Source organism: Salinisphaera sp. SWV1 (assembly GCF_052044155.1).
Lineage (GTDB): Bacteria > Pseudomonadota > Gammaproteobacteria > Nevskiales > Salinisphaeraceae > Salinisphaera.
The window spans coordinates 1-57,671 of sequence record NZ_JBQDYE010000004.1; the positions used below are offsets into that span (position 1 = coordinate 1).

Annotated in this window: 48 protein-coding genes, 1 tRNA gene and 1 CRISPR repeat array (1 of these 50 running past the window's edge); of the genes, 42 read left to right on the forward strand and 7 right to left on the reverse strand. The window is 64.8% G+C overall.

Features of this window, described 5'->3' with window-relative positions; all coding sequences use genetic code 11:
• Both ACS8YF_RS02790 and cysS read left to right on the forward strand, forming a co-directional pair.
• Positions 1 to 442: thiamine-phosphate kinase (locus ACS8YF_RS02790; protein WP_440848696.1), on the forward strand; the 442-nt coding region annotated here is incomplete at its 5' end.
• 190 nt (positions 443 to 632) lie between these two features.
• Positions 633 to 2,027, forward strand: a complete 1,395-nt coding sequence (cysS, locus tag ACS8YF_RS02795) for a cysteine--tRNA ligase (protein ID WP_440848697.1) — start codon at positions 633 to 635, stop codon at positions 2,025 to 2,027.
• A gap of 25 nt (positions 2,028 to 2,052) precedes the next feature.
• Here the strand turns inward: cysS and folD are convergent, their stop codons facing one another.
• Positions 2,053 to 2,925 carry a bifunctional methylenetetrahydrofolate dehydrogenase/methenyltetrahydrofolate cyclohydrolase FolD gene (folD, locus tag ACS8YF_RS02800; RefSeq protein ID WP_440848698.1) on the reverse strand — a complete coding sequence of 291 codons (873 nt, stop codon included), beginning with the start codon at positions 2,923 to 2,925 and terminating at the stop codon, positions 2,053 to 2,055.
• 324 nt (positions 2,926 to 3,249) lie between these two features.
• On the opposite strand from folD, the gene ACS8YF_RS02805 reads away from it, so the two are divergent.
• The 4 genes from ACS8YF_RS02805 (at position 3,250) to ACS8YF_RS02820 (ending at position 5,692) form a co-directional block, all read left to right on the forward strand.
• A tRNA-Pro gene (locus ACS8YF_RS02805) sits at positions 3,250 to 3,326 on the forward strand.
• Between the two features lie 351 nt (positions 3,327 to 3,677).
• Positions 3,678 to 4,469 (forward strand): energy transducer TonB, encoded by a 792-nt coding sequence (locus ACS8YF_RS02810; RefSeq protein ID WP_440848699.1) that lies wholly within the window; start codon positions 3,678 to 3,680, stop codon positions 4,467 to 4,469.
• Between the two features lie 38 nt (positions 4,470 to 4,507).
• Positions 4,508 to 5,242, forward strand: a complete 735-nt coding sequence (locus ACS8YF_RS02815) for a MotA/TolQ/ExbB proton channel family protein (RefSeq protein ID WP_440848700.1) — start codon at positions 4,508 to 4,510, stop codon at positions 5,240 to 5,242.
• Between the two features lie 51 nt (positions 5,243 to 5,293).
• Positions 5,294 to 5,692, forward strand: coding sequence for an ExbD/TolR family protein (locus ACS8YF_RS02820; protein ID WP_440848823.1), 399 nt, complete (start codon positions 5,294 to 5,296; stop codon positions 5,690 to 5,692).
• A 44-nt stretch (positions 5,693 to 5,736) separates the two neighbouring features.
• Here ACS8YF_RS02820 and ACS8YF_RS02825 read toward each other — a convergent pair whose 3' ends face one another.
• Positions 5,737 to 6,558, reverse strand: coding sequence for a PHP domain-containing protein (locus ACS8YF_RS02825; RefSeq protein WP_440848701.1), 822 nt, complete (start codon positions 6,556 to 6,558; stop codon positions 5,737 to 5,739).
• A gap of 75 nt (positions 6,559 to 6,633) precedes the next feature.
• Between ACS8YF_RS02825 and cls the strand changes: the two genes are divergently transcribed.
• Positions 6,634 to 8,070 (forward strand): cardiolipin synthase, encoded by a 1,437-nt coding sequence (gene cls, locus ACS8YF_RS02830; RefSeq protein ID WP_440848702.1) that lies wholly within the window; start codon positions 6,634 to 6,636, stop codon positions 8,068 to 8,070.
• 82 nt (positions 8,071 to 8,152) lie between these two features.
• Here the strand turns inward: cls and ACS8YF_RS02835 are convergent, their stop codons facing one another.
• Complete coding sequence (locus tag ACS8YF_RS02835) at positions 8,153 to 9,208, reverse strand: aldo/keto reductase (protein WP_440848703.1); 1,056 nt, start codon at positions 9,206 to 9,208, stop codon at positions 8,153 to 8,155.
• 199 nt (positions 9,209 to 9,407) lie between these two features.
• On the opposite strand from ACS8YF_RS02835, the gene ACS8YF_RS02840 reads away from it, so the two are divergent.
• The 8 genes from ACS8YF_RS02840 to ACS8YF_RS02875 all read left to right on the forward strand — a co-directional run bounded on the left by ACS8YF_RS02840 (position 9,408) and on the right by ACS8YF_RS02875 (position 21,875).
• Positions 9,408 to 10,406: an alpha/beta fold hydrolase gene (locus tag ACS8YF_RS02840; RefSeq protein ID WP_440848704.1), complete on the forward strand. Its 999-nt coding sequence runs from the start codon at positions 9,408 to 9,410 to the stop codon at positions 10,404 to 10,406.
• Between the two features lie 88 nt (positions 10,407 to 10,494).
• Complete coding sequence (locus tag ACS8YF_RS02845) at positions 10,495 to 12,156, forward strand: FAD-binding dehydrogenase (RefSeq protein ID WP_440848705.1); 1,662 nt, start codon at positions 10,495 to 10,497, stop codon at positions 12,154 to 12,156.
• Positions 12,157 to 12,331: 175 nt separating this feature from the next.
• Positions 12,332 to 13,027: an HAD hydrolase-like protein gene (locus ACS8YF_RS02850; protein WP_440848706.1), complete on the forward strand. Its 696-nt coding sequence runs from the start codon at positions 12,332 to 12,334 to the stop codon at positions 13,025 to 13,027.
• Between the two features lie 30 nt (positions 13,028 to 13,057).
• The gene (locus tag ACS8YF_RS02855; RefSeq protein ID WP_440848707.1) at positions 13,058 to 13,876 is read left to right on the forward strand and encodes a thioesterase family protein; all 819 of its coding nucleotides are present in this window, start codon (positions 13,058 to 13,060) and stop codon (positions 13,874 to 13,876) included.
• A gap of 225 nt (positions 13,877 to 14,101) precedes the next feature.
• The gene (locus tag ACS8YF_RS02860) at positions 14,102 to 16,378 is read left to right on the forward strand and encodes a TonB-dependent siderophore receptor (RefSeq protein WP_440848708.1); all 2,277 of its coding nucleotides are present in this window, start codon (positions 14,102 to 14,104) and stop codon (positions 16,376 to 16,378) included.
• Between the two features lie 106 nt (positions 16,379 to 16,484).
• Positions 16,485 to 18,077 carry a pyridoxal phosphate-dependent decarboxylase family protein gene (locus ACS8YF_RS02865; RefSeq protein WP_440848709.1) on the forward strand — a complete coding sequence of 531 codons (1,593 nt, stop codon included), beginning with the start codon at positions 16,485 to 16,487 and terminating at the stop codon, positions 18,075 to 18,077.
• Positions 18,070 to 19,428 (forward strand): lysine N(6)-hydroxylase/L-ornithine N(5)-oxygenase family protein, encoded by a 1,359-nt coding sequence (locus tag ACS8YF_RS02870; RefSeq protein WP_440848710.1) that lies wholly within the window; start codon positions 18,070 to 18,072, stop codon positions 19,426 to 19,428. The genes ACS8YF_RS02865 and ACS8YF_RS02870 overlap by 8 nt, the downstream gene beginning before the upstream one ends.
• Positions 19,428 to 21,875: a GNAT family N-acetyltransferase gene (locus ACS8YF_RS02875; RefSeq protein WP_440848711.1), complete on the forward strand. Its 2,448-nt coding sequence runs from the start codon at positions 19,428 to 19,430 to the stop codon at positions 21,873 to 21,875. Before ACS8YF_RS02870 ends, ACS8YF_RS02875 begins: the two co-directional genes overlap by 1 nt.
• Positions 21,876 to 22,169: 294 nt before the next feature.
• Here the strand turns inward: ACS8YF_RS02875 and ACS8YF_RS02880 are convergent, their stop codons facing one another.
• Positions 22,170 to 22,535: an STAS/SEC14 domain-containing protein gene (locus ACS8YF_RS02880; RefSeq protein ID WP_440848712.1), complete on the reverse strand. Its 366-nt coding sequence runs from the start codon at positions 22,533 to 22,535 to the stop codon at positions 22,170 to 22,172.
• Positions 22,536 to 22,665: 130 nt separating this feature from the next.
• Here ACS8YF_RS02880 and ACS8YF_RS02885 point away from each other — a divergent pair, with 130 nt between their 5' ends.
• Positions 22,666 to 23,124 (forward strand): GNAT family N-acetyltransferase, encoded by a 459-nt coding sequence (locus ACS8YF_RS02885; protein WP_440848713.1) that lies wholly within the window; start codon positions 22,666 to 22,668, stop codon positions 23,122 to 23,124.
• A gap of 27 nt (positions 23,125 to 23,151) precedes the next feature.
• Here the strand turns inward: ACS8YF_RS02885 and ACS8YF_RS02890 are convergent, their stop codons facing one another.
• Positions 23,152 to 23,934: a hypothetical protein gene (locus tag ACS8YF_RS02890; protein ID WP_440848714.1), complete on the reverse strand. Its 783-nt coding sequence runs from the start codon at positions 23,932 to 23,934 to the stop codon at positions 23,152 to 23,154.
• 115 nt (positions 23,935 to 24,049) lie between these two features.
• Between ACS8YF_RS02890 and ACS8YF_RS02895 the strand changes: the two genes are divergently transcribed.
• The 4 genes from ACS8YF_RS02895 (at position 24,050) to ACS8YF_RS02910 (ending at position 27,005) form a co-directional block, all read left to right on the forward strand.
• Positions 24,050 to 24,979 carry an ABC transporter ATP-binding protein gene (locus ACS8YF_RS02895; protein WP_440848715.1) on the forward strand — a complete coding sequence of 310 codons (930 nt, stop codon included), beginning with the start codon at positions 24,050 to 24,052 and terminating at the stop codon, positions 24,977 to 24,979.
• Positions 24,976 to 25,737 carry an ABC transporter permease gene (locus ACS8YF_RS02900; RefSeq protein WP_440848716.1) on the forward strand — a complete coding sequence of 254 codons (762 nt, stop codon included), beginning with the start codon at positions 24,976 to 24,978 and terminating at the stop codon, positions 25,735 to 25,737. The genes ACS8YF_RS02895 and ACS8YF_RS02900 overlap by 4 nt, the downstream gene beginning before the upstream one ends.
• A 246-nt stretch (positions 25,738 to 25,983) precedes the next feature.
• Entirely contained in the window at positions 25,984 to 26,775 is a 792-nt protein-coding gene (gene iolB, locus ACS8YF_RS02905; RefSeq protein WP_440848717.1) for a 5-deoxy-glucuronate isomerase, read from the forward strand.
• 44 nt (positions 26,776 to 26,819) lie between these two features.
• Positions 26,820 to 27,005 (forward strand): hypothetical protein, encoded by a 186-nt coding sequence (locus ACS8YF_RS02910; protein WP_440848718.1) that lies wholly within the window; start codon positions 26,820 to 26,822, stop codon positions 27,003 to 27,005.
• Positions 27,006 to 27,579: 574 nt separating this feature from the next.
• On the opposite strand, the gene ACS8YF_RS02915 is transcribed toward ACS8YF_RS02910, so the two are convergent.
• Positions 27,580 to 28,545, reverse strand: coding sequence for a sugar phosphate isomerase/epimerase family protein (locus ACS8YF_RS02915; protein WP_440848719.1), 966 nt, complete (start codon positions 28,543 to 28,545; stop codon positions 27,580 to 27,582).
• A 380-nt stretch (positions 28,546 to 28,925) separates the two neighbouring features.
• On the opposite strand from ACS8YF_RS02915, the gene ACS8YF_RS02920 reads away from it, so the two are divergent.
• From ACS8YF_RS02920 to ACS8YF_RS02970, 11 genes are all read left to right on the forward strand, one after another.
• Positions 28,926 to 29,930 carry a Gfo/Idh/MocA family protein gene (locus tag ACS8YF_RS02920; protein WP_440848720.1) on the forward strand — a complete coding sequence of 335 codons (1,005 nt, stop codon included), beginning with the start codon at positions 28,926 to 28,928 and terminating at the stop codon, positions 29,928 to 29,930.
• Positions 29,930 to 30,940, forward strand: a complete 1,011-nt coding sequence (iolG, locus tag ACS8YF_RS02925) for an inositol 2-dehydrogenase (RefSeq protein ID WP_440848721.1) — start codon at positions 29,930 to 29,932, stop codon at positions 30,938 to 30,940. Before ACS8YF_RS02920 ends, iolG begins: the two co-directional genes overlap by 1 nt.
• Before the next feature lie 30 nt (positions 30,941 to 30,970).
• On the forward strand, positions 30,971 to 31,990 hold the full coding sequence (locus ACS8YF_RS02930; protein WP_440848722.1) for a Gfo/Idh/MocA family oxidoreductase: 1,020 nt from the start codon (positions 30,971 to 30,973) through the stop codon (positions 31,988 to 31,990).
• A gap of 310 nt (positions 31,991 to 32,300) precedes the next feature.
• Entirely contained in the window at positions 32,301 to 34,247 is a 1,947-nt protein-coding gene (locus ACS8YF_RS02935; protein ID WP_440848723.1) for a bifunctional 5-dehydro-2-deoxygluconokinase/5-dehydro-2-deoxyphosphogluconate aldolase, read from the forward strand.
• Positions 34,244 to 36,100 (forward strand): 3D-(3,5/4)-trihydroxycyclohexane-1,2-dione acylhydrolase (decyclizing), encoded by a 1,857-nt coding sequence (iolD, locus tag ACS8YF_RS02940; RefSeq protein WP_440848724.1) that lies wholly within the window; start codon positions 34,244 to 34,246, stop codon positions 36,098 to 36,100. The genes ACS8YF_RS02935 and iolD overlap by 4 nt, the downstream gene beginning before the upstream one ends.
• Positions 36,101 to 36,125: 25 nt before the next feature.
• Entirely contained in the window at positions 36,126 to 37,031 is a 906-nt protein-coding gene (gene iolE / locus ACS8YF_RS02945; RefSeq protein ID WP_440848725.1) for a myo-inosose-2 dehydratase, read from the forward strand.
• Between the two features lie 38 nt (positions 37,032 to 37,069).
• On the forward strand, positions 37,070 to 38,569 hold the full coding sequence (locus ACS8YF_RS02950; protein WP_440848726.1) for a CoA-acylating methylmalonate-semialdehyde dehydrogenase: 1,500 nt from the start codon (positions 37,070 to 37,072) through the stop codon (positions 38,567 to 38,569).
• A 129-nt stretch (positions 38,570 to 38,698) separates the two neighbouring features.
• Complete coding sequence (iolE, locus tag ACS8YF_RS02955) at positions 38,699 to 39,592, forward strand: myo-inosose-2 dehydratase (RefSeq protein WP_440848824.1); 894 nt, start codon at positions 38,699 to 38,701, stop codon at positions 39,590 to 39,592.
• A 180-nt stretch (positions 39,593 to 39,772) separates the two neighbouring features.
• Complete coding sequence (locus ACS8YF_RS02960) at positions 39,773 to 40,936, forward strand: Gfo/Idh/MocA family protein (RefSeq protein ID WP_440848727.1); 1,164 nt, start codon at positions 39,773 to 39,775, stop codon at positions 40,934 to 40,936.
• A gap of 178 nt (positions 40,937 to 41,114) precedes the next feature.
• Positions 41,115 to 42,287 carry a Gfo/Idh/MocA family protein gene (locus ACS8YF_RS02965; RefSeq protein WP_440848728.1) on the forward strand — a complete coding sequence of 391 codons (1,173 nt, stop codon included), beginning with the start codon at positions 41,115 to 41,117 and terminating at the stop codon, positions 42,285 to 42,287.
• A gap of 31 nt (positions 42,288 to 42,318) precedes the next feature.
• Complete coding sequence (locus tag ACS8YF_RS02970; protein WP_440848729.1) at positions 42,319 to 43,446, forward strand: Gfo/Idh/MocA family protein; 1,128 nt, start codon at positions 42,319 to 42,321, stop codon at positions 43,444 to 43,446.
• 269 nt (positions 43,447 to 43,715) lie between these two features.
• On the opposite strand, the gene ACS8YF_RS02975 is transcribed toward ACS8YF_RS02970, so the two are convergent.
• Positions 43,716 to 43,955 carry a hypothetical protein gene (locus ACS8YF_RS02975; protein WP_440848730.1) on the reverse strand — a complete coding sequence of 80 codons (240 nt, stop codon included), beginning with the start codon at positions 43,953 to 43,955 and terminating at the stop codon, positions 43,716 to 43,718.
• 131 nt (positions 43,956 to 44,086) lie between these two features.
• Between ACS8YF_RS02975 and ACS8YF_RS02980 the strand changes: the two genes are divergently transcribed.
• The 11 genes from ACS8YF_RS02980 to ACS8YF_RS03030 all read left to right on the forward strand — a co-directional run.
• Positions 44,087 to 45,502: a sugar porter family MFS transporter gene (locus tag ACS8YF_RS02980; RefSeq protein WP_440848731.1), complete on the forward strand. Its 1,416-nt coding sequence runs from the start codon at positions 44,087 to 44,089 to the stop codon at positions 45,500 to 45,502.
• An 830-nt stretch (positions 45,503 to 46,332) separates the two neighbouring features.
• Complete coding sequence (locus ACS8YF_RS02985; protein ID WP_440848732.1) at positions 46,333 to 47,307, forward strand: sugar ABC transporter substrate-binding protein; 975 nt, start codon at positions 46,333 to 46,335, stop codon at positions 47,305 to 47,307.
• A 68-nt stretch (positions 47,308 to 47,375) separates the two neighbouring features.
• Entirely contained in the window at positions 47,376 to 48,470 is a 1,095-nt protein-coding gene (locus ACS8YF_RS02990; RefSeq protein WP_440848733.1) for an ABC transporter permease, read from the forward strand.
• 4 nt (positions 48,471 to 48,474) lie between these two features.
• Entirely contained in the window at positions 48,475 to 49,257 is a 783-nt protein-coding gene (locus ACS8YF_RS02995) for an ATP-binding cassette domain-containing protein (RefSeq protein WP_440848734.1), read from the forward strand.
• Between the two features lie 166 nt (positions 49,258 to 49,423).
• Complete coding sequence (locus ACS8YF_RS03000; protein ID WP_440848735.1) at positions 49,424 to 50,611, forward strand: phytanoyl-CoA dioxygenase family protein; 1,188 nt, start codon at positions 49,424 to 49,426, stop codon at positions 50,609 to 50,611.
• A gap of 21 nt (positions 50,612 to 50,632) precedes the next feature.
• Positions 50,633 to 51,643 carry a LacI family DNA-binding transcriptional regulator gene (locus tag ACS8YF_RS03005; protein WP_440848736.1) on the forward strand — a complete coding sequence of 337 codons (1,011 nt, stop codon included), beginning with the start codon at positions 50,633 to 50,635 and terminating at the stop codon, positions 51,641 to 51,643.
• Positions 51,644 to 51,891: 248 nt separating this feature from the next.
• A complete protein-coding gene (locus tag ACS8YF_RS03010) occupies positions 51,892 to 52,746 on the forward strand; it encodes a MurR/RpiR family transcriptional regulator (protein ID WP_440848737.1) in 855 nt (284 codons plus the stop codon).
• Between the two features lie 713 nt (positions 52,747 to 53,459).
• A complete protein-coding gene (locus tag ACS8YF_RS03015; RefSeq protein ID WP_440848738.1) occupies positions 53,460 to 53,849 on the forward strand; it encodes a helix-turn-helix domain-containing protein in 390 nt (129 codons plus the stop codon).
• A gap of 1,246 nt (positions 53,850 to 55,095) precedes the next feature.
• Positions 55,096 to 55,932, forward strand: a complete 837-nt coding sequence (locus ACS8YF_RS03020) for an EamA family transporter (protein ID WP_440848739.1) — start codon at positions 55,096 to 55,098, stop codon at positions 55,930 to 55,932.
• A gap of 182 nt (positions 55,933 to 56,114) precedes the next feature.
• A CRISPR array of direct repeats spans positions 56,115 to 57,180; the repeat unit is 29 nt; unit sequence GCGTTCCCCGCAGGCGCGGGGATGAACCG.
• Between the two features lie 224 nt (positions 57,181 to 57,404).
• On the forward strand, positions 57,405 to 57,638 hold the full coding sequence (gene relB / locus ACS8YF_RS03025; protein ID WP_440848740.1) for a type II toxin-antitoxin system RelB family antitoxin: 234 nt from the start codon (positions 57,405 to 57,407) through the stop codon (positions 57,636 to 57,638).
• Positions 57,622 to 57,671 carry the 5' end (the start) of a type II toxin-antitoxin system RelE family toxin gene (locus ACS8YF_RS03030; protein WP_440848741.1) on the forward strand. 223 nt of this gene lie beyond the right edge of the window, so only the first 50 of its 273 coding nucleotides appear in the window; it begins with the start codon at positions 57,622 to 57,624; the stop codon falls past the right edge of the window. The genes relB and ACS8YF_RS03030 overlap by 17 nt, the downstream gene beginning before the upstream one ends.

Below are 57,671 nucleotides of genomic sequence, written 5' to 3' on the forward strand. Positions count from 1 at the left end.
GGCCGGCGCCGGCGCGCGGGCGCTGATCGCGCGCCTGACCCGGCCGACCCCGCGCGAGGGGATGCGCCTGCGTGGCCTGGCGCATGCCGCGATCGATGTCTCCGATGGCCTGGTGGCGGATCTCGGCCATATCCTGGCCGCGAGCGATGTCGGCGCGCGCGTCGACGTCGACGCGCTGCCCGCGTCGCCGGCGCTTATCCGCCATATCGTGGATAGCCGCCAGCGTCGACAACTGCAGGCTACCGGGGGCGACGATTACGAACTCTGCCTGACACTCGACCCGGCCGACCTCGAGCGGGCGCGGGCCGCGTTGAATGGTCCGCTGACTGTCATCGGGCGCATCGAGCGCGCCACCGGCCTGCGGCTGACCGACGCGACGGGCCGCGTCCTGGATACCCAAGCGCTGTCGCGCGCCGGCTGGGACCACTTCGACGGGCGTTGAGCGTCGGCGGTCTGCCCCGTTGGCGGGCAAAAGCCGGGCCATGTCGTTCTTGCCAGGCCCGCGCGCCGTCGCATCCGGCACGGCCGTGAGCGCGCAAGGCAGGCCGGCGCTCCCTTTCCGCCGGGGTGCGATTACGCCGCGGCGACGACGCGGTAGACTGTGCGCCGACCGCATTCCAACCGCACGACCCATGCTGCAACTGTTCAACAGCCTGACGCGTCAGCGCGAGCCGCTGAAGACCCTCGAGCCCGGAAAAGTCCGGCTCTATGTCTGCGGTATCACGGTCTACGATTATTGCCATCTCGGCCATGCCCGTTTTCTGGTCGTGTTCGACATGTTCGTGCGCTATCTGCGGGCCCGGGGCTGGCAGGTGCGCTACGTGCGCAACATCACCGACATCGACGACAAGATCATCCGGCGCGCGACCGAGAGCGGCACCACGCCCGAAGCGGTGGCCGAACGGTTCGCGACCGCGCTGGCCGAGGACGAGGCCGCGCTCGGCCTGATCGCGCCCGACGTCGAACCGCGGGCGACCGACCATATCGGGCCGATCACCGACATGATCGAGCGACTGATCGAGCGCGGCGCGGCCTACCTCGGCGACAACGGCGAGGTGTACTACGATGTCTCCACGTTCGAGCGTTATGGCGCGTTATCCGGCCGGCGGCTGGACGAGCTGCGTTCGGGCGCCCGCATCGCCGTGAACGAGGCCAAGGACGACCCGCTCGATTTCGTGCTCTGGAAGCCCGCCAAGCCGGGCGAGCCGTCCTGGGATTCGCCGTGGGGCGCCGGCCGCCCGGGCTGGCATATCGAATGCTCGGCCATGTCCACCCACTGCCTGGGCGACTCGTTCGATATCCACGGCGGCGGCCTGGACCTGCAGTTTCCGCATCACGAGAACGAAATCGCCCAGAGCGAGGCGGCGACGGGACAGCGCTATGTCGGCTTGTGGATGCACAACGGTTTCGTGACCGTCGACGACGAAAAGATGTCGAAGTCGCTGGGCAATTTCCTGACCCTGCGCGATGTGCTCGAGCAATACGACGCCGAGTCGGTCCGTTATTTCGTGCTGGCCACGCATTATCGCAGCCCGCTGGCCTACAACGCCGAGGCCATGGACAGCGCCGCGGCCGCGCTGGCCCGGCTGTATACGACGCTACGCGATGCGCCGGCTGACGGTGACGCGACCGCCGAAATCAACGCCGATTACCGGGCCCGCTTCCTGCAGGCGATGGATGATGACCTGAATACGCCGGCCGCTATCGCCGTGCTGTTCGACATGGCGCGCGAGGCCAACCGGGCAGGCGAACACGACAGCGACCGGCGGGCCGCGCTGGCGGCCGGGCTGCGCGAGTTCGGTGCCATGATCGGCCTGCTGCAACAGGACGCCGATGCCTATCTGCAGGCGGGCGGGGCCGGCGCGAGCAATCTGACCGCCGAGACCGTTGAATCGATGCTCGCGCAGCGGCGCGACGCGCGAGCGGCCCGGGATTTCGCCACCGCCGACCGCATTCGCGACGAGCTGACAGCGGCCGGTATCGTGCTCGAGGATTCTGTCGAGGGCACCAAATGGCGGCGCGGTTGAGGCCTCGCTGCCGGAGACGGCCCGATCAGCCCGGATCGGCCTCGGCGGCTGCGCGCATTTCGGCTGCGCGCAGGGTGTTGCTGATCAGCATGGCCACGGTCATGGGGCCGACGCCGCCGGGTACCGGCGTGATCCAGGCCGCGCGTTCGGCGGCGGTGTCGAACGCCACGTCGCCCACCAGCTTGCCGGAATCCAGCCGGTTCATGCCGACATCGATCACGGTCGCCCCTTCGCGTATCCATTCGCCCTGGACCAATCCGGGCTTGCCCACACCCACGACCAGGATCTCCGCCTGACCGACCTCGCGGGCGAGGTCGCGGGTGAAGCGATGACAGACCGTTGTCGTGGCCCCCTTGAGCAGAAACTCAAGCGCCATCGGGCGGCCGACGATGTTGGAGGCGCCGACCACGACCGCCTGGCGGCCGCGGAAGGGTTCGTCGATGGATTCCAGCAAACGAATGATGCCCAGCGGCGTGCAGGCCCTGAGAAGCGGCACACGCTGGGCCAGCCGGCCCACGTTGTACGGATGGAAACCGTCGACGTCCTTGTCGGGGCGGATACGTTCGATCACGGCGCTGGCGCTGATATGCGCGGGTAGCGGCAACTGCACCAGGATGCCGTCGATAGTGTCGTCGCTGTTGAAGTCGTCGATCAGGCCGAGCAGTTCGGCCTCGCTGATGTCGGCACTCGGGTACACCGCGCGCGAGACCAGGCCTGCCTTTTCGCAAGCCTTGACCTTCTTGCCGACATAAACCCGGGACGCCGCGTCGTCGCCGACGAGAATCACCGCCAGACCGGGGGCGCGTTGCCCGGCGGCCCGACGTGTCTCGACGGCCTTGCGGACATCGGCGCGGTACGCCGAAGCGAGTTTTTTGCCATCGATCAATCGAGCCGACATGAACGCGCGCTGCTGCAGGGAGCAAATGATGCGCGGATTTTCGCACGGCCGGCACCCCCCGACAATTCGCCGTGGATGCAGGGCCGCGCCGCCCGGATGAGGCGGCGGGGATGGACACAGGGCGCAAGTATCTGCAAGATGCGAATGGGACGCAGCCGCGAGTCGATGCAATGAAGGATTGGGCTATACGGATTGTCGTTCGTCTGGGCGGCGCTCGACCGGCGGCTGGCATGGCGCGCTCCCGGGAGCGCGCGACAACGACGGCTCGCGCATCGCAAATTATGGTGTCGGATGCTGCAACGGGTTAAACTCGGTGACTTGGATCGGGGCATAGCGCAGCCTGGTAGCGCGTCTGCTTTGGGAGCAGAAGGTCGCAGGTTCGAATCCTGCTGTCCCGACCATCCCCTCACCTTCTGCCGGAACGGCCCGCCTTGCTCACGCCAGGCCCGTGCCGCCGTGCCTCCTGCGTGCGCACCCGCTGTCGTCCTCGCCTGTCGACCGAGGCCGGGCGATGGTTTATACGCGGGTCCGTAAAGATATTGTATTGAACGCCCGCCAAGCTGAGCAGATCGTTAGCGTGCGTTTGTGCATTGCACCGCCCGGCCAGGGCGGCGTGCCAGCAGGTTCAGGCGTCTGCTGGCACCGCGTGGCGCAATGTCTGGCACGCATGTTGCTAACCGGCGTACAGAATATTCGTGCATCGTCCAGCGGTTCGATGCCGGTGTCATTGATCAAGAGACGACGACCACGTGATGACGGATGGTTCCGACAAGCACGGCAACAAGCCGATCAAACCCCGACGGGGGCGCCTGACTACTTTCGAAATCGCCGGCATCGTCGTGCTTTCGGCGCTGGTGCATTTCGGTCTGTGGCGGCTTTATCAGCACTCGCCGATCCAGCAGCCCAAACCGATGAAGATGCAGCAGACCCCGCCGCCGATTGAGGTGACGCTGGCGAAACCGCAGCCGGTAAAGAAGGTGCCGGTGATCGATACGCACGCGGTGATGCCGCCCAAGAAGAAGCCCAAACCAAAGCCCAAACCAAAGCCGAAGCCAAAGCCGAAGCCAAAGCCGAAGCCAAAGCCGAAGCCCAAACCAAAACCAAAACCAAAGCCAAAACCAAAGCCGAAACCAAAACCCAAGCCGAAGCCGAAACCGAAACCCAAGCCGAAGCCCGCGCCCAAGCCCGCGCCCAAGCCGCAACCCGCGCCCAAGCCGGCGCCGAAGCCGAGCCCGCAAGCGAGTTCGAACGCGAACAAGGTCACGCCGGCCGTTTCCGGGCTGCAAAGCCTCGGCAATCCGCCGCCGCACTACCCGGCGCGGGCGCTGCGGCGCCACGAGGAGGGTGACGTGAAGCTCAAGATCCTGGTCGAGCCGAATGGCCGGGCCGGCAAGGTCACGGTGATCAAGTCGAGCGGCTACAGCGATCTCGACCAGGCCGCGGTGGAGACGGTCAAGAAGTGGCGCTTCAAACCCGCCAAACGGGGCGATACGCCCATTCCCGGCTACGCGCTGCAGACCATATCGTTCAATCTCCCGGACTGACCGGGCGATCGCATAATTTTCAAGGAGAGAGACCTACTATGCTGAGCAGCAACCTCACGCCATTCGTGGTGCCGGCCGTTCTGTGGTGCCTGATCGTCCTGTCGGTCATTACCTGGGCGCTGCTGGTGATCAAACTCGTTCAGTTCGGCCGCGCCGGGGCGCTGAACAAGCGCTTCCAGAAGAATTTCTGGTCCGCCGACAGCATCGAACAGGGGGAGTCGGTCGTGGATAATTCGATCGGCCCGATGGCCGATATCGCCAGGGCCGGTTTCGCCGTGATCACCGGGCGCGACATCGCCCCCGGCAACCGGGACCTGGCGCATCAGATCGACCGCGGCGAGCGCCTCGAACGCGCGTTGCGGCAGCAGATCGAACGCGAGCGGCGTTCGCTCGAAGGCGGGCTCGCCGTACTGGCCAGCTTTGGCAGTACCGCCCCGTTCATCGGCCTGTTCGGTACGGTCTGGGGCATCATGGGCGCGTTGGTGAGTATCGGCGAAACCGGCTCCACTGGTCTGCAGGCCGTGGCCGGTCCGGTTGGTCATGCGTTGATCGCCACCGGCATGGGTATTGCCGTGGCGGTGCCGGCGGTGTTGATCTACAACTTGCTGGTGCGCCGACTGAAAGCCGGTGTGCATTCCATGAACGACTTCGCGCACGATTTCTATGCGCTGTGCCAGCAGAGCGGGTTTCAGTCCGGCGGCGCGCAGATAACCCGTCAGAGCGATCTCAAGGACGCCGCGACGGTCGGCCAGAAAACGCATGCTACCGCTTGATGCGTTGGCCCCGTTCATCCTGTTCAAGATTACGGAGTAGCAATCATGGCCATGTCAGGTGGTGGAGACGACGACGAAGTTCTCAGCGAAATGAATGTCACGCCGTTGGTCGACGTGATGCTCGTGCTGCTGGTGATGTTCATCGTCACGGCATCGGCGGTGACTACCGCGGTACATGTCAACCTGCCGAAGACGGACAGCGTGGCGCCACCGGATGCCAAGCAGCCGATCGTGTTGAGCGTGGATAGCGACGGCCATTATTTCATCGACAAGGAGGAGCTCTCGCTGAACGAGCTCAAGCAGCGCCTGGCGCAGATTCATCAGAAGACGCCCCACCGCGCAGCCCAGCTGCAGGCAGACAAGGACGTGGCCTATGGCAAGGTCGGCAAGGTGATGGCGGCACTGCAGGCGTCCGGCATCCAGAAAATCGCGGTCCTGTCGAAGCCATAGCCCGTGATGCGATGAACACGCGGCTGGCTGGCATCGGCCGCCCCTCATGCCGGATGTGGCGCCAGCGTCACATGGGGCGGCAAGGGGCGGACCCGGCCCACATCCAGCCAGAACTGCTCGGGTGAATGAAAATCCGAGCCGATCGAGCCGGCGAGGGCATGTCGGCGTGCATCCCGGGCCGATTGGCTTTCCTGTTCGACCGTACTGACGCCGGTACAGATCTCGATCGCGTCGCCGCCGGCGCCCGCGAAGGCCGCTACCATGCGCCGCCGCCAGGCGCCGGAAAACCCGTAGCCGAACGGGTGGGCGAGCACCGCTGTGCCGCCGGCGGCGTGAATCCAGCCGATGACGTCGGCGAGCCCGGCCCACACCGTGCGCCGGTAGCCCGGCCGGCCGGGGCGCAGGTAGCGTTTGAACGCATCCTGGCGATTGCGCACGAGTCCGTCGGCGACCAGCAGATCGGCGAAATGCGAGCGCGTGATCTGGCCGCCGTCGGCGGCTGAGCGGGCGCGGGCGCCGCCGTCTTCCAGGCCAATGCGTGCCAGCCGCTCGCCGATGCATGCAGCGCGTGTGTCGCGTTCGGCTTGCTGGCGGCTCAGTCCGGCGACCAGCGTCGGCTGCGCGATATCCAGCCCCAGGCCGACGATGTGCAGCGTGCGCTGCTCCCAGCTCGCCGATATTTCCGCGCCGGCGACCAGTTGCATGCCGTGACCGGCCGCCGCCCGCTGTGCTTCGTCGATGCCGGCGGTCGTGTCGTGGTCGGTCAACGCCAGGCGTTGCACGCCGCGGGCTGCGGCCCGCGCCACCAGCGCGCTCGGGTCGAGCTGGCCGTCCGAGGCCGTGGAATGGGTGTGCAGGTCGATCATGGGTCACGCCGGAAGTCGTTGCGCGCTATCGTGGAGCGCCGTTGCACCAGCATAGAGGCCGAGGGAGCAGGCTGCATGACCGATCTCGGGATTCTGCCCTTGTGGGCATTGATCATTCACCTGGCGATCGAGCTCGCCCTGATCGCGCGCGTGCTGCTCAAGCCCTATCGCGATCCGGCGGCGCGTGTGGCCTGGCTGGTGGTGCTGATCGCATTGCCGGTGGTCGGCATCATCGTCTATCTGCTGTTCGGTGAAACCAGCATCGGCCGGCGCTATACGCAACGAATGCACGCGGTGCTGGCACAGCTGCCGCCGCCAGCATCGGTCACGCCGCCGGCCGCCGTCGACGCGCGCGCCACGCCGCTATTCGCCATGGCGTCGTCGATCAACGGCTTCGGGCCATGCGGCGGAAACCGGTTCGATTTCCCCGACGGGGCGGATGCCACCATCGACGCGCTGGTCGCGGATATCGACGCCGCCGAGCACCATGTCCATCTGTTGTTCTATATCTGGCTGACCGATCGCAACGGCCTGCGGGTGGTGTCCGCCATCGAACGCGCGGCCGCTCGCGGTATTACCTGCCGGGTTATGGTCGATGCGGTGGGCTCGCGCGGATTGATCAAGTCCCGGTACTGGGCGGCGATGCGCGCGGCCGGCGCGCATACCGCGGTGGCACTGCCGGTCGGCAACCCGGCGCTGCATGTGTTCGTCGGCCGCGTGGATCTTCGCAATCACCGCAAGATCGTGGTGATCGACAACGTGATCACCTACGCCGGGAGCCAGAACTGTGCCGATGCCGCGTTCGCGATCAAGGCGAAGTATGCGCCATGGGTCGATGCGGTGATCCGGCTGGCCGGGCCGATTGCACGTCAGAACCAGTATCTGTTCGTGGCCGACTGGATGACCTATGCCGGCGAGGATTGCCGGGACTGCCTGCACGAGCCGGTGCCGGCGGGCCAGGGCGACATCGTCGCGCAGGCGATCGGCACCGGGCCGACCGGGCGTTATTCCGCGGCGCCGGAATTGATCTGTGCCTTGCTGTACGCCGCGCGCCGTCAACTCACTATTACGACCCCGTATTTCGTGCCGGACGACGCACTGCGGCTGGCGCTTTGCTCGGCGGCCTACCGGGGTGTCGATGTGCGCATGGTATTCCCGGCGCGCAACGATTCGCGCATCGTCGCCGCAGCCAGCCGCAGCTACTATCAGGAATTGCTGGTCGCGGGCGTACGGATCTTTGAATACGAGCCGGGTTTGTTGCACGCCAAGACGCTCACCGTCGACGACGATCTGACGTTGATCGGTTCGACCAATCTCGATCGGCGCAGTTTCGATCTCAATTACGAAAACAACGTGCTGCTGCAGTCGCGCGACGTCACCGCCGCGATCCGTGCGCGCCAGGCGCGTTTCATCGCGGCCGCGCACGCCATCACGCGAACTGAACTGAACAACATCTCGGCGCCGCGGCGCGCGTGGCGCAACGCGCTGGCGATGCTCGGCCCGGTGCTGTGATCGTCTGCCCCGGATCGACGCCCGGCGAAAAAAAGCCGTCGCGGGGAGCGACGGCTTGTTCGTCGGCAAGCGGTGCCGCCGCTCAGTCGTCGGCGAAGTTGGCGTGCAGCACCTGGTCGGCCGGGCCGAGCCGGTCGCTGGCGGTCTTGCGCTGGTGCCAATAGGGATACAACAGGACCGGGCGGCTGATTTTCTCGATCCGGGCGATCTCGGCATCGCTCAGTTCGAGATTCGCGGCGGCGAGGTTGTCGTCCAGCTGATGTTCCTTGCGCGCGCCGATCACGGCCGTGGTGACGCCGGGCCGGGTGAGAATCCAGGCCAGCGCCACCTGGGCCGCGGACACGCCGTGGGCGTCGCCGATCTCGACCAGCGTTTCGATGATGTCGAACAGCCGTGTTTCATCCGTGATCGGCGGTTCTTCCCAGCCCTCGGAGAACCGCGTGCCTTCGGGTTTTTCCGCGTCGCGCCGGTACTTGCCCGACAACAGGCCACCGGCGAGCGGGCTCCAGATCATGGTGCCCAGGCCGGAATCCACGGCCGCCGGCATCAGTTCGTATTCGGCCTCGCGCGCCTGGGCGGTGTAGTGGATCTGTTGGCTGATCGGCTTGATGAAGCCTTCGCGCTCGCAGATCGCCTGCACCTTCATGGCGTGCCAGGCGGAGAAGTTCGAGATGCCGTAGTAGCGGATCTTGCCCTGGCGTACCAGCGTATCGAAGGTCTCGAGGGTTTCCTCGAGCGGCGTGATGCCGTCCCACTGGTGCATCTGGTGCAGGTCGATGTGCTCCGTGCCCAGCCGCTTCAGGCTGGCCTCGATCTGCTGGCGGATATGAACGCGCGACAGGCCGCGATCGTTGACGCCATCGCCCATGGGAAAACGCACCTTGGTGGCAATGAGTACGTCGTGGCGCTTGTCGCCCAGCGCCTGGCCCAGAATCTCCTCCGACGCGCCGCCGGAATACATGTTGGCGGTATCGAAGAAGTTGACCCCGGCATCCAATGCCTTGTCGACCATGGTGCGGGCGCCGGAGACGTCCGTGTTGCCGACCTTGGCCATGTGGCCTTCGCCGCCGAACGTCATCGTGCCCAGTGTCAGCTTGGACACCCTGAGGCCGGAATTGCCGAGTTGGCGATATTCCATTGATCGCTCCATTGTGATTGGTGGCCCAAAGGATGAACATACCTGGGGTTGAAGTTCAACATGCACGGTTCGCAGGCGAGCGCCGCCGTGGGTCGGCTATCATGCAATTACAGAGTTCATTCCACGAGGCGGACGCCATGCCTGTGTGCCTGCCATCGCGCGACGCCGTGCCCGTTATCCGGAGCCGGGCCGCCATGCCATGAACAGCAGGGTACGACGCCGACCCGGTCGCCGGTCCCGGTACATGCCGGGCGCGGCCGAATTCGAGATCATCCACCGTCGTGCCGGTGTGTCGGTGCGCTATTACGCGCCCGCCGGCGCGCCCGAGGCCGGGCCGGCGCCGCGAACGCCGGTGGTGCTGATCCCGCCGCTGGCCGCCGATATCCAGATCTATGACCGGCGCAACCAGCACAGCCTGGTGGCCTATCTCTCGGCGCGCGGTTTCGATCTCTACATGATCGACTGGGGTTGGCCGACGCGCGCCGATGACCGACGCCACCTGACCGACTACTTCGCCGCGTTGTTGCCGGAAATGCTCAACCGGGTGCGTTTCCACAGCGGGCGGCAACGCCTGGCCCTGCACGGCTGGCGGCTCGGCGGGTTACTGGCGTTGTGCTATGCCGCGGTCAGCCCGGCCGATGACCTGGCCGGCCTGGTGCTGCTCGATACCTGCATCGATTACGCCGCGTGCCCGGCGGCGGGCCGGGTGCGGGGCCGGCTGCGCCAGCGCGCCGGACGCTGGCGACGTCTGGCCGGCCTGCGGGCCAGCCACCTGCCGGTTGCCGCGCTGCATGTGCCGAGCTGGCTACAGTCGATCGCCCGCCAGGCGGTGCTCGGCCCGGCCCAGCCGCCGGACGACGATGCCCTGCGCTCGCGGGCGTACCCCGGCGGGGTGGTCGCCGATGTCATCGATCATCTCTGGACCGATAACACGCTGGCCGCCGGGCGGCTGCCCATGGCCAGGCCGGGCGCCGGGCTGGCGAGCGTGCGCGCGCCGATCCTGTTCATTGCCGATGCCGATCATCCGGTCTGCTCGCCGGTGTGTGGCGAGCGGCTGGCGACCGTGGTCGGCAGCGACCGGGTGACATGTGAATGGACCCATGGCGATCCACAGCATGCCGGCTGTGGCGCGTTAATGGCTCGGCGCAGCTGGACGCGTGTCGCCGACTGGCTGCTCGATCCGGGCGTGGATCAATGACGTGATGCGCCCGCTGCATTATGTTCGAAGCGTCATCGATCATTGAATAGGGCACTGGGGCGGCCGCCCCAGTACCTCGGAGCGGACCATGACAGATCGAAGCGATGCGCTGGTCATCGGCGCGGGCCTGGCCGGGCTCGTAGCCGCAGTCGAACTGGCCGATGCGGGGCGTTCGGTGCGTATTTTCGAGCAGGAGGGCGAGAATTCGATCGGCGGCCAGGCTCACTGGTCGCTCGGCGGGCTGTTCCTCGTGGATACGCCCGAGCAGCGTCGCATGCGCATTACCGACTCGGCCGAACTGGCCTGGCAGGACTGGCTCGGCTCGGCCGGCTTCGACCGGCCGGAGGATCACTGGCCCCGGCGCACTGCCGAAGCGTTCGTCGAATTCGCGGCCGGCGGCATGCGCGAATGGCTGTATGGTCTGGGCATGCGCTGGTTTCCGGTGGTCGGCTGGGCCGAGCGGGGCGGCGGCACGGCGCAAGGCCACGGCAATTCGGTGCCGCGTTTTCATATCACCTGGGGCACGGGCCCGGGTGTGCTGGCCCCGTTTCTGCGGCGCTTGCAGGCACACAGGCGGGCCGGGCGCATCACGCTCGATTGCCGGCATCGAGTCGACCGCCTGCTCACCACCGGCGGCCGGGTGATCGGGGCGAGCGGCGCGGTGCTCGCCCCGAGCACGGTCGCGCGGGGCGAGCGGTCGGCACGCGATGCGGTGGACGTGTTCGAGTACATGGCCGAAGTCGTCATCATCGCCGCGGGCGGCATCGGCGGCGATCACGACAAGGTGCGCGCGAACTGGCCGGTGGCGCGGCTAGGCCCGCCGCCGGCGCACATGCTCTCGGGCGTGCCGCACCATGTCGATGGCCGCATGCTGGATATCGCCGCCGCCGACGCCGGGGCGGCGATCATCAATGCCGACCGCATGTGGCATTACACCGAGGGCGTGGCCAACTGGAATCCGATCTGGCCGGCCCACGGCATTCGCATCATTCCCGGGCCCTCGTCGCTGTGGCTCGATGCCACCGGGCAACGCCTGCCGGCGCCGTGCCTGCCGGGTTTCGACACGCTGACCACGCTGCGTGCGATCCTGGCCACCGGCCATGATTATTCCTGGTTCGTGCTCGATCAATCGATCATCGAGAAAGAGTTCGCCTTGTCCGGCTCGGAACAGAATCCGGATATGACCGCGCAATCGTGGCGCGCGGTGCTGCGCTCGCGGCTATCGCGCGGCGCGCCGCCGCCGGTGGAGGCATTCAAGACCCAAGGGGCGGATTTCGTGGTGGCCCCGGATGTCGCGGCACTGGCGGCCGGCATGAATCGCGTGGCCGGCAACGCGCTCATCGATGCCGATGCGCTGCGGGCCACGATCGTCGCGCGCGATCGCCAGATGGCCAATCCATTTGCCAAGGACGCCCAGATCACCGCGATTCACGGCGCGCGTCGTTATCGGGGCGATCGCCTGTTCCGCGTGGCCCGGCCGCATCGGCTGCTCGACCCTGCGCATGGGCCGCTGATCGCGGTGCGACTGCACATCCTCACACGCAAGACCCTCGGCGGTCTGCATACCGACATCGACGGCCGGGTGCTCGATCACCGCGGAGAGCCCGTCCCCGGCCTGTACGGCGTGGGCGAAGCCGCCGGTTTCGGCGGCGGCGGGTATCATGGCTACAACGCGCTGGAGGGCACGTTTCTGGGCGGCTGCCTGTTCTCGGGACGCCGTGCCGGGCGTCACGCGGCCGCGCAACTGTGAGCACGGGCGAATGCTCGTCGTCAACCGGCGCGCTTTTTGGATAAGCTCAGTGTGTGATCGAGAATGCGGCGGTGGCCACTAACGGCTGGATTCTTGCTTGTACGCGTTACAGGACAACGAGACAACGACCGGCGATGGCGAGACGATCGCCGGCAGGTGGTTCGACAGGTCAGCCATGCGATACACGACCGTGCTATTCGATCTCGACGGTACCCTGACCGATCCCTATGAAGGCATCACGCGGTGTGTCGAATACGCATTGTCGTGCCAGGGCATCGAGGTCGCCGACCGGCGTCACCTGGCGGGGTTCATCGGGCCGCCGCTCAAGGCCGCCTTTTGCGAACACTATGGCCTGTCGGATGCCGAGGCTGGCCGCGCGGTCGAGGATTATCGCGTGCGCTTCGGCGATGTCGGCATGTACGAGAACAGCCTTTACCCCGGCATCGTGGATGTGCTCGGGCAGCTTCGTGCCAGCGGCCGGCAGTTGTTCGTGGCCACCTCCAAGCCCTGGTTTTATGCCCGGCAGATCGTCGCGCATTTCGGGCTCGACGGGTATTTCGGCAAGGTCTATGGCAGCGAGCTCGACGGCAAGCGTACCGAAAAATCGGTTTTGATCGCGCACGTGCTACGCGAGGAAGGCCTGCGCCCGGAAGAAACGCTCATGATCGGCGACCGCCGCTTCGACGTGCTGGGCGCGCGCCACAACGGCGTGCCGGCTGCCGCGGTCAGCTACGGCTACGGTGACCGGCAGGAACTGCTCGACGCCCAGCCCGATCACCTCTTCGACTCGCCGAACGACATCGCACGCTGTCTGTTGGCTGAGCCGGCGGCATCGGTGCACACGCAACAATACGGTGGCGTATTGCGCTAACCTGACGCGGAATTTCCAACGAGCCGCATCATGACCGATACCTCGGGGCGCACGCCGCTCTCTGTTCTGTTGTCGCATCTTCAGCCCGCCGGCAACGCCTGGCACATCGACATTCCCGACGATTGGCTGCAGGGGCGGGCGATCTATGGCGGCCTGTCGGCGGCGCTCTGTCTGGCCGCCGTCGACGCGGCGGTTGGCGATCTGGCGCCGCTGCGGTCCGCGCAGGTCGCTTTCGTCGGGCCGGCAGGGCCGGGTGTGCGCATCGAGCCGCGTATCCTGCGCCAGGGTAAATCCATGGCCTTTGTCGCCGCCGACATGACCAGCGGCGATAACGCGGCGGCGCGTGCCACCTTCGGCTTCGGCACCGCGCGTGAATCGGCCCTGGCGCACGCCGACGTCGCCGCCCCGGCGGTGGCCGATGCGCGCGACGGTGGCCTGTTCTTCGAAGACAGTGAAGGTCGGAATCTCGGGCCGAACTTCGCACGTCATTTCGATAGCGCCCGGGCCGCCGGCGCGACCCCGGCCAGTGGCGCCGAAACACCGCAATTCTGTGCCTGGCTGCGCCATCGAGACGCGGCGATGCGTGATTCACTGACCGGGCTCGTGGCACTCGCGGATGCGTTGCCGCCGGCGGCCATGGCCTGTATGCACAAGCCGGCGCCGGTCAGCACCATCACCTGGCAGTTCGATCTGCTGACCGAGCGTCCGGTGACCGAGCAGGGCTGGTGGCTGTGTCGTTCCTACGCCGAGCAGATTGCCGACGGCTACTCGGCCCAGCACATGACGATCTGGAACAGTCGGCGCGAACCCGTGCTGGTCGGCCGACAAGCGGTGGCAGTGTTCGCCTGACCGACCCCTGACCCGGCGGCCGGCCGCTGCCCCTGACCGAGCCCGTTGTCCGGCGGGCTCGCGCCTCGATTCCTGCGCTGCATGGAGGCTTCATTACACCAGTCAGATGGTACTGGTGTTGCAAATGCGAATGAGTCGCAAATACAATTGTCACGCCGGCAGATACGAATGGCGCCGGCTTACGATTGACGACAACACCATGGGTCAGGGAGACCGAGGAGCGACATGCACAATCAACAGGGATGGCGTCGGGTAACGATCGGCGGGCGAGTGATCAGCCTGATCGCGCTGAGCGGCGCGCTGGGCCTGCTGCCCGCCGCCGCGGCAACGAAGGACCAGGCCGATAGCGGCGAGCGCGATACAAAGGCGGCGGCGGGCGGCGACCACGGCGGCAGGATACCGGTGGCGGCTGGTTCGACCCGGCTCGAGACGATCAGCGTCGAGGGGCGCTACCGCGGCGTCGAAGGCCCGACTGAGGGCTATACGGCGCACGCCACGCGCGGCGCGACCAAGACCGATACCCCGCAGCTGGAAACGCCGCAGACGGTTGATGTGGTGACGCGCCAGCAGATCACCGATCAGGGCTCGCGCGACATCAACGAGGCGCTGCGCTACACGCCCGGGGTGTTCACCGGCCTGGCCGGTGCGTCCAGCCGCCAGGATGTTACGGCGCTGCGCGGCTTTTCCGGCGGCGATGTCGACAATGCATTTCTGGATGGGCTGCGCTTGATGAGCGACGGCGGCAGTTATTCCAACCTGCAGATCGACCCGTACATGCTCGAGCGCGTCGACGTGGTCAAGGGGCCGAGTTCGGTGCTCTACGGGCGTGCCCAGCCCGGCGGGCTGGTCAATTACGTGACCAAGCGGCCACAGGCCGAAACCGAGCGCCATATCCAGTTCTATGGTGGCAGCTTCGATACCTTCGGCGGCGGGCTCGACTTCACCGGCGCGCTGCCGGATCAATCCTGGGGTAACTACCGCATCGTCGGTCATGCCGATACCTCGGATACGCAGTACGACGTGGTCAAGCGCGAGCACTACGCGATCATGCCGGAGGTCGACCTGAAGCTGTCCGAGGACACCGATCTGCTGCTCCAGGCCTATATCCAGCACGATCCGGCCGGTGGATTTCACGGCGCCGTGCCCTATGACCTGAGCGTGAGCAATCAACGCTTCGGTCGCACGGTCGATTCCTCCTGGGTCGACGCGGACAAGGGCAACGAGAAATTCAACCGCGACCAGCGCATGTTTTCCTACCAGCTCACGCAGCACGTCAACGACCATGTGACACTGCGTTCGAGGTCGCGCTACACCGACCTCCAGACCCAGATGGCCCAGGTTTACCAATATGGCTTCATCGGCAGTGGCGCCGAACTCGCGCGTTACTACTCGGGTGCCAACGAACATCTCAAGGCGTTTTCGACCGATAACAACGCCGAGATCACGTTCGCGACCGGCAGCGTGAAGCATCAGGTGCTGGCGGGCTTCGGTTATCAGCAGCGATTCAACCGCGTCCGTAATTACGGTGGGCCCGCGAGTTCGCTGGATCCGTTCAATCCGGATTATTCGAGCAACCCGCGGCTGGCCGACAGCGCCGCGTTGACCTCGGACATGAACCGCAAGCTCAAGCAGTTCGGTGTCTATCTGCAGGACCAGATGGCCTGGCGCCGGTGGCATCTACTGCTCAGCGGACGGGAGGATTATCTGCGGCGTGAGTACCAGTCGTATCTGGCCAGCAACCAGGGCCGCGACGAGCGCAGCGACGATGCATTCTCCGGCCGCGCGGCGCTGCTGTACGAATCGAAATGGGGGATCTCGCCCTATGTGTCGTACAGCGAAGCCTTCAATCCGACCACCGATACCAGCGTGGACGGTGTGGTGCCGCAGCCGGAGAAGAGCGATCAATATGAAGTCGGCGTGAAGTATCAGCCGCCGGGCACCAACGCGCTGTTCACGTTGGCGCTTTACGACCTGACCCAGAAGAATGTGCAGCAACGCACAACCGTGTCGCCAGTCACCTACGAAGGCGTGGGCAACATCCAGGCCCGGGGCGTGGAATTCACGGCCAAGGCCGATGTGACCGACAAGCTGCACGTAGTCGCCGGCTACAGCTACAACGATATCGGGTATCAGAACGACATCGATACCGCGACGCTGACCGCCAAGGCAGGGAATACGCCGGTGCGTACGCCCAATCAGCTGGCCTCGCTCTGGGTGAAGTACGACTTCCCGAAATCGGTCTCGGCAGGCCTGGGCGGGCGCTATGTCGGTAAGAGCTATGCCGATGCCGCCAATGATCTGAAGGTGCCGGACTATGCGGTCGCGGACGCCATGGTCAGCGTCGACCTCGGCGCCTGGGCGGACAAGCTCGACGGCGTGAGCCTGCGGGTGAACGCGAACAATCTGTTCGACAGGAAATACGTCGCCGCCTGCTTTGCCGAGAACTATTGCTATTTCGGCGAACAACGCAACGTGACGGCAACCGTGGACTATCGCTTCTAGACCCGCCGGGCCGGCATGCGTGCCGGTCCGGTCCGCTTGCCACGAGGGGCGTGGCCGCGGCGTTCGCGGCATCGAATCATCGAATCGTCGACAAGGAAGCTCTCTCATGTCCATGCAACCTGCGGATCGTGCGATCGGCACCGGGGCGGATGGCAACCTCGGCGCGGCACTGATCGGGCGCAGCGGTCTGGCCGATTTTCGTGCCCAGGGCGAGCAGGCGATCGAAGCCACGATTGGCGCACTGGGCCGTGCCCACCGGGTATTCGACGGCGTTCGAGCCGACGCTATTCGCGGCCCGATCGACGCGATCGACCTGGACCGCGAAGCCCCGGCCGGATTCACGGCGACGCTGACCGAGCTGCAGTCGCTGTATTTCCGGCACGCCGTTTATTTTCATCATCCGCGCTATGTGGCGCACCTGAATTGCCCGGTGCTGACCAGTGCGGTGGCCGCCGAGATCATCGCCGCCGGTATGAATTCCTCGCTCGATACCTGGGATCAGAGCGCCGGCGCCACGCTGATCGAGCAGAAACTCATCGACTGGACGGCGCGCCGCGCGCATCTGCCGGCTACGGCGGACGGCGTGTTCACCAGCGGCGGCACCCAGTCGAATCTGATGGCGCTGCTGTTGGCCCGTGAACAGCACGCCGCCCGCGCGCACGGCATCGGCCGGGTCCAGCGCCACGGGTTGCCGGCGGAAGCGGCGCGCTGGCGGATCTTCGTTTCCGAAATCAGTCATTTTTCGCTCACCAGCGCGGCCGCGCTGCTTGGGCTCGGCCACGACGCGATCGTGGCGGTGCCGGTCGACGCGGCCTGGCGTATGGACGGCGCCGCACTTGCCGGGGCGGTGGCAGAGGCCAGCGCACGCGGCGATATCCCGATCGCGATCGTTGCCACCTTCGGCACCACGGACTTCGGCAGCCTGGACGATGTCGAGGCGGCCGCGGCCGTGGCGCGAGCGCACGATATCTGGCTGCACGTCGATGCCGCCTATGGCTGTGGCCTGCTGGTGTCGCCAACCCGCGGCGATCGCTGCCGCGCGCTCGCGGCAGCCGACTCGATCACGGTCGATTACCACAAATCGTTCTTCCAGCCGGTGGCCTGCAGCGCCTTGCTGGTCGCCGACGCCGGCATGCTGGCGCACGTCACCCATCATGCGGACTACCTGAACCCGGCGGAAGCCGCCGCCTCCGGTACGCCGGACCAGGTTAACAAGAGTCTGCAGACCACGCGCCGTTTCGATGCGCTCAAGCTCTGGGTGAGCCTGCGTGCGGTTGGGCCACGGGCGATCGGGCAGCTGTTCGATGCCGGCCTCGAGCTGGCGCGCGCGACGTATCGCCTGATGCTCGCCGAGCCCCGCTTCGAACTGCTCAACGAGCCCGAACTCGGGGCGCTCGTGTTCCGTTTCCGGCCGAGTCTGGCCTTGCCGGCGAATGAACTCGATGGCCTGAACGATGCGATCCGCGCCGAGCTGGCCGCCCACGGCGAAGCCATGATCGCCGCGACCCGGGTCGGGGGCCGGCGTTATCTCAAGTTCACCCTGATGAACGCCCAGACCACGGTCGCGGACATGGCGGAATTGCTCGGGCTGATCGTAACCACCGGCCAGCGGCTGGCGCGGGATCGCCGTGCGGCCGACACGGGGCCGGGCGCGACCAAGCGTGAATGCAACGAACGCGTGGTGCGTCGTCATGGTTGAGCACGATCGCGCTGCGCATATCCACGACGTCATCGGAATCGGCATCGGCCCGTTCAATCTGGGCCTGGCAGCGCTCGCCGAGCCGATCGCGTCGCTCGACGCGGTCTTTCTCGACGAAAACGAAGGCTTCGACTGGCACCCGGGCCTGCTGCTCGACGGCGCCACACTGCAGACGCCGTTTCTGGCCGACCTGGTGACCCTGGCCGACCCGACCAGCCGCTACAGCTTTCTCAATTACCTCAAGGCCAGCGGGCGTCTCTATGCGTTCTACATCCGCGAGAGTTTTTTCATGCTGCGCGCGGAATACAACCAGTACTGCCGCTGGGTGGCCGGACAGTTGTCGAATCTGGTATTCGAGCAGCGGGTGGAACAGATCGACTACGACGAGGCCGCCGGTTGCTATGGGGTCACCGCGGTCCGCCCCGCGACCGGCGAACCGGTCGTCCGGCGCGCGCGGCGTCTGGTGCTCGGAACCGGCCCGGCACGGTATTGGCCGGCCGGCTGCGATGAACTCGACGGCCCGGTTTGTCATGCCGCCGATTATCTGGCGCATCGCGAGGCCCTGGCCGACAAGACCAGCGTCACGCTCATCGGTTCCGGGCAAAGCGCGGCCGAAATCTTTCACGAGCGGTTGGCGTCGGCGGGGCCGGGCCGGCGCCTGGACTGGTTCACCCGTTCGTCCCGGTTTTTCGCGATGGCCTACGACAAGCTCACGCTGGAGCTGACCTCGCCGGAATACATCGATTACTTTCACGCGCTGCCCGAGCACACCCGACACCGGCTCGGGCAGGCCCAGAAACCGCTCTACAAGGGGATCGATCGCGCCCTGTCGGATGCCATCTACGAACGGCTGTACGAAAAAGACCTGCACGGCAGCGCCAATGTCGGCCTGCAGGCCAACATCACGCTGCTCGCGGTCACCCGGGATGCCGCGCGCAACGAGTACGTCCTGGAGCTGCTCCAGGCGGAACAGGGCCTGCGGTTTCGTCACCGTACCCAGGCGCTGATTCTGGCGACCGGTTTCAGTCCTCGTGTGCCGGGCTATCTGGAGCCCATCGCCGATCGCATCCGCTGGGACGGGCAGGGGCGTTTCCGGGTCAGTCGCGATTACGCGATCGATACCGCCGGCGATCGAATCTTCGTGCAGAACGCCGAGCTGCATAGCCACGGCTTCACCGCCTCGGATCTCGGCATGGCCTGTTATCGCAACGCGGTGATCCTGCGCCAGCTCGTGGGCCGCGAGGTCTATGCCATCGAACGCCGCATCGCATTCCAGAGTTTCGATGCCCGCCGGTTGGCTTCGGTCGAGGCGGGCGCGCCCCATCTCGAGAGCGACCGGGAGACGCCGTAATGCTCGATTTCAGCGAATACGGCCGCTGCGTGCCCGGCATGGGCAGGTTGGCCCTGGCGCCGTTCGAGATCGGGCGCCATGCCGGCTGCGCGCACCGCTGGCTGACCAGTGACCACGCCCGGTTCTGGGGCATGACCGCCCATTCAGCGGCGGATACGGTCGATTATTTCTGTGCGATCGAGTCATCGACCACGCATACCGCGTTGATCGGCCGGCACGCGGGCCGGCCGGCCTTTCTGGTCGAGGTCTACGACCCGGCGGTGGAACCCGTCGGCCGGCATTACAGCGTCCAACCGGGCGATGTCGGCATGCATATTCTCATCGCCCCGCCGCGCCAGCCCATCCATCTGTTCACCTGGGCGGTGTTCGCGCTCACGGTCGATGCGTTGTTCGCCCAACCGGGCGTCGAACGGCTGGTGGTGGAGCCGGATGTCGCCAACCGCGGCATCCATGGGCTCAACCAACGCGCCGGGTTTGTCTACCACCATCGGCTTCGCCTGGCAGACAAGACGGCCTGGCTGGCGACCTGTACCGCATGCGACCGGGACCGCGCCATGCGCCGTCTGACCGCATCACAACGCGCCGTATGCGCACGAAAGGAGACCCCCCGCATGAGTTGTCAGTGCCTGACGGCCACGCTGCGCAGTGTGGCGCATCTCTCGCCGGCCCGCTGGGCCGAGGTCAACGCCGCGCTGGTCGCCAAGATCATCGGCGAGTTCGCCCACGAAGGGCTGTTCGAACCGCGGGCCCTGGAAGACCCGCCGGCTGATGAAGCGGGGACCGCCTGCTACGAGATTGCGGCGGACGACCCGGGCGTGCGTTATCGCTTTGCCGCCCGGCGGTTTTTACTCAATCACTGGGACGTCGAGCCCGCCTCGATCACGCGTGAAGTCGACGGCGGGGCCCGGCCGCTGGATGCCGGCGCCTTGGTCGTGGAATGCCGGGACACGCTCGGGCTGAACGAAGACCGGCTCGCGCTCTATCTCGAGGAAATCGCCCGTACCCGCTATAGCGCCGCCTACAAACGCGCCACCGCGCAATACTCGGCGGCTGAACTCGCCGTCGCCGATTTCCAGACCGTGGAAGCGGCGATGACGGAAGGCCACCCGGCGTTCGTGGCCAACAACGGCCGCGTCGGCTTTGACGGCGACGATTTCGCCGCCTATGCGCCGGAAGCCGCCCACCCGATCCGTCTGGTCTGGGTGGCGGCGCACGTCAGCCGGGCGCACTTTGCCGTGGCCGCCGACCGCAGCGTGGCATCGCATCTGGCCGGCGAACTGGATGAGACCACCCGGCATCGGTTTGTCGAACAGCTGATCGATCTGGACCTCGATCCGGCGGATTATCATTTCATGCCGATCCACCCCTGGCAGTGGCAGAACAAGCTGGTGTTCGCCTTCGCCGACGAGATCGCCACGCGCCATCTCGTGCATCTGGGTTTTGCGCCCAATGCCTATCAGGCGCAGCAGTCGATTCGTACGTTGTTCAATCACGACGCGCCCGCGCGCTGCTACGTCAAGACCAGCCTGTCGATCCTCAACATGGGCTTCGCGCGTGGCCTGTCGCCGTACTACATGGCCGGCACGCCGGCGATCTGCGACTGGCTGGCGAGCCTCATCGATAACGACGCCTATCTGCGTTCGACCGGATTTTCCATCCTGCGGGAAGTGGCCGCGGTGGGTTATCGCCATCCGCATTTCGAGGCGGCCGTGGCGAAGACCGATGGCGCCAACAAGATGCTGTCGGCGCTGTGGCGCGAGTCGCCGGTCGCGCGCCTCGGCCAGGGCGAGCGGCTGATGACGATGGCGGCGCTGCTGCACCGCGATTACGAGGGGAACTCGCTCATCGGCGCGCTCATCGACGCGTCCGGGCGGTCCATCGACGACTGGCTGCGGTGTTATCTCGATGCCTACATGGCGCCGCTGTTGCACTGTTTCTATGCCCACGACCTGGTGTTCATGCCGCACGGCGAGAACCTGATTCTGGTGCTGCGTGAACACACGGTGGACCGCGTGATCATGAAAGACATCGCCGAGGAGATCGCCGTGCTCGACCCGAACGCCGAGCTGCCGGCCGCCGTGCAACGGATCGCGGTGGCGGTGCCGGAACAGCTCCGGACGCTGTCGATCTTCACCGACCTGTTCGATCTGATATTCCGTTATATCGCGGCGATACTGGCGGTTGAGCGCGATTACGCGCAGACACGGTTCTGGGCGCAGGTCGCCGCCTGCATCGTGCGTTATCAGGACGCCCATCCCGAATACGCCGAAAAGTTCGCCCGCGATGATCTGTTCGCGCCCGACTTCGCGCGCTCTTGCCTGAACCGGCTGCAACTGGCCAACAACCGCCAGATGCTCGATCTGGCCGATCCCACCGGCAATCTGCAGTTCGTGGGCCGGCTGGACAACCCGATCACGGCGTACCGCCGACATGTGATGACCGCCTAGAGACCCGGCATCTCCTGCGACCGGCGATCGGTCTTGGCCGCTCTTGTTTTGTCGAGCGGCCTTTTTTGTGCCCGCTCTGCGCGGAAAGATCCGGCTGGTTGTATTTATGAGACCTGAACCTCGGGGTATGGCGGCCCGGGGTGTCGGCTTACGGCCTGTGGCCTAAGCCGACCGACACGATGCCCCGGGCGGCAGTGCCCTTTCGGGCGGGCGTGAGATGGGGCGCCGGAGCGGGATCCATCCAAACAAAGGCCGCACGCGCCGGGTGGGCGCCTGCGGCCTCGGCGGGTGCCATCAGGCGATGGCCCACTGCCGCGCGGTTTCGCGCTCGTCGAAGCGATAGGTCTTGCATTCCAGTCTGGGTGCCAGCTTGTCGATGACGGCGGTGGCGGTGCGTACGCCTTCGACGTCGGTGACCACAGCCAGCTTGTCGAAGCGATCCCAGTGCCGGATTGCATCCTTCAACTCGCTGAACACGCTCGAAGCCGCCATGCTGCCCAGCGAGTGGATCTCGATGTACAGCCGCAGCCTGTCGTGCTGTGCGAGGCGTTTTTCGATGGTGGCGACAACGTTGGAAAAATCCTGCGCGCCGATTTCGCCGTCGACTTCCAGCGGTACGACATGTTCGGCATCGGATTTGAATGGGGCGATTCGAAGCATGAGGACTCTCAGCTCGATGAATGAAGCCCGACGCTAGAATACGTAGGCCGCCGCGCCCATCCGTGATAAGGCGGAGCCCGCGCCCAGGCCAGGCATAATGCCCGTTGCCGGTCCATTTCTGGTTCATGTCATGAGCGAATCCTGTTTCAGCGGCGGATGGCTGCGCGATATGTCGGCCGCCGCCTGGCATGAGATCGTCGCGCTGCGCGAGGCGGTGTTCGTGGTCGAGCAGGCCTGTGCCTATCAGGAAACGGACGCGCATGATCTCGTGGCCCGTCATCTGAGCCTGCGGATCGATCACGCGCTGGCCGGCTATCTGCGCATCGTGCCCGGTGCGATCCCGGCCATCGGCCGGGTGCTGATCGCGCCGGCGTTTCGCGGTCGGGGGCTGGGTTATCGGCTGATGAACGAGGGGCTGTTCGAAACCCGTCGGCTCTACGGCGATGTCGCCGTGCGCGTGAGCGCGCAGGCGCATCTGCGTGATTTCTATCAGCGGCTCGGGTTCGTGGTCGTCTCGGACGTCTATCTCGAGGACGGCATACCGCACTGCGCCATGCAGCGCCAGCCGGGCGTTGCCGCCCACGCCTGAGCAGCGATGCCCGGCGGGGGCGGGTCGTCAGTCGGCCAGGCGCGGGCCGCGCGCGGCGCCGAGACGCAGCAGGGCATCGGCGTAGTGATCGAATTGCTGCGCGAGATACGCGAACACCGGCTGCAGGTCCAGTTCGCGTGCCAGGCGATGATCGGCGGCCTGGCGATACGCGCGCCGGCCCATGTCCTGATAATAATCGAGCCCGAGCGCGCTGCGGCCGTATTTCAGGCGGTGCTCCACCCAGCGCCGGCCGAGACCGGCCAGATACAGCGCGTAGTTGCCGAGATGGGCATGGACGAGGAACTGGCGTTCGTGCTCGCTTTCGGCGGCCTCGGCCAGCAGATCGACCAGATACTCGAACGATTCGGCCTCGCCGGGCTGGATGCGATACAGCCGGTCCGTGCGCACGAACAGGCTCAGAAGATTCGCGAGATACCGGAGCACGCGTCGCTGCAGATAGGTCCGCGGCGTGGGCAGCAGGCGGCGCAGCATGACGTGGAAATACAGATGTGGCGAAATATCGAGCCAGCCGCCGGTATCGCCGGCCACGCGGGCCACCACGACGTCCCGCTCGAGCAGGGCTTCCAGCGCGGGGGGAATGCCCTGGGTGATCAGCCCGTCGTCGGCTGGTGTGTGCCCCTCGGCCTCGAGCAGAAACGCAATGTCGCGCGCCTGCAACCAGGTGGCGTCGGCGCGCGCGAAATCCGGGATGCGCGGCACCGGCGGGCGGCGGCGCGGCGCCGGTGCCTCGTCGGCGCCGGCCGGCTCGCGTCTGCGGTGGCTGTCGAAGGGAATGATCCTGTCGCTCATCGGGCGTTTCTCGATCGGGGTCCCGCTTTGACGATAGCGCGATTCCGCAGTGTCGTGGTGGTGGCATACTGGGCGGATTCGACGAATCGCCGCGGTTGCGGCAAAGGATGCGCCATTGGCCGAGCCCGTGATCGAAATCCGTGGCCTGAGCAAGACATATGATTCGGGCTTCAAGGCTTTGAACAACGTAGACCTGAGCATCAATCGCGGCGAGATCTTCGCGCTGCTCGGCCCGAACGGCGCCGGCAAGACCACGCTCATCAACGTCCTGTGCGGCATTGTGAACCCGACGGGCGGTACGGCCAGCGCCGGTGGCTTCGACGTAATCCGGGAGTTTCGGGCCGCGCGCCAGAAGATCGGCCTGGTGCCCCAAGAGCTGACCGTCGAGCCGTTCTCCAAGGTATGGGCCACAGTGGCCTTTTCACGGGGGTTGTTCGGCAAGCCGAAGAACAACGCCCATATCGAACGTGTACTCAAGGATTTGTCGCTCTGGGACAAGCGCGGCAACGCCACGCGCGAACTGTCGGGCGGCATGAAGCGGCGCGTGATGATCGCCAAGGCGTTGTCGCACGAGCCCGAAATCCTTTTTCTGGACGAGCCCACCGCCGGGGTGGACGTCGAACTGCGGCGCAGCATGTGGAACGTGGTGCGCGGCCTGCGCGAACACGGCGTGACCATCGTGTTGACCACGCATTATCTGGAAGAGGCCGAACAAATGGCCGACCGGATCGGCGTGATTCAGGACGGCGAGATCCGGCTGGTGGACGAAACGGCGGCGCTCATGACCCAGCTCGGCGAGAAACGTCTGTCCGTGGTGCTGGCCGAGCCGCTGCAGCGCGTGCCCGACTCGCTCGCCGACTACGATCTTCGGCTCGCCGGCGAGGGGCAGCGACTGGTCTATACGTACAACGCCGCCACCGGCACCACGGGCGTGAAGCAGTTGTTCCACGATCTGGATGCGGCCGGCGTGGCGTTCGTCGACGTCGACACCGAGCAGAGTTCGCTGGAAGAGATTTTCGTCAACCTGGTGGGAGCCGATCGATGAACTGGCGTGCCATTCAGACGCTCTATCTGTCCGAGATGGCCCGCACCGGCCGCACGCTCGGCCAGAGCGTGATTTCCCCGGTGATCTCGACCTGCCTGTATTTCGTGGTGTTTGGCTCGGCGATCGGCTCGCGCATCAGCGAAGTGCAGGGCGTGTCGTACGGCGCGTTCATCGTGCCCGGGCTGATCATGCTTTCGCTGATGACCCAGGGCATCTCCAATGCCTCGTTCGCGATTTATTTCCCGAAATTCATCGGCACGGTCTACGAGCTGCTGTCGGCGCCGGTGTCGTTCGTCGAGATCGTGACCAGCTACGTTGGCGCGGCTGCCACCAAGTCGGCCGTGCTCGGCCTGATCATCCTGGCAACGTCCACAATGTTCGTGAGCATCCATATCGCGCATCCGTTCTGGATGGTGACGTTTCTCGTGCTCACGTCGATCACCTTCGCTTTGTTCGGCTTCATCATCGGCATCTGGGCCGACAACTTCGAAAAGCTGACCGTGATCCCGTTGCTGATCGTCACGCCGCTGACGTTTCTGGGCGGCACCTTCTATTCGCTCGATATGCTGCCGCCGTTCTGGCAGAAGGTCACGCTGATCAATCCGGTGGTCTATCTGGTGTCGGGTTTTCGCTGGAGTTTCTACAACACCGCCGACGTCAGCGTGGGCCTGAGCGTGCTCATGATCGGCCTGTTCCTGGCGGTGTGCATCGGCATCGTGGCCTGGATCTTCAAGACCGGTTACCGGCTCAAATCGTGACCGGCCGTCGTGGCCTGGCCCGGCGGCCGCCGCAGGCGCTTATCGCGCGGCCCTCGAACAGGGCCGTGATCGCCGTGTGGGCGACGTTGGCCCCGAGCGGCTCAGCCGCCCGGACAGACCGCGACGCATGGCAAACGGATCTCGCAACCGACGAAAGTATGAAACAAATTATTTGATTAAAAGCATAATAAAAAATATGTTCTATATCGATTCTTCCTGAACCGTTTGTTCAAACCCGAGGTCGTTATGGATCTGTTGCTCAATCCCTCCGTCGACGTGGGCGAGACGCTGGACACGGCCAATGCGTCCGAGCCGCTTCAGTACGTCCGCTTTCGCCACCGAAAAATGGCCGAAGGTGAATCGTTCGCGGATAACAGCGGCGAGCACGAACTGTGCCTCGTACTGCTGTCGGGCAAGGTGACCGTGCGCTGCGGCGATCGCACATTCGAAGCGATCGGCGAGCGCATGAGCGTTTTCGAGCAGGTCGCGCCGTATGCCGTTTATCTGCCCAATGGCATGGACTACAGCGTGGAAGCGCTCACCGCGGTGGAACTGGGCATCTGTGGCGCACCGGGGCATGGCAATCACCCGCCACGGCTGATCGAGCCCGGCCATGTCAAACAGTCGACGCGCGGCGAGGGCGCCAATGTGCGCCATGTTCACGACATCCTGCCCGAGACCGAGCCTGCGGACAGTCTGCTCGTGGTCGAGGTCTATACCCCGGCCGGAAACTGGTCGAGCTATCCGCCGCACAAGCACGACGAAGACAACCTGCCACACGAGTCGTTTCTCGAAGAAAGCTACTACCACCGGCTGAATCCGTCGCGAGGGTTCGGTCTGCAGCGGATATATACCGACGATCGTTTAATAGACGAGACGATGGCGTTCGGCGACGGTAGTTGTGTATTGGTGCCACGCGGGTACCACCCGGTCGGCGCGCCTTACGGCTGTGACCTGTACTACCTGAATGTCATGGCCGGGCCAAAGCGCGAATGGAAATTCACGACCGACCCGGACTTTGCGTGGCTGGTGAAGTAACCGGTCGTACTGTGGGCGCGAGCCCGCCGAAGACAGGAGCGGACATGAGCGACATGAGTATCGATAACGTCTTCCCGAAAGACCGCGATGCCGAAATTGATCGTCAGTGGACGAGTGAACACCCGGTCTGGGCGCGTATCGGCGCGTTCATGGAGCGGGTCGGGACATTCTGCGGTACGCATGCTGCCGGCTATATCGTGCCGGCCGCCGAGGACCGCCGCATTCATTGAATCGCGCCTTACGGCCGATAGGCCGTATTATCGCCGCGAACCACCGCCGTGCCGGACCCGAGACGGATCCTGGCGGATTGCTTCGACGGCGATCAAACCGGCTGGGCCCAGCCGGTTTTTTTATGCAGGCACCGTTGTGGTCCCCTGCTTACCGGGCGCCAATGCCGCCGTCAGATGGCCGCGATAAGCCAAGTGTAACGATTGATTGGCAACATTCGAGAAAAAGGCCCCGCGCTCAGCGGCGGGGCCTTTGCCCAGTCGGGCCGGAAAATGTCAGACCGTGTCAGTGCCTGTTAACACTACCGGCGCAGAGAGCGCCGGCGGCTATTTTCGTGCAAGCCAAGGCGCCGGGAGCGCCGTGTCGCCTAGCTACACAGGCGGGCGGCAACGCGGTATTGCGGGAGCTCGAATATATTCGGGCAGCCCCCGCCCTTCGGGTTGCGCCCAAAATCTGGCCTCGCGGCGTTGCGCAATTTGGCCTTGAAACGACCAAGGCCGGCGCCACGCGCCACGCGCCTTGCGGGATCGCGATTTTGGGCGGCAACGCGACCCACGCGGGTAGTGTTAACAGGCCCTAGTCGGGAAGCTGATAATCGGACGGTTCCCGCGGCATCACGCGGCGCAGCAGGTCGACCGAACGACGCACGCCCTCGTTGCAGGATAGATTCTGGTCCTCGTGCTCGATCGAGAGCGCGCCGTCGGCATAGCCGCGGGCCTGCAGTTGCCAGCAGAACTCGCGCCACCAATCTTCGGGCTGGCCGTAGCCCAGTGTGACGTAGGACCAGCTTCGGTCGAGCACCCTGTCCATCGACCGATTATCCAGCCGTGTGGCATAAGCCAGATTATGACGGTCGATATAGGTGTCCTTGGCGTGCACGTGGTAGATACAGTCCGAGTAGCGGCGGATCATTTCGATCGGATCGCCGCCCATCCAGATGAAGTGGCTGGGGTCGAAGTTCAGGCCCACGGTCGGCCCGACCGCCTCGCGCAGTTGCATGAAGGTCGGCATGTTGTGCACGAGCTGGGCGCCATGCGCTTCGATGCAGAGCTGGTTGATGCCGCGCCCTTCCGCGTAATCGACCAGCTTGCGCCAGTAGGGAATCGCGACGTCTTCCCACTGGTAGCGCAGGATGTCGTGCGTCTCCGGCGGCCATGAGGTCGTGACCCAGTTGGGCATCGAATCACCCGGCGCACCGGCGGGCAGGCCGGACATGAGAACAATGCGCGGCACTTCGAAGATTTCGGCCAGGCGGATGGCGTTGTGCACCACCGTCGACTGGCGCTCGCCGTCGGTGGGGTGCAGCTGATTGCCGTTGGCGTTGAATGCCGAGATCTCCAGCCCGCGGTCACGGATCTTGGCGGCGAGTTCGCGCTGGCGCGCGGAATCCTCGAGAAGCGCATTTACGTCGCCGATATGCGCGGCTGCGCCCCAGTTGCCGACGCAAAGTTCGATCGCATCGAGCCCGAGCTCGGCGCAGTAGTCGAGCATCGCGTCGGTATCCATGTTCGCGACGCTGTCGGTGACCATTCCTATTTTCATCACGCATCTCCTCGGTGATCTGTATGACCGATGTCTTTCGGCGCAAATTAGAATGAAAATTCCATAACTGCAAGCAGGTCACGTATCCGTCGATGGGTCGCGGCGCTGCGCGTTCGCTGGCTCTACTCTTTCGGAATGGCGCGCAGTGGACTCGAAAAATCTACCCGCAGGCCGTTGGGGCCGGCGTGATCGACGACTGAAAATACTGTATTCACGGCGTGCGGAAGGGACAAAGCCGTCGGTGGCGAGCGGCGCGAGCCTCGTGGCTCGACTAAAGTATAAAACGATAGGTTTGTAAAAATAAAAAATAGAAAATAAATTCTAACCATGTCTCGCCCGGTCCGTTCGGAACCGGCGTCATCGTTTCCGAGGAGCCAGTCATGAGCCGAGCGTCGATCAACTGGGGCGTGCTCGGGGCAGCAGAAATTGCCCGCGAGCACACAATCCCGGCGATCCTGGCGGCAGAAAACAGCCGCGCGTATGCGCTGGCCAGTCGCCGAGGCGTGCCCGAGGAACGGGTCGAGCACTTCGGCTCCGAGATCGGATACGGCGATTACGACAAACTGCTGGCGGACCCGCTGGTAGACGCGGTGTACCTGCCGCTGCCCAACGATCTGCATGCCGAATGGACGATCAAGGCCGCACACGCGGGCAAACACGTGCTGTGCGAGAAACCCGCCGCGCTGAATGCGGGCCAGACCGCCGAGGCAATCGCGGCCTGCGCTGCGACGGGCGTGTTGTACATGGAAGCGATGATGTATCAGTTCCATGCACAGCATGCACGTGTGCGGGAGTTGGTCGCGGCGGGCGCCATCGGCGACCTGCGCGGCGTACAGGTGAACTTCACCTTCAACCTTGAAAAGAGTTTGTCGGATTTTCGGCACGGCACGCTCGAGACCGGCGGGGGTAGCCTTTACGATCTCGGCTGCTATTGCGTTCATGTGATCCGCAGCCTGCTCGGTGAGCCGGACCGGGTAGCCACGGTCGCCCGTTTCGCCGGCCCGAATGACGCTGAAATGTCCGCCGCTGCGGTACTTGGCTACGACAACGGCGCCAAGGCCGGCTTCGACTGCGGCATGGATGCCGTCGCCCGGCATGTCTACGAGGTTTACGGCACGGACGGCACCATCCGTGTGCCCAAGGCCTTTGTGCCGCAGGTCGACGGCGACGGCCCGATCGAGATCGTCGATGCCGAGGGCCATACCACCACCGAACACGTGACGTCGTTCCAATACCCGAACGGCGTTGCCCACTTCGCCGATTGCGTGCTGCGCACACGCGCTCCCGATTACACGCCGGAAAACGTACTCGCCAACATGCGGGTGCTGGATGCCTGCATCGAATCGGTGACCACATCCCGCATTGTTGAACTGGAGAAACACTGATGTCCGACCCGATCATGAAACTCGCCATCATCGGCGCCGGGCGTATTGCCCAGGTCCATGCCGCCGCGGCCGACCGCGACTCCCGTATTGCACTGGTCTATGTGTCGGATATCCGGGCCGAGGCCGCGGAGGCGCTCGCGCAGACCTACGGCGCGGCGAGCGTCGATGTCGACACGATCTTCGACGACGCGGAAATCGATGCGGTGCTCATCGCCTCGTCGACGGCAACGCATGCCGAGTTCCTCGAGCGAGCGGCGAAGGCCGGCAAGGCCGTGCTCTGCGAAAAACCGATCGCGCTGGATATCGAACGGACCAAAGCCGCGGTCGACGTGGTCAATGCGAACCCCGTCGCCTGCGCGCTCGGCTTCAACCGACGCCACGATCCGCAGTTCGCGGCACTCAAGGAAGCGATGGACACCGGCCGCATCGGCCGGCTGGAGACGCTGACCATCATCAGCCGCGATCCGGCACCGCCGCCCATCGATTACATCAAGGGTTCGGGCGGGCTGTTCTTCGACATGATGATCCATGACTTCGACGTCGCCCGCTGGCTGCTCGACGAGCCGATCGTGTCGGTGTTCGCAAGCGGCGGGGTGATGGTCGATCCGGCGATCGGCGAGGCCGGCGATATCGATACCGCGATGGTGTTGCTGACCACCGAATCCGGCCGGCTGTGTCATATCCAGAACTCACGGCGCACGGCCTACGGCTACGACCAGCGCATCGAGGCCTTCGGCAGCGCCGGCATGCTGCAGGCCGTTAACGAAACCGAAACCCGTCTGCGCTATACCGGCGAGGCCGGTCAGGTCGACGAGCCGCCGAAACATTTCTTTCTCGAACGCTACGGCATCGCCTACGGCCGCGAGCTGGGTGATCTTTACGATGCCTGGAGCACCGGCAGCGCGCCGAAGGCAACCCACGAAGATGGCTACCAGTCGCTGCGCCTGGCGGCGGCGGCGACGCAGTCGCTTGCTCAAGGGCGCGTCGTGGCCATGAGCGAAATCGGCTGAAGCAGGCGTTTGACCGAGCAGGAGCCAACCATGGCCAATAATCTACGTATTGCGGTGATCGGGACCGGCCGCATGGGCACCGATCACATCAAGCGGCTGACCCATCGCATCGCCGGTGCCGACGTGACCGGCGTGGTCGATATCGACCCGGGGCGCGCCAAGGCCGCCGCGGCGCTGGCGGGCGGCCACGCGAAAGTCTGGGGCGACCCGCACGCCGCGCTGGCCAGCGGTGAGTACGATGCCTTCGTGCTGACGACGCCCGGCATGCTGCATTACGACGTGCTCATGGACGCACTCGACAAGGGCCTGCCGGTGTTCTGCGAAAAGCCGTTGACCGCCGACGCGGCCGCGGCGCGCGAGATCGTGGATACCGAGGCACAGCTCGACGCGCGTCTGATCCAGGTCGGCTTCATGCGTCGTTACGATGCCGGTTATCAACGCCTGCGGCGCTATTTCACCGACGGTTCGCTCGGCGCGCCGCTGATGCTGCACTGCCGGCATCGCAATCCCGATCCGCCGCCGAACTTCACCGATGCGCTGATGATCTATGACTCGGTGGTGCACGAGATCGACGGCGTGCGGTATTTCACCGGCGAGGAAATCACCGAGATCTCGGTGCGCAAGGGCCGTGCGACCACGGCTGGCAACGGCAGGTTGTCCGACCCACAGCAGGTGCTGATGCGTACCGAATCCGGCGTGCTGGTGGATGTGGAAATCTTCGTCAACGCGCTGTTTGGTTACCAGGTGCATACCGAAGCCGTGTTCGAGCGTGGCATCGTGGATATCGGTAACGACGAGGGCGCCTATGTCCGCTCGGCCGGTCGCTGGGGCGGCGAAGTCACGCCCGGTTTCGAACAGCGCTTCGCGGCGGCCTTCGATACCGAGTTCCAGGGTTGGGTGAATCGTCTGCGCGCCGGTGAGGCGCCGGACGGTCCGAGTGCCTGGGATGGCTATGCCGCCGCGGCCTGTTGCGAGGCGGGTGTGAAGGCGCAGGAGGGCGGTGAGACGGTAACAGTCGAACTTGGCTCCGGGCCGACGTTGTATGTCTGATTGCGCGATCGGCAGCCTGGCCATGAGCACCCGCGAATTTCCAGCGTGCCGGGTTATCCCGTCCACGTGGACATGCGCCGAACGCAAAAGGTGTTGTCGATCTTTGCTGCGCTGTTTTTATTTGCGTTTATCAGCGTTCATTTGCGGACGCTTTTTGGGCGATAGGCCCGATGATCGCCTGCCAGCAGGCTAAAGCGCCGACTTTAGTCGCAAAACCATTGAAAACGGGATTCCATCTCGGCAGAATTTGGAATAAATAGTCCACTCCGGAACGCTCTGAAATACTCGTTCCCGGATTTTGGAGAAGCCGATGAACCACAAGCCACTCGACGTCATCTGCCTCGGTCGTGCCGCGGTCGATCTCTATGCACAGCAAATCGGCAGCCGCCTGGAAGATGTGTCCAGCTTTGCCAAGTACCTGGGCGGCAGTTCCGGCAACTGTGCCTATGGCAGCGCGCGGCTCGGGCTGAAATCGGCGATGCTCACCCGCGTCGGCAACGAGCAGTTCGGCAACTTCGTGGTCGAGAAATTCCAGCGCGCCGGGGTCGATACGTCGCACATGCCGGTGGACAGGAACCGCTTTACCGCGCTGGCCATTCTGGCGATCAAGGATCGCGATACCTTCCCGCTGCTGTTCTATCGCAAGGATTGCGCGGATATGGCGATCGCCGCCGAGGATGTCGACCCGGACTGGATCGGCACCGCGCGGGCGCTGGCGATCACCGGCACGCATCTGTCGACCGAGACCACACAGGGCGCCTGTCGGGCCGCGCTCGATGCGGCTAAGAAACATGGTCTCAAGCGCATCCTCGATATCGACTATCGCCCGGTGCTCTGGGGCCTGGCCGAACTCGGCGACGGCGAGACGCGTTACGTCGACGACGCCGAGACCACGGCCCATCTGCAGCGCTGGATCGGTGATTTCGACCTGATCGTCGGCACCGAGGAAGAATTCCATATCGCCGGCGGCACGACCGACACCATCGCCGCGCTCAAGAAAGTGCGGGAACTGTCCGACGCGGTGCTGGTCTGCAAGCTGGGCGCGCTGGGCTGCACGATCTTCGAAGGCTCGGTGGGCGATTCGGTGCACGACGGTGTGCTGGTCGAAGGTGTGAAGGTCGAGGTGCTCAACGTGCTGGGCGCGGGCGATGCGTTCATCTCCGGTTTCCTGCGGGGCTATCTGCGCGACGAGTCGTGGGAGACGTGCGCGACCTATGCCAATGCCTGCGGCGCGCTGGTGGTGTCGCGCCACGGCTGCGCGCCGGCCATGCCGACCGAGGCCGAGCTGTTCGATTATCTGACGCGCCGGGACGAAGTGCCGCGTCCGGATCAGGACGCACGCCTGAATGATCTGCATCGCAAAACCACGCGCTATCCGGCCGAATGGGGTCCGATCTACGGCCTGGCGTTCGATCATCGCCTGCAGCTTTTCGACATGGCCGGCGAGCTGGGCGTGGACGCGGCCCGTCTGTCGCCGCTCAAGGAGCTGCTGGTGGCCGCGGCCGAACAAGGCCTGGCAAAAGCGGGCGTTGCCGGCACGCCGGCGGTGCTCTGCGACGACGTCATCGGCCAGGACGCGCTCAACGCCATGACTGGGCGCGGCTGGTGGATCGGCCGACCGGTGGAAGAGCCCGGTTCGCGGCCGCTGCGGTTCCAGCACGGTGACGACATCGGCAGCCAGCTTCTGAAATGGCCGGCCGAGCACATCATCAAGTGTCTGGTGTTCTATCACCCGGACGACGAAATCGGGCTGCGTCTGGAGCAGGAAGACAAGCTGCGCCAGCTCGACGAAGCCCGCCGCGTCACCGGCCACGAACTGCTGGTCGAAGTGATTCCGCCGAAGGATAGGGCCGACGACGACGCCACCGTCGCGCGCAGCCTGCAGCGGTTCTATCACCTCGGCATCCGGCCCGACTGGTGGAAGCTGCCGCCGATGAGCGCCGCTGCCTGGCGGGCCGTGCGCGGCGTGATCGAGCGCCACGACGATCATTGTCGCGGCGTGGTGCTGCTGGGTCTCGATGCGCCGATGGACGATGTAAAAGCCGGCTTCCGCGAGGCGAGTGCCTCCGCGATCTGCCGCGGCTTCACGATCGGGCGGACGCTGTTCGCGGGGCCGGCCCGCGACTGGCTGGCCGGCGAGCTGGACGACGACGCGTTCGTCGCCGCCGTATCGGACAACTACGCCGAGCTGATCACCACCTGGCGCGATGCCGCCGGCGAAACGGACAACCCGCGTTCCGCAGGAGCTTTGGCATGAGCCGACCGCATACCATTCGCCTGACCATGGCCCAAGCGCTCGTCCGCTATCTGGCGGCGCAGCGCATCGAGATCGACGGGCGCCGCGAGCGCCTGTTCGAAGGCTGCTTCGCCATCTTCGGCCACGGCAATGTGGCCGGCATGGGCGAAGCGCTTTATGTCGAACGCGAGACGTTTCCGACCTGGCGGGCCCACAACGAACAGGGCATGACCCATGCCGCCATTGCCTTCGCCAAACAGCATCGGCGCCGGCGCATGATGGCTTGCACTACCTCCATCGGCCCCGGGGCGCTGAATATGGTGACGGCCGCGGGCCTGGCGCATGCCAATCGCCTGCCGGTACTGCTGCTGCCGGGGGACACGTTCGCGACCCGCAAGCCGGATCCGGTACTGCAACAGGTCGAGCATTGCGGCGCGCCGTCGACCACGGTCAACGATGCCTTCGTGCCGGTCTCGCGTTATTTCGATCGCATCACGCGGCCGGAGCAATTGCTGACCAGCCTGCCGGCAGCGATCGATACGCTGCTCGATCCGGTCGACTGTGGCCCGGCGACGCTGGCGCTGCCCCAGGACGTGCAGGCCGAGGCCTACGATTTCCCGGCCGCATTCTTCGACGAGCGCCTGCATCGCATTCGCCGCCCGGGACTCGATGAGGCCGAGCTCGCTGCCGCCGTCGAAACCCTCAAGAGCGCCGAGCGGCCGCTGCTCATCGCGGGCGGCGGCGTACTGTATTCCGCCGACGCCTGCGACCGGCTCGCCGCTTTCGCCGGGCGCCACGGCATCCCGGTGGCCGAAACCCAGGCCGGCAAGGGCAGCCTGCGGGCCGATCACCCGAACAACGTCGGCGCGATCGGCGTCACCGGCTCGACGGCCGCCAACGCGCTGGCCGAACAGGCCGACGTCATCGTCGCGCTCGGCACGCGACTGCAGGATTTCACCACCGGCTCGCGTGCTCTCTACATGGATCATGGCCCCACGCTGCTCGGCATCAATGTGGCCCGATTCGATGCCGCCAAACACGGCGGGCAATCGCTGGTGGGCGACGCCGCCGTGGCGCTCGAAGCACTGGAAGCGGGGCTTGCCGGTTGGCAGTCGGATGCCGGGTGGCAGGACAAACTGGCCGACGAACGACGCGACTGGCTCGCCATCGTCGAACGCGTGACCGCGGACGACGGCGCGGCGCGCCCGGCCGACAGCCAGGTGCTGGGCGCGGTCAACCGCGCGGCCGGCGAGAACGGTACGGTCGTCTGTGCCGCGGGCGGGCTGCCGGGCGAGCTGCATAAGCTTTACCAGACGACCGGGCCGGGCAGCTATCACGTCGAATACGGCTTTTCCTGCATGGGCTATGAAATCGCCGGCGGCATGGGCGTGAAGATGGCCGCGCCCGAGCGCGACGTCTATGTGACGGTCGGTGACGGCAGCTATCTGATGCTCAACTCCGAACTGGCGACGTCAGTGATGCTCGGCCACAAGCTGATCGTGGTGCTGCTCGACAACCGCGGCTACGGCTGCATCCATCGGCTGCAGGGCGCCACGGTGGGCGTGGAATTCAACAACCTGTTCGAGGGCTGCAATACCGCGCCCGACGGCGCGCCGGAAATCGATTTCGCGGCCCACGCCAAAGCGCTTGGCTGCGAAGCGGAGTGGGTCGACGGCATCGGCGGGCTCGAGGCGGCGCTGGATCGCGCCAGGGCCGCCGACAAGACTTATCTGATCGCGCTCAAGACCGATGCCGACAAGGCAACCGCGGAGGGCGGCACCTGGTGGGATGTGCCGGTGGCCGAGATATCCAGCCGCGAGGCCGTCACCGAGCGCCGCGCGGGCTACGACAACAACAAGCAGCGTCAGCGTTGAGCCGTCGCGCAAAGGAGATGCAATGATGACCGTTCGACTGGGTGTGAACCCGCTGCTCTGGACCAACGACGACCTGCCGCTGCTCGGCGACGAGACCCCGCTCACCCAGTGTCTGGCCGAGGCCAAACGGGCCGGCTACGAAGGCGTGGAGATGGGGCGCAAATTCCCCACCACGTTCGACGAACTCGGCCCGCTGCTCGCCGATGAAGATCTGGTGCTGGCCTCGGGCTGGTATTCGTCGAATCTGCTGGAGCGTGACGTCAACGAGGAAATCGAGGCCATGCAAGGGCATCTCGCCCTGATGAAGGCCGCCGGCGTGAGCGCGATGGTCTTCTGCGAGACGGCGCGCTGCGTGCATCTCGACCGCTCGATGCCGGTGTCGCGCCGGCCGCGGCTGACCGAATCAGACTGGCAGCGGCTGGCGCCGCGGATCGATGCGATCGCCGATTATCTGGCGGGCGAGGGCATCCGCATGGCCTACCACCACCACATGGGCACCGTGATTCAGGCCACCGATGACGTCGCCCGCTTGATGGACAAGACCGGCGACAACGTCGGGCTGCTGTTCGATGCCGGCCATTGTGCATTCGCCGGTGGCGATCCGCTGGACTGGCTCGATCGCTGGGGCGAGCGGGTCGTACATGCGCACTGCAAGGATGTCCGCCAGGCCGTGGTCGAGCGTTCGCACAATCGCAACGCCAGTTTTCTGAATGCCGTGGTCGACGGCGTATTCGCTATTCCCGGCGACGGCAGCCTCGATTTCGATGCCATTCTGTCGCGGCTGGCGGCGACCGGTTACGACGGCTGGCTGATCACCGAAGCCGAGACGGACCCGTCGGTGTCGCCGTCCTGGCCGCTGGCCGAGCGCAGCTATCGCTATCTCCGCGATACAGCGCGGCGGGCCGGCTTCTCACTGGCGGCGGCCGCGTAAGCGCCACTGCACAAGACACGATTCAAAGGACCGATGACATGCGCGAGATTCTGCACTTCATCAACGGCGAGCCCACGGCCGGCGACAACGCCGAGCGCGGGGCCGTATTCAATCCCACGACCGGCGAGCAACAGGCCGAAGTCGTGATCGGCACGACGGGCGATGTCGATGCCGCGGTGGCGGCGGCCAAGGCGGCGCTGCCGGGCTGGTCGGGGACCACGCCGCTGCGCCGGGCGCGCATCCTGTTCAAGTACAAGGCCCTGCTCGACGAGCACCGCGACGAGATGGCGCGCCTGATCGCCTCCGAGCACGGCAAGGTGTTCTCGGATGCCCAGGGCGAGGTCACCCGGGGTATCGAAGTGGTCGAATTCGCCTGCGGCATGCCGCATCTGCAGAAGGGCGAGCACTCCATGAACGTGGGTACCGGCGTGGACAGCTATTCCATGTACCAGCCGGTCGGCGTCTGTGCCGGCATCACGCCGTTCAACTTCCCGGCCATGGTGCCCATGTGGATGTATCCGATCGCGCTGGCGACCGGTAACACCTTCGTGCTCAAGCCGGCCGATAAGGACCCGTCGGCGGCCAACCTGATGGCTCGCCTGCTCAAGGAAGCCGGGCTGCCGGACGGCGTGTTCAACGTCGTGCACGGTCGCGCGGATGCCGTGAACCATCTGATCACCCATGCCGACGTGTCGGCGGTGAGTTTCGTTGGCTCCACGCCAATCGCCAAGCATATCTACGAGACCGCCTCGGCCGCCGAGAAGCGCGTCCAGGCGCTCGGCGGCGCCAAGAACCATCTGGTGGTCATGCCGGATGCCGATATCGACGGGGCCGCCGATGCGCTGATGGGCGCGGCCTATGGCAGCGCCGGCGAGCGTTGCATGGCAATTTCGGTGGCCGTGCCCGTCGGCCAGGAAACCGCCGAGAAACTGCGCGCGGCTCTGGTCGAGCGGCTGGAGAATCTGCAGGTTGGCCCGTCGCTGGTCGACGGCAAGGACAACGACATGGGCCCGCTGGTCTCGGCCGAGCATCGCGACAAGGTCGCGAACTATGTCGGCATCGGCGCCGAGGAAGCCGAGCTGGTGGTCGATGGGCGCGAGAAGGACTTTTCCGCCCATCCGGACGGCTACTTCATCGGCGGCTCGCTGATTGACCACACCAAGCCCGGCATGCGCGTCTACGACGAAGAGATCTTCGGGCCCGTGCTGTGCATCAGCCGCACCGAATCGCTGGATGAGGCGATTGACCTGATCAACGCCAACCAGTTCGCCAACGGCACGTCCATCTTCACCGAATCCGGCCATGCGGGGCGGACCTTCGCCGAGCGCATCGAGGTCGGCATGGTCGGCGTCAACGTACCGATTCCGGTGCCGATGGCGTTCCATTCCTTCGGCGGCTGGAAGCGGAGCCTTTTCGGTCCGTTGCATGTACACGGCGCCGACGGCGTGCGCTTCTACACCCGGCTGAAGACCGTGACCGCGCGCTGGCCCGAGGACCAGGTCTCGCAGGGCAACGCCTTCGTCATGCCGACGCACTGACCGGGCGGCCGGGCGCACACCGCGCCCGGTGTTTTCGTCGAGGAGAGCATCATGAGCACGACGGCTTCGAACGTGCGCCAGACCCTTGCGCGCGACTGGCAGCCCAGCCAGCAAGCGACCCGGGAACGGCTGGCACCCTATGGCCTGCGCCTCGGCATCAATCCGCTTGGCTGGACCAACGACGTGATCACCGAATTCGGCGATGACACCCCGGTCGAAACCTTCATCGCCGAGGCGGTCGCGGCCGGTTATGAAGGCGTCGAAATGGGGCGCAAATTTCCAGCCGATCAGCACGCCGTCGCCGGTCTGCTGGCCGACGGCAACGTCGATCTGGTCTCCGGCTGGTACTCCGGCCGCCTGGCCGAGATCGGCGTCGCGGATGAGCTGGCCCAGGTGGCGAACCATGCCGCATTGCTGGCCCATAACGGCGCCGAGGTCATGGTCTACGGCGAAACCGGGCTGATGCCGGGCGACGATCCGCTCAACGAACCGCTGTCGGCGACGCCCGTGATCTCGGCTGCCGACTGGGCGGCCTATGGTCAGCGGCTGACCAAGTTCGGTGAAGCACTCCAACGCGACTACGGCCTCCAGCTCGCCTACCACGCCCATCTGATGATGGTCGCCGAGACCGAGGCCGAGATCGATCGGCTCATGGCCGAAACCGGCGATGCGGTCGGCCTGCTGTTCGATACCGGGCATATCGCGGCCGGCGGCGCGGACCTCGCCCGCGTGCTCGCGAACCACGGCCATCGCATCAACCACATCCATCTAAAAGACATCCGCCGTGATGTGTTCGCTGCCATTCGCGAGTGCGACGACTCATTCAATACGGGCGTACGCGCCGGCATGTTCACGGTGCCGGGCGACGGCTGTATCGACTTCACACCCGTCATCGATTTCGCCAAAAGCGATGCCTACAACGGGTGGCTGGTGGTCGAAGCCGAGCAAGACCCGACCCAGGCGCCGTCGGTCGAATATGCCGACAAAGCGATGCGTACCGTGCGTTCGTTCTTCGGCGGCTAGTTCATCAAGAGGTTGTCCGCAGATCGACGCAGATTGACGCAGATGAAAGAAAGACAGCGGCAGGTGGCACCAAGCATAGAAATGCGTATGCGAGCCCTGATGTACTGAAGGTCATCTGTCTTCCGATCTGTGTGCATCTGCGTCGATCTGCGGATAAAAGTTTTCGAGGAGACCAAGGACATGGCAGAACAACTCAACATCGGCATCATCGGCACCGGTTTCATGGGTCGTGCTCACGCTGAAGCCTTCTGGCGCTGTGCGGCGCTGTATACCGATCTGGCGCTGCGACCGCATCTGTATGCGGTGGCGGATGTCAGCCGCGAGCTGGCCGAAGCCGCGAAGACACGCTTCAACTTCGACAAGGCCTATGACGACTGGCGCGCCATGATCGCGGACCCGAATGTGCATGTGGTCGATATCACGTCGCCGAACCAGTTCCATCACGAAATGGCGCTGGCAGCGATTGCCGCCGGCAAGCATGTCTACTGCGAAAAACCGATGGCGATGTCGACGGCCGAGGCCAACGAGATGCGCGATGCGGCCGAAAAAGCCGGCGTGAAAACCATGATCTCGTTCAACAACATCAAGACGCCGGCGGCGATGCTCGCCAAGCAGATCATCGACCGTGGCGAAATCGGCAGGCTGACGCGTTTCCGCGGCACTTTCGACCAGGGTTTCTTCAACGATCCGGAGCTGCCGTGGTCCTGGCGCTGTTCGCGCGCGGCGGCGGGCACGGGCTCGCTCGGCGACCTCGGCGCCCACGTGATCGGCGTGGCCCAGTATCTGATGGGCGATTTCGACCGGGTCTGCGGCCAGTCGCAGATCGTGTTCGACAAGCGCCCCGTGGCCGCCCCGGGGGCTGGCTATTCGTCAAAAGCGAGCGCCGACGCCGAGTGGCGGGATGTGGAAAACGACGACCAGACCCAGTGCCTGGTGAAGTTCACTTCCGGCGCGGCCGGGGTGGTCGAATCCTCGCGCATCGCTGCCGGCAAGATCATGGGCGTGGAATGGCAGATCTCCGGCACCGAGGGCACGATCATCATGGACGGCGAGCGCTTCAACGAGCTGCAGGTCTTTCGCATGCGCGACGACAAGCGTGACCGCGGCTTCAAGACCCTGCTCGCCGGCTCCCAGGTGCCCCAGTACGCCGGCTTCTTTCCCTTCGATTTCGGCGGCGGCTCGCTCGGCTTCTACGACGCCAAGGTCATCGACGTCTGCGATCTCGTCACCGGCATCGCCGGCCCCGACGACTGTTACCCGAACTTCAACTTTGGAGCCCGCAACCAGCGGATTCTCGAAGCCATCGACGAATCCTGCCGGTCGGAGTCCTGGGTCGACGTTTGAAAAGCATTGATCCGCAGATTACGCAGATTGCACAGATGAAGAAGAGAACGCGGATAGCTAGTCGCTGTACGGCACCCGGGAACGGTTTAAAACCAACGATCATTTGTCTTTGAAATCTGCGTCATCTGCGCAATCTGCGGATAAATAAAAGAACGAAGCCGCGTGAGGAGAAATAACCATGAAATCATTCGAACGGCCGATTCGCATCGGCATGGTTGGCGGCGGGCCCGGGGCGAATATCGCCGAGGCGCATCGTATCGGGCTGCGCATGGACGGGCGCTATGAACTCGTCGCGGGTGCGTTCTCGCGCGATCCGGACAAATCCGCGATCACGGGGCGCGAACTGAGCATCGCCCGCGATCGGGTCTATGCGGACTTCGAGGTCATGGCCCGAGCCGAGGCCGCCCGCGAGGACGGCATCGAGGCCGTGGCCATCGTCACCCCGAACGCCAACCATTACCCGGCGGCCAGGGTTTTCCTGGAGCACGGCATTCATGTCATCTGCGACAAGCCGCTGACCGACGATTTCGACACCGGGCTGGCGCTGCACCGGCTGGCGCAGTCCGAAGGATTGGTGTTTGCGCTGACCCACAACTACGCCAGTCACAGTATGATCCGGCATGCCGCGCGAATGGTTGCCAACGGCGATCTCGGCACGATTCGCAGCATCCAGGGCGAGTTTGCCGCGAACTGGGGCGCCGGCGACGCCGAGCAAGATGCCCAGAACAAACAGGTGGCCTGGCGGACCGATCCCGACCAGGTCGGACGAGCCAGCGTGCTATCGGATCTGGGCACGCATATTCATCACCTCGCCCGATTCGTTTCCGGGCTCGAAATCGAGGCCCTGGCGGCGGATCTGTCGACCGTCGTACCCGGCCGGCGGGTCTACGATCACGCCCAGGTCATGTTGCGTTTCACCGGCGGGGCGCGCGGCAGCTTCTGGGTGACGATGGTTGCGACCGGCGCCGAACACGGATTGCGTATCCGGGTGATCGGCTCCAAAGCGTCGCTCGAGTGGTGTCACGAAGACCCGCATCATCTGCGCGTCTCCTACCCGGGCGGGCGGCACGAAATACTGGCCCAGGGCGGCTCGGTGCTATCGGACGACGCCGAGCGGTTCACCCGTATCGGCCTCGGCCACCCGGAGGCGTTCCTCGCCTCCTTCGCCAATTTGTATTCGGCGGCAGCGGAGGCGATTGCGGCCGCGAGAGACGGCCAGCCGATGGCGGATCGACCGGCGGATTTTCCCGGCACCGCCGACGGTGTGCTCGGCCTCCAATTCATCGATCTGGCCTGCCGATCCTCCGACGAGGGCGGACGCTGGATCGACGTCGCGCGCCTCGGGCTTTGAGGCCAGCCCGACCCACGCGGGGACACTGCATATGGCGAATTCACTACGTTTCGGCGTCATCGGCGCCGGTTTTATGGGCAAGGCGCACGCGTTGGCCATCCATTCGGTGGGCGCCGTATTCGGGCTCAATACCCGCCCGGTGGCCGACATGATCGCAACCCGCTCGGATGCCTCGGCCGAGCGGGCCGCGAACCGGCTGGGCTTCGCCCGTCATACCGGTGACTGGCGCCAGCTCGTGCGTGATCCGGACATTGACGTGGTCACCGTCTGCGCGCCGTTGCCGTATCGGGAAATGGTTCTGGAAGCGATCGCCCACGGCAAGCATGTGCTTTGCGAAAAACCGCTGGGCGCGAATACCGGCGAAGCCGTGGAAATGCAGGCCGCGGCCGAGCGGGCCGGGGTGGTGTGCATGGTCGGGCTCAATTACCCCAAGACGCCGGCCTCGCAGTTTGCCCGCCAGCTCATTGCCGAAGGCGCGCTCGGCGAGATCGTGTCGTTTCGCTGTGTGCACGTCGAGGATTTTCTGGCCGATCCGGATCGGCCGATCGATTGGCGCATGCGGCGAGCCGAAGCCGGCGCGGCCGGGGCACTGGGCGATCTCGGCTCGCATTGCATCGGGATGGCGCATTGGCTGCTCGGGCCGATCCGCGAGGTCATGGCCGACACGCGCATCGTGCACGCCCAGCGCCCGGACCCCGAGACAGGCCAACACGTCGCGGTGGAAAACGACGACCAGGCGGAATTGCTGGTGCGGTTCGAAAACGGCGTTTCGGGGTCGCTGTATGTCTCGCGGGTCGGCACCGGTCACAAGATGGGGCTGTCCTACGAGGTCACCGGCACGCAAGGCACCCTCGTGTTCGATCAGGAACGCCTGAGCGAGATCCAGTTCTACTCGCGGCACGACGACGCACGAACTCAGGGCTTTCGGCGTGTCCCAATGGGCCCGGCTCATCCCGACTATGGTGATTTCTGCCCGGCACCGGGTCACGGTACGGGCTACAACGACACGGTGACGGTGGAAGTACGCGATTTGATTGCGGCCATCAGCGGCCAGCGTGCGGCGCTCTGGCCGTGCTTTGCCGATGCGGTGCAAGTGCATCGCGTGATCGATGCGGGGCTGGCGTCCGTCGAGTCGGGACGCTGGGCCACGGTGGATTGAATCCTTTGGACGCGGTTGGCGTGGCTGGTCGCTCGTCGTTTTCAGAGCGGGTCACGCGCGCTGCTGCTTTAAATCCATCGATTTTTTTGTCCGGTTCGGCGCGGTTTCGAAGCTCGCGATCCCTATATGCCAGCGCTTCAGATCGGTCGGTTGAGGCGCTTGGCTTGGCAACACCACGGAACGGGCGGGGCCTGGTTGTCGGCCTTCGGCCTAACCCGACCTACACGGTGGTTCGATCACCGTGCCGTTGACGGTCCGCGCAGGTCGGATTAGCCGGCGGCGTAATCCGACGGATCGAAGCCCAGCCAAATCCTGCGCCTACGTTCCTCGGACATGGTCTGGGTCTGGCGGTCATGCATGGCGATGCTTCTGAACAGGAAAAGCAGCGGTGCGCAATCCAAACAGATTTGGAAAATAAATTCCATAATACAAAATATCGAAATAAATAATTTGACCCGGGTTGCGCCCGGCACGTAGGTTCCCGTTGGGTAAAACGGCGTGCGAGCCATGGTCGGCTACCCGTGTCACCCGGTTCGACACGCGCGCTATCTCGGATCTCGCGGCGGACGCAGAAACACCCTTTATCGAACCATACGCCGACCCCGGATCAGACGGAATCATCGTCCAGGAGGAGTTTGACGTGAGTAATGGAGTGTCCTCAGCCTACGGGACCGCAGCCGCGAGCCAGGTCGGCTCCCATACCCGCAAGCTGGGCATGATCGCGTTCATCGCCACCTTCGGTGGTCTATTGTTCGGCTACGACACCGGGGTCATCAACGGCGCGGTGAACCCGATGAAAATAGACCTGGGCCTCACGCCTATGAGCCAGGGATTCGTCGTGAGTATTCTGATTTTCGGGGCGGCGCTGGGTGCGGCGGTCTGTGGCCGGATTTCCGATGTCTCCGGTCGTCGATACACGATTCTCATGCTGTCCGGGATTTTCATCGCCGGCACGCTCGGCGAGGCGATTTCGCCCAACTGGCAGGTGCTGTCGGCGTTCCGCTTCATCCTCGGACTGGCGGTTGGCGGGGCCTCGACGACAGTGCCGGTCTATCTGGCCGAAGTGGCGCCGACCGAACGGCGTGGCAGCCTGGTCACGCGCAACGAGATCATGATCGTTTCGGGGCAGTTCGCCGCGTTCATCATCAACGCCGTGATCATGAATATCTGGGGCGACTATCCCGGCATCTGGCGCTACATGCTGGTGATCGGCGTGCTGCCGGCGTTTGCGCTGCTCATCGGCATGCTGCGCGTGCCGGAAAGCCCGCGCTGGCTGACCGAGCAGAATCGGCGGGATGACGCGCTGGCGGTGCTCAAGCAAATCCGTTCGCCCGAGCGGGCTCGCGCCGAGATCGCCGACGTCGATGCCCTCGTCGAAGAGAAGCAGGAAAGCCGCTGCGGCCAGTGGTCGGATCTGACCGTCCCGTGGGTGCGGCGGCTGATCGTCATCGGTGCGGTGCTGGGCATCTTCCAGCAGTTCACCGGCATCAACGCGATCATGTATTACGGCACCCAGCTGCTGGAAAACTCCGGGTTTTCGAACAACGGCGCGGTGATCGCGAACACGCTCAACGGGCTATTCAGTGTCTTGGGCATCACGGTCGGCATTCTGCTGATCAACAAGATCGACCGGCGCAAGATGCTGATGGGCGGTTTCTTTCTGATCGCCGTGTTCCATATCCTGGTTGGTCTGTCGGCCCTGTTCATGCCCGATATCGCGATCAAACCGTATCTGGTGCTGATCTTTGTGGTGGCCTTCGTGTTCTCGATGCAGGGCACGCTTGGGCCGCTGGTCTGGCTGATGCTCTCGGAGATATTTCCGCTCAAGATCCGCAGTTTCGCCATGGGCATCTGTGTGTTCGTACTCTGGGTGGCCAATGCGATCGTGGCGTTCGGTTTCCCGCCGGTCGTGGCGGCATTCGGGGTCGGGCCGACCTTCTTCATGTTCGCCGCGATTTCGGTATTGGGCTTGATCTTCACGCTCGCCGTGGTGCCGGAAACCCGCGGCAAATCGCTCGAGGCGTTTGAAAGCCAGATCCGCGAGCGCTTCGCCTGATCAGCTGGCAATGAAACAACGGCAACGAGCCGGCCCGGGTGTGGAATACGAGCGGCGCCCCAGGGTCTGTTGAGGTTTCGTGCGAGCGCCGCGTTGGCGTCCGCAAATCGTGTCCGGCAAGGCGCGAGTCGCCGCGTCGTGGCGCGCCACGACCCAGACTCGCAACGCCGCCGGGCGGGATTTGCGGCCCAACCCGAAGGGACAAGCGCTGTTTTGCGGCAATCCAGCGTTATAGCTCTCTCGCGTAGGTCCACTACGCCACGTTCGCTACGCCTCGTCTTGCCGCAAAACAGCGCTTGGCGCGGACCCGCACGAAACCTCAACAGACCCTGGCCATCGAAACCCAGCGTGCGTTGTGTTGCCGGCCGCAATGTACTGGGCCCGCCGGACCATGCCGAATGCGCGTTTTCCGCCCGGCGCCGATACCGATCGAAGCCGGTCGCTCTGGTGGCGATATCGCACTCGCCATCATCGGCGCCAACCGCTGCGCTCACGGCCCCGAATCCAGTGGCCTCGCTCATGTGCGGCCCGGCCGTATCGATCGGCGTGCCCGGTCGCCGGCCGGCGCCAAGACGGCGGCGGTGCGGTTATCTATTTGATCCGTTTTACTTTGCAGCCATGGCACGGGAGCGATGAGGCGCCGACGGGGTGCCATTCGACCAATGGATTAGCGCAAAAATTTCAAAAATGCTTGCGGCGATATAAGCATTCCATCATTGTCATAACCACGGTCGCGGAGGGCCTCACGCTCGCGCCCGTTATCGATCAAAAAACCGGCCCGGTATCAAGTCGGGCTCGCCGAAGTAAAAAGCACGAAGGAGGAGAGCGATATGCGACTGTTCACCACAAGGCGTCGGCACGTACGTCTGGCCGCAGCGGCACTGGCCGTGGGCGTGGCTGCCGTATGTACGGCCGGCATCGCGTCGGCGGCCGACCAGAATTCCAGGCAACTGAAGATCGCGCTGATCACGCATGCGCAGGCGGGCGATACGTTCTGGGACCTCGTCCGCAAGGGCGCGAACGCCGCTGCCAAGAAAGACAACGTCGATCTCATCTATCTGCACGGCGACTCGCCCGACAAACAGGCCGCCAAGCTCGAGAACGTGATTACCCAGCATGTGGACGGCATCGCACTGACGCTCGCGTTTCCGGATGCCATGAAGCCGCTGGTCAAGAAAGCGCTGGATGACGGCATTCCGGTGGTCGGCGTGAACTCGGGCTTTTCTACCTGGAAGTCGATGGGCATTCCGATGTACGTCGGCCAGGACGAAACGCTCGCCGGCCAGGCCATCGGCAAACGCCTGAATAAAGAGGGCGCCAAGAAAGAGTTGTGTGTGAACCAGCAGCAGGGCGCGGTCCAGCTGGCCGCTCGCTGTGCCGGCGTGGCCGATACCTTCAAGGGCAAGTCGGAAACGCTCTATCTCGAGGGCTACGACATGTCGAAGGCCCGTTCGCGCATCATGGCCAAGCTGATGCAGGACCCGCAGATCGACACCATCGTCACCCTCGGGGCGCCATTCGCGCCGGTGGCCGTGGATGCGGCCAAGATGGCGCACAGCAAGGCCAAGGTCGTGACTTTCGACCTCAATCCGCGGACCGCCAAGCTCGTCAAGGAAGGCAAGGTCGCCTGGGCGGTGGACCAGCAGCCATGGCTGCAGGGCTACGAAGCCGTCGACTTGCTGTATCTGAACCTGACCAACGGCGACACCCTGGGCGGCGGCAACGCCGTGTTGACCGGGCCGGCCTTCGTAACGCCGCAGAATATCGACAAGGTCATCAAGTACGTCGAACGCGGTACGCGCTAAGCCACCGATTCGACCGCTCGTGACGCCCCGGCGGCTTGTGCCGCCGGGGCACCCCGGAGGAAAAACCAATGGCAGCCACCATGGACGACGACGCACTGCGCGGCGCGCCGACGCTCGACAACAAAGCGACCGGCGCGGCTCAGAAGCAACCCAAGCAACGTATTTCCCGCGATCCGCTGTGGAAGAAAATCCTCAAGCGGCCGGAAGCGGGCGCGCTCGGCGGGGCGATTCTCGTATTCGTTCTGTTCTGTATCGTCGCACCGCCGTTCCGCACCATGCCGGCGTTCTCGACCGTGCTCTACCAGGCCGCGATTCTCGGCATTCCCGCGGTGGGCGTATCGCTGCTGATGATCGGCGGCGAGTTCGACCTGACCGCCGGTGTGGCGGTCATCAGTTCCTCGCTGGCGGCCTCGATGTTCGCCACCCAGATCGGCGGCAACATCTGGCTGGGCGTGGCGTTTGCTCTCGCGTTCTCGCTGGCACTCGGCGCGCTCAACGGCTGGCTGCTGATCAAGACCAAGCTCCACAGTTTTCTGGTCACGCTATCGACGTTTCTGATGCTACAGGGCCTGAATATCGCCCTGACCAAGCTCATTACCGGCGGCGTGGCCACCGGCGACATCAGCTCGATGCCGGGCTTTGCCTCGGCCCATGCAGTGTTTGCCTCGGATATCGTCATCGGCGATTTCGACATCAGCGTGGCGATCATCTACTGGATCGTGCTGGTGCTGATCGCCACCTGGCTGTTGCTGCGCACCCGCGTGGGTAACTGGATCTTTGCCGTCGGCGGCGATCCCGACGCCGCGCGCGCGGTTGGTGTGCCGGTTCGCGGCATGAAGATCGCCCTGTTCATGGGCGTGGGGTTCTGCGTGTGGTTCCTGGCGATGCACATGCTGTTCGCCTACAACACCGTCCAGTCCGGTGCCGGTGTCGGCAACGAGCTGCTCTATATCGCGGCCTCGGTGGTCGGCGGCTGTCTGCTGACCGGCGGCTACGGCTCGGCGGTGGGTTCCGCGCTCGGTGCCTTCATCTTCGGCATGACCACGGAAGGTGTGATCTATGCCGGCTGGGATTCCGACTGGTTCATGTTTTTCGTGGGCGCGATGCTGTTGATGGCCACCGTGGTCAATACGTGGATCCGCGTTCGCGCCTCGCAGGGGTAATGCAATGACTGACGAAACTGCCATCATCGAACTCGACGGCGTCGGCAAGAACTACGGCAACGTGCATGCGCTGTCCAACGTCAGCCTCAAGGTGAAGCAGGGCGAAGTGACCTGCATCCTCGGCGACAACGGGGCCGGCAAATCCACCCTGATCAGCGTGATTGCCGGGCTCACCCATCATTCGACGGGCGAGTACCGGGTCGATGGCAAGCCGGTGAAATTCGGCTCGCCGCGTGAGGCACTCGATCTCGGCATTGCCGCGGTGTATCAGAACCTGGCGCTGGTGCCGCTGATGCCGGTCTGGCGTAATTTCTTCCTCGGCTCGGAAATGACCCGTGGCGCCTGGCCGTTCAAGCGCCTCGACCGCGACAATATGTGGCGCGAGACCGACGACGCCCTGCGCAAGATGGGCATCGAGCTGGAGGATCTGGAACAGCACGTCGGGACGCTGTCCGGCGGCCAGAAACAGGTGGTCGCGATCGCCCGGGCCATTCACTTCGGCGCCCGCGTGCTCATTCTCGACGAACCGACGGCCGCGCTCGGCGTGCATCAGTCCGGGCTTGTGCTCAAGTACATCGCCTCGGCGGCGCGCGAGCACGGGGTGGGCGTGATCTTCATCACCCATAACCCGCACCATGCGTATCTGGTGGGCGACCACTTCACCGTACTCAGCCGCGGCGAGATGGATCTGGACGCGCCGCGCGAGGATCTATCGTTGGAAGATCTGATTTTCCAGATGGCCGGCGGCGCCGGACTCGATGCCCTTGAGCATGAGATGAAGCGCTGAAGCCGCTTACGAGGGCGCCAATTCGGCGCCCTTTTTCGTGGTGGGAAGCGCCTATTCGTCGGGGCCGCTTCTTGAGGTGTTTTTGAGGTGATTTCGCGTTGTGGGCGGGCCGGGTCGGTTCAAATAATGGAACCGCAATAACCCCACGCGAAACCGGAGGAGAGCCATGCTGGCCCACGACAAGACACAACACACGACGCCCGCCGACCGGGTCTGGCTGCATGCCGATGATTGCCGGCTCGACGATTTCGTCGCCAGCCTCGACCGGACGACCCGCGCCGAGGATTATCCGCTCGCCGCGCGCATCGAACGCAACGTACCCATCTACGACGGTCGCCACGTGGCGGAGCTGTCGGCGGCGGCCCGCGCCGACCTTCAGGCCGAACTGGCCGAAGCCATGCTCGAGGGCCCGGGCATCGTCGTATTCAGCGGCGCGTTCGGCCGGGCTACGCTCGACCGTGCGACTGCGCGCTTTCAGGAGATGATCGATGCGCAACACGCCGCGGGCACGGCCGCCGGCGATCATTTCGCCACGCCCGGCGCCAACGACCGCGTCTGGCGCGTCCAGCAGAAGCTGGCCGAACGCGATCCGGGGGCTTACATCGATTACTACGCCAACCCGGTGATCGAGCTGGTCAGCGAAGCCTGGCTGGGCCCGATGTATCAGGTCACCTCCGACCTGAACGTGGTGAATCCGGGCGGCGCTGCCCAGAGCGCGCACCGCGATTATCATCTTGGCTTCATGTCGACCGAACAGGCCGAGCGTTTTCCGGCGCATGTCCATCGCTTTGCCTCGCAGCTGACGCTGCAGGGCGCGGTCGCGCATTGCGACATGCCCGTGGAGAGCGGGCCGACGCTGTATCTTCCGTATTCCCAGCGCTATGAGTTGGGTTTTCTTGCCACCGCCAGGCCCGAATTCCAGCGCTACTTCACCGAGCGTCACGTACAGTTGCCGCTGGTGGCGGGCGATGCGGTTTTCTTCAACCCCGCGTTGTTTCATGCCGCCGGCAGCAATCGCTCGGCCGATATCCGCCGCATGGCGAACCTGCTCCAGATTTCCTCGGCCTTCGGGCGGGCGATGGGCCGCCTGGACCGGGCGCGGATGTGCCGGGCGATCTATGCCGAGCTGTGCCGGCGCGCACGCCAGGGCGAGCGCGATACGGTCGTGCGCACGGCCAAGGCTACGGCCGAGGGCTATGGTTTCCCCACCAATCTGGACCGCGACCAGCCGACGGCCGGCATGGCGCCGGAGACGCAATGCGAACTATTGATCCGCGCGGTCGGCGAACAGCTCGATGCGGATACGTTCGAGTCGCAACTCGACGCGCAGCTCGACCGTCGCCGGGTCGACTGACGGGCCGCCGGGCGAGAACGCGTGACGCACCGGTTCACCGTCAAGCAGATTGCAGCCCAGGCCGGGGTGAGCGCGGCCACGGTGGATCGGGTGCGCCATGGCCGCGCGCACGTCCACGAGCAGACCCGGCGCCGAGTGGACGCGGCGATCCGGGAACTCGAAGAGCAGGTCGAAGCCGGCATTCCCGCCGGCCACGGGCTGACATTCGATGTGTTGCTCAACAGCCCGGAACGCTTCAGCCAGGCGGTGCGCCGCGCATTCGTGGCGGCCGCTGCCGCGATGGCACCGCTGCGTATCGCGCCGCGTTTCCATGCCGACGAACGCATGAGCCCGGAGCGCATTGCGGCAGATCTGGGCGTATTCGAACCCAAGGCCACGCATGGCGTGATACTCAAGGCCCCCGAGCACCCGGCGGTCATCGCGGCGGTCGAGTCGCTGGTGGCACGCGGCGTTCCGGTCGTCACCTTTGCCACCGATATCGGCGCCAACGGCCGTCTTGCGTATGTCGGAATCGACAACGCCGCGGCCGGGCGAACTGCGGCTTTCCTGTTATCGCGTGTTCTTGGCCAACGCGGCGGCGTGGTGCTGGCCAACCTCGGCAGCCGCGGTTTTCACGGCGAGCACGATCGCTGGCGCGGCTTCGCCGATTTCATGGCCGCGCGCTGCCCGTGCGCCGACGTGGTTGCCATCGACGGCGGCCATGGCCTCGATCAGGCAACCTACGAACTCGCCCGCGCCACGCGTTCGGCGCGTGGGCCCATCGCCGGCATCTATAGCATGGGCGGTGGCAACCGCGGGTTGCTGCGCGCGTTGGATGAAGCGGGCGATCGCGATGTGGTCTTCGTGGGTCATGATCTCGACGACGAAAACCGCGGCCTGCTGCGCGCCGGGCGCATCGACGCCTTGGTTGATCACGACCTGCGGGCCGATGCCGCGCGGGCGATCCGACACTTGCTGTGTTTCCGTCGGCATGGCCGGGCTGCCGAAAGCGAGGCCAGCCGCGCGGTCATCGTCACGCCGTGGAACATGTGATGCCACCTTGGTGCGAAATCCAGGATACGCGGCTATCGGTATTGATATAAAAATGCCAGAAGCGCAACAGATTATCGGCGCGAAAAATGTTTGAGAAATTGCGGATATGGCACCTCCGCCGGACATCAAGTGTGTTTCGGCTGAACCGATCATTTGATTTGTGATGCATTTATTCCAGAAAATGCGTATATGCAGCGGGCACGCGCCGAGCGCGCGTCGATACACAATCCGAGGATCCCGACCCAGTCATGACCGAACAGGCACCGGAAACGCCGTCCGAGCTACAGCGCCGGATATTGGCCGAATACAAGAACCTGAGTAAGCGACTGCAGCAGATCGCTCAGTTCGCTGTCGACCATCCCAACGACATGGCGCTGGAAACCACGGCGGTCATCGCCGACCGGGCCGGTGTGCAGCCCTCGGCGATCATCCGTTTCGCCAAGGCGTTCGGCTATTCCGGGTTCTCCGAGCTGCAACGGGTGTACCAGACCCGGTTGGCCGAAACCGCCTCCAGCTATAGCGAGCGTCTGCGCCGGCTGCGCCGGGAAGAGGAAAACGATACCCAGGCGCTCACGCCCCACGGCGTGTTGCGTCAGTTCTGCCAGGCCAATCGCATGGCACTCGATCATCTCGCCGACGAGATCGATGCCGAGGGCCTGGCGACGGCGGCGCGGATTATGGCCCGCGCCGAGTGCATCCACCTCTGCGGGCAGCGCCGGTCGTTCCCGGTGGTGACCTACATGGCCTATGCGCTAAGCCGGATTCAGGCCAATGCCTGCCTGCTGGACGGGCTCGGCGGCATGCTCGCGCAGCAGACCGCGCGCGTACGGCCCGGTGATGTATTGTTCGCCGTCTCGTTTCATCCTTATGCCGAGGAAACCGCCGAAACCATTCGGCACGCCACCGAGCAGGGCACGCCGGTCGTCGTGCTCACCGACAGCCCGCTCAGTCCGGTGGCCGCACACGCCACGGTCTGCCTCGAAGTCCACGATGCGGAGATGCACAACTTCCGCTCGCTCACGGCATCCATGTGCCTGGCTCAGGCGTTGACCGTCGCGGTGGGGCTCGCTCTGGATGGGCAGCCGGACGAGCGCCGGTCGTGACACGGTGTTGCCAGGGCCTGTTGCCGTTTCGTACACGTGCCGCGTTGGAGACCGCAAATCCGTCGAGACAAGGCGCGCGTCGCCGGTCGTGGCGAGCCACGATCAAGACGCGCAACGCCGTATCGGCGGATTTGCCGCCCAACCCGAAGGGACAAGCGCCCAAAGATTAACGACACGACGGCAATCCAGCGTTGGTGCTCTCTCGCGTAGAACGACTACGCGACCTTCGCTACGCCTCGTCTTGCCGCAAAACAGCGTTTGGCGCGGACGCGCGCGAAACGGCAACAGACCCTAGTCTGAGCAGGCACTCTGACCATCCTGTCGTTGCAAGCCGTTGCGGGTTGGCCGCCGCAGACGCGGTCCATTGCGCACACCACGCGATGCCGTATGAAGCGGCTGAAGGGCCCGATAGTCGTTGGGCTATCGGGGCACTCGGGCGCTTCGATGCGTCGACCAATAGCAAAGCCGCGACAATCGTGTTGTCCGTGTGGGGCGTGGCTGCGCGTCATGCATCGTCATGGGCCGCGCCATGGCGTCAGCCACGGCTTATAACGCTTGGGCCACGAGAGCAATGCTGGGGTAAAGCAGCAGCGCGCGAGGAATGTTTCAATGATCGGCGAGTACATTAATACTGAAACGGGCGACACCCTAGTACTGGGCCGGGGGCATAGCATGAACGGCGGGGTAAGTGATCGACAACCAAGGTGCTCTGCATGGGTGACGCCCGTCCCGACCCGCGGGGGGTTCTTGCGCGTAATCTGCGACATTTGATGGGCCTCAAGGGCTGGTCGCAGGGGCGCTTGTCGCAAAAAAGCGGTGTCAGCCAGAAAAGCATCAGCAATATCCTGAATCAGGAAAAACAGCCCACTCTGGCAACCGTGGACAAGCTGGCCGCCGCCTTCGACCTGAATATTTGGCATCTGATGCTGCCGCGCCTGCCCGAGCAGCTGGTCGATTTGCCGTCAGTCGAGCACCTGCTCCTGTGTTACACCAAGGCCTCCGACCAGGGACGGCATTACATCGACCGTGTCGCTGAGCGCGAAGCCTATTATGGCCGGCATGCCGGGCCCGATGGCGAGCAGGGCGGGTCGGGGGCAACCTAGGCCACTTGCATCGCAATCCATGGTGCCCTTGGCGTAGGTCAAAATCCGCGCCAAAAAGTCTCGTTAGTACGGATGGTTGCGATGCAGTCCGTATCAGGGGCTGTGCCCGTGTTACACAACACGAAGGACTGGTGACCGCCCGGGGCGGGTAAGTGCTCGGCGTGTTTGCCTTTCGTGCCTTGCCTCGTGCGCGCGCCAGCGGTTTCGAACGGCCCTGACGATGTCGGCGCTCTTTGCCTTCGCAATGTGCTGTGGCGATGGCTGAGGTGTGGCGGCTGATTGCGCGCCTCGTTCCGTGAGAAATGGCTTTGCATAGCCGCTCATGGGAAAGCCTGGCGGCTTTTTGCTTTCTTGTCTCGGGCGCAACCGGGCGGGCAGGCCCGGGCCTGATAGCGTCTAAAGTCCGGGTTCGTCTCGGCTATTGCATGGTCGAGCTCAAGATGAGTAACATAAAACTTGAATATAAAATTTAATAAGTAATAAAATGCTTAAACTGCTGGCGTGGCGATCGTCGCTTGGCTGCGTAGCAGGCGGTGAGCGTCGCTCGGCGCGCTAACAAACAACGCGACAACCTGGCTGGCCGTGATATGCAAGGACCCCGAAAAAACGAGCCGGAGAAGCCCTTACGTGCAGCCGTTCGAAACCGGTCGCACGCCTGCGGTGGACAGCATAGCGCTATCTCGGAGCTGGAGCGGCAGGTCGACGCGGCGGAGTGTGCCCCGCACGTGATACATAACCTGTACTGCGCGCTGGAGCACATGCTGGCCCTGCATTCGCAGGGTGCGGCCCCCGACCGCCAAGACCTCGTTTGTTGCTACGGACGAATGCAGCTGATGCTGGCCAGTCGTATGTTTCCTGCCTTGAAGGCCGTCGGGGAGGAAATCCCGCGCGCTAGCCGGCGCCAGGACGCGGCAGCCGGATCGAGAGCTGCCCTGTGTGGTCGGTTCGGTTGAATCGGGCGCTGATTTATGTACTGCGGCCAAGATGTGGTTATTTTGCGATCACAGCCGCATCTGCGGGAGATAGGCTGAGCGCCAAGTTGGTCCCGTCGCTGCATGCCGGGCAACTCGGGGCCGGACGATAAGCCGCTCCCGCCTTATCGCCGGGCCCATCCGGCCTGGATCAGCTGGGAGCTCGGGGTCGGAGCGAGGGAGGGACGTTTCATCCATGGCGTTGAGCATGGCCGGCTATGGCCACGCCCTTTCTGATACTGTCTTCGCCCCTGGTTTTCAGTCCATTCGTCAACATGACCGTTATTCTGGGATTGCTGGCGGCAGTGGCCTACGGCGCAAGCGATTTCGCCGCCGGTGTGGGCGGGCGGCGGCTGGGCGCGGGCGTCGTCGCGTTGTTCGTCCAGATCGTGGCCTTTCTGATGGCGGTGGTCGCCGTGACGATGGAAACGCATCACGGTTTCACGGCATCGGCGTTAGGGTGGGGGCTGGTTGCCGGCATCGGCTGTGCCGCGGGCACGATGGCGCTGTATCGCGGATTCGTCGTCGGGCGCATCAGCGTCGTGGCGCCGTTGTCGGCGGTGGTGGCCGCCGTGGTGCCCGCGCTCACGGGTATTGCCCTGGGCGAGCATCTCACATCGCTGGCCGGCCTGGGCCTCGTGTTCGCGTTGCCCGCCATCGGGCTCGTATCCTGGCATCGCGATACAACGGTGAAAACCAAGGCGCGCCCGGGCGTGCTCGAGGGGTTGATCAGCGGCGCCGGGTTCGCCGTTTTGTTCATCGCCCTGGATCAGGCCGGCGCGGCTGCTGGATTCTGGCCGCTCGTGCCGGGTCTTGCCCTGGCCGGCGTGTTGATTCTGCCGTTCGCCCTGAAAGAGCCGCGCCCCATCCCTGTCGACACCGCCGCTCTCGCACTCCTGCTGACGGCCGGCGTGTTCGGCGGCGCGGCCGATCTATTGCTTTTGACTGCCACCGGGCGCGGCCCATTGTCGATCGTCGCCGTGCTGACAGCGCTCTATCCGGCCGTGACCATCCTGCTCGCCCGTGTTTTCCTCGGCGAGCGATGGAACGCGGCGCAGACCTGCGGGCTCGTAGCCGCCGTCGTCGCGATTACCCTGATTACGCTGGGTTGATTACTGCCAGGGCGGACGTTTTACCAGCCAGGTTTGGCCGTAGAGGCTATGCTCGGGGAGGTCGTCGAACGACAAATACGACTACATATGACGCTCTTTAACAGCACTGAAATACCGGCGTTCAGGTTGGTGCTTTTTCTCTGTCTTTAAAATCCCTGTTAAAACAGCGATGTATTTTTAGAGCGTTCCCCGCAGGCGCGGGGATGAACCGGGCAGCGCGACGGGCTATATCGCGAAGTACATGCGTTCCCCGCAGGCGCGGGGATGAACCGAGCGATGATCTGTCGGGATGCTTTTCCTGCGGGCGTTCCCCGCAGGCGCGGGGATGAACCGCCGTGCGCCGCATTCGCTGGATGTGGAACGGGGCGTTCCCCGCAGGCGCGGGGATGAACCGGTCAGGTCCAATACATCGGCGATGCTCAGATAGCGTTCCCCGCAGGCGCGGGGATGAACCGATAGATACGATCCGGCTCTCCACGTTCATTGGGCGTTCCCCGCAGGCGCGGGGATGAACCGGCGCGCGACCGGATCGGAAGCACGTTCGTCATGCGTTCCCCGCAGGCGCGGGGATGAACCGGCCGTGTGCAAGGACCATGGGGTGCCGTTCCGGCGTTCCCCGCAGGCGCGGGGATGAACCTAATGGATGCCGGCGTCCTTGCCGATGTGATGCGCGTTCCCCGCAGGCGCGGGGATGAACCGACGTACCAGACGTTCCTGACGCTGTTCGCCGAGCGTTCCCCGCAGGCGCGGGGATGAACCGCTGTTTTCGGGCGTATCGGTCGCGTACCACGAGCGTTCCCCGCAGGCGCGGGGATGAACCGACGCGAGCGCGGTCAAAAACCCGATGGTGGGGGCGTTCCCCGCAGGCGCGGGGATGAACCGGCACGCGGCCACGTCGCGCTGTTCGTCACGTGGCGTTCCCCGCAGGCGCGGGGATGAACCGATCGCGAGCGTGATCGCTGCCGTGGTGATCGTGCGTTCCCCGCAGGCGCGGGGATGAACCGTCGGCATCCATTACACCGACGACACCGCGGAGGCGTTCCCCGCAGGCGCGGGGATGAACCGGCTGCGGCCCATTGGCTGTTCGTCAGCGTCGGGCGTTCCCCGCAGGCGCGGGGATGAACCGAAATTGAAATGACCAGCGCCGTGTATCGCGAAGCGTTCCCCGCAGGCGCGGGGATGAACCGCATGCGGGCCAAGATGCCGGCGCCATCGACGTCTGTTCCCCGCACGCGCGGAGATGAACCTCTATCGTCTATCGACGGGCGCTCAGAGACAGCGTGTTACCCGTGGGCGCACGCATAGCCGGGGCATTGACTTACTGTATGCGCTCACCCGTCTATGTCTGATGTAGCGACGAGCGGACAAAACGTGTCTGTGCATCGCCTATCGCCTTAATGTCGTTGTCAAACGAGTTGCAACTTTCTCCGCAGCCCTTATGATTTACACGTACATCGTAAGGGGGCGAGGCAATGAGCCGAATGATCAATTTTCGTGCCGACGACGAACTGGATGCCCGGCTCACGCGGCTCGCGCGGCTCACCGGGCGAACGAAGACGTTTTACGTTCGCCAGGCCGTAGAAAGTCAGATCGAGGATCTGGAAGATATCTACCTGGCTGACCAAGTTATGTCTCGTGTCGATGAGGGCAGCGAGGCCACTTACGATCTTGATGAGATAGAGCGCGGTCTTGGCCTGGCGGATTGAGCTCACCGACACGGCGCGCAAGGCTCTGGAAAA

Bases quoted from the DNA above. Each gene is read 5' to 3' on its own strand.
- cysS (WP_440848697.1), top strand. From the start codon at position 633: ATGCTGCAACTGTTCAACAGCCTGACGCGTCAGCGCGAGCCGCTGAAG.
- folD (WP_440848698.1), bottom strand. From the start codon at position 2,925: ATGTCGGCTCGATTGATCGATGGCAAAAAACTCGCTTCGGCGTACCGC.
- ACS8YF_RS02810 (WP_440848699.1), top strand. From the start codon at position 3,678: ATGACGGATGGTTCCGACAAGCACGGCAACAAGCCGATCAAACCCCGA.
- ACS8YF_RS02815 (WP_440848700.1), top strand. From the start codon at position 4,508: ATGCTGAGCAGCAACCTCACGCCATTCGTGGTGCCGGCCGTTCTGTGG.
- ACS8YF_RS02820 (WP_440848823.1), top strand. From the start codon at position 5,294: ATGTCAGGTGGTGGAGACGACGACGAAGTTCTCAGCGAAATGAATGTC.
- ACS8YF_RS02825 (WP_440848701.1), bottom strand. From the start codon at position 6,558: ATGATCGACCTGCACACCCATTCCACGGCCTCGGACGGCCAGCTCGAC.
- cls (WP_440848702.1), top strand. From the start codon at position 6,634: ATGACCGATCTCGGGATTCTGCCCTTGTGGGCATTGATCATTCACCTG.
- ACS8YF_RS02835 (WP_440848703.1), bottom strand. From the start codon at position 9,208: ATGGAATATCGCCAACTCGGCAATTCCGGCCTCAGGGTGTCCAAGCTG.
- ACS8YF_RS02840 (WP_440848704.1), top strand. From the start codon at position 9,408: ATGAACAGCAGGGTACGACGCCGACCCGGTCGCCGGTCCCGGTACATG.
- ACS8YF_RS02845 (WP_440848705.1), top strand. From the start codon at position 10,495: ATGACAGATCGAAGCGATGCGCTGGTCATCGGCGCGGGCCTGGCCGGG.
- ACS8YF_RS02850 (WP_440848706.1), top strand. From the start codon at position 12,332: ATGCGATACACGACCGTGCTATTCGATCTCGACGGTACCCTGACCGAT.
- ACS8YF_RS02855 (WP_440848707.1), top strand. From the start codon at position 13,058: ATGACCGATACCTCGGGGCGCACGCCGCTCTCTGTTCTGTTGTCGCAT.
- ACS8YF_RS02860 (WP_440848708.1), top strand. From the start codon at position 14,102: ATGCACAATCAACAGGGATGGCGTCGGGTAACGATCGGCGGGCGAGTG.
- ACS8YF_RS02865 (WP_440848709.1), top strand. From the start codon at position 16,485: ATGTCCATGCAACCTGCGGATCGTGCGATCGGCACCGGGGCGGATGGC.
- ACS8YF_RS02870 (WP_440848710.1), top strand. From the start codon at position 18,070: ATGGTTGAGCACGATCGCGCTGCGCATATCCACGACGTCATCGGAATC.
- ACS8YF_RS02875 (WP_440848711.1), top strand. From the start codon at position 19,428: ATGCTCGATTTCAGCGAATACGGCCGCTGCGTGCCCGGCATGGGCAGG.
- ACS8YF_RS02880 (WP_440848712.1), bottom strand. From the start codon at position 22,535: ATGCTTCGAATCGCCCCATTCAAATCCGATGCCGAACATGTCGTACCG.
- ACS8YF_RS02885 (WP_440848713.1), top strand. From the start codon at position 22,666: ATGAGCGAATCCTGTTTCAGCGGCGGATGGCTGCGCGATATGTCGGCC.
- ACS8YF_RS02890 (WP_440848714.1), bottom strand. From the start codon at position 23,934: ATGAGCGACAGGATCATTCCCTTCGACAGCCACCGCAGACGCGAGCCG.
- ACS8YF_RS02900 (WP_440848716.1), top strand. From the start codon at position 24,976: ATGAACTGGCGTGCCATTCAGACGCTCTATCTGTCCGAGATGGCCCGC.
- iolB (WP_440848717.1), top strand. From the start codon at position 25,984: ATGGATCTGTTGCTCAATCCCTCCGTCGACGTGGGCGAGACGCTGGAC.
- ACS8YF_RS02910 (WP_440848718.1), top strand. From the start codon at position 26,820: ATGAGCGACATGAGTATCGATAACGTCTTCCCGAAAGACCGCGATGCC.
- ACS8YF_RS02915 (WP_440848719.1), bottom strand. From the start codon at position 28,545: ATGAAAATAGGAATGGTCACCGACAGCGTCGCGAACATGGATACCGAC.
- ACS8YF_RS02920 (WP_440848720.1), top strand. From the start codon at position 28,926: ATGAGCCGAGCGTCGATCAACTGGGGCGTGCTCGGGGCAGCAGAAATT.
- iolG (WP_440848721.1), top strand. From the start codon at position 29,930: ATGTCCGACCCGATCATGAAACTCGCCATCATCGGCGCCGGGCGTATT.
- ACS8YF_RS02930 (WP_440848722.1), top strand. From the start codon at position 30,971: ATGGCCAATAATCTACGTATTGCGGTGATCGGGACCGGCCGCATGGGC.
- ACS8YF_RS02935 (WP_440848723.1), top strand. From the start codon at position 32,301: ATGAACCACAAGCCACTCGACGTCATCTGCCTCGGTCGTGCCGCGGTC.
- iolD (WP_440848724.1), top strand. From the start codon at position 34,244: ATGAGCCGACCGCATACCATTCGCCTGACCATGGCCCAAGCGCTCGTC.
- iolE (WP_440848725.1), top strand. From the start codon at position 36,126: ATGACCGTTCGACTGGGTGTGAACCCGCTGCTCTGGACCAACGACGAC.
- ACS8YF_RS02950 (WP_440848726.1), top strand. From the start codon at position 37,070: ATGCGCGAGATTCTGCACTTCATCAACGGCGAGCCCACGGCCGGCGAC.
- ACS8YF_RS02960 (WP_440848727.1), top strand. From the start codon at position 39,773: ATGGCAGAACAACTCAACATCGGCATCATCGGCACCGGTTTCATGGGT.
- ACS8YF_RS02965 (WP_440848728.1), top strand. From the start codon at position 41,115: ATGAAATCATTCGAACGGCCGATTCGCATCGGCATGGTTGGCGGCGGG.
- ACS8YF_RS02970 (WP_440848729.1), top strand. From the start codon at position 42,319: ATGGCGAATTCACTACGTTTCGGCGTCATCGGCGCCGGTTTTATGGGC.
- ACS8YF_RS02975 (WP_440848730.1), bottom strand. From the start codon at position 43,955: ATGGCTCGCACGCCGTTTTACCCAACGGGAACCTACGTGCCGGGCGCA.
- ACS8YF_RS02985 (WP_440848732.1), top strand. From the start codon at position 46,333: ATGCGACTGTTCACCACAAGGCGTCGGCACGTACGTCTGGCCGCAGCG.
- ACS8YF_RS02990 (WP_440848733.1), top strand. From the start codon at position 47,376: ATGGCAGCCACCATGGACGACGACGCACTGCGCGGCGCGCCGACGCTC.
- ACS8YF_RS02995 (WP_440848734.1), top strand. From the start codon at position 48,475: ATGACTGACGAAACTGCCATCATCGAACTCGACGGCGTCGGCAAGAAC.
- ACS8YF_RS03000 (WP_440848735.1), top strand. From the start codon at position 49,424: ATGCTGGCCCACGACAAGACACAACACACGACGCCCGCCGACCGGGTC.
- ACS8YF_RS03010 (WP_440848737.1), top strand. From the start codon at position 51,892: ATGACCGAACAGGCACCGGAAACGCCGTCCGAGCTACAGCGCCGGATA.
- ACS8YF_RS03015 (WP_440848738.1), top strand. From the start codon at position 53,460: ATGGGTGACGCCCGTCCCGACCCGCGGGGGGTTCTTGCGCGTAATCTG.
- ACS8YF_RS03020 (WP_440848739.1), top strand. From the start codon at position 55,096: ATGACCGTTATTCTGGGATTGCTGGCGGCAGTGGCCTACGGCGCAAGC.
- relB (WP_440848740.1), top strand. From the start codon at position 57,405: ATGAGCCGAATGATCAATTTTCGTGCCGACGACGAACTGGATGCCCGG.